Annotated in this window: 57 protein-coding genes (1 of these 57 running past the window's edge); 36 read left to right on the top strand and 21 right to left on the bottom strand. The window is 44.8% G+C overall.

From position 1 onward, the window contains the following. A protein-coding gene (locus tag H532_RS0106115) for a GNAT family N-acetyltransferase (RefSeq protein ID WP_027724756.1) crosses the window boundary here: on the top strand, positions 1–165 show its end. 717 nt of this gene lie to the left of the window's left edge; the window shows 165 of its 882 coding nt (coding positions 718–882); its start codon lies off the left edge, out of view; its stop codon occupies positions 163–165. Between the two features lie 169 nt (positions 166–334). Here H532_RS0106115 and H532_RS0106110 read toward each other — a convergent pair whose 3' ends face one another. The 3 genes from H532_RS0106110 to H532_RS0106100 form a co-directional block, all read right to left on the bottom strand. Further along, positions 335–1,576 (bottom strand): MFS transporter, encoded by a 1,242-nt coding sequence (locus H532_RS0106110; RefSeq protein ID WP_051263176.1) that lies wholly within the window; start codon positions 1,574–1,576, stop codon positions 335–337. 496 nt (positions 1,577–2,072) lie between these two features. Continuing rightward, a complete protein-coding gene (locus H532_RS20260; RefSeq protein WP_155994990.1) occupies positions 2,073–2,180 on the bottom strand; it encodes a methionine/alanine import family NSS transporter small subunit in 108 nt (35 codons plus the stop codon). A 1-nt stretch (position 2,181) separates the two neighbouring features. Further along, positions 2,182–3,687 carry a sodium-dependent transporter gene (locus H532_RS0106100; protein WP_027724754.1) on the bottom strand — a complete coding sequence of 502 codons (1,506 nt, stop codon included), beginning with the start codon at positions 3,685–3,687 and terminating at the stop codon, positions 2,182–2,184. A gap of 240 nt (positions 3,688–3,927) precedes the next feature. Between H532_RS0106100 and H532_RS0106095 the strand changes: the two genes are divergently transcribed. After that, complete coding sequence (locus tag H532_RS0106095; RefSeq protein ID WP_027724753.1) at positions 3,928–4,518, top strand: Maf family protein; 591 nt, start codon at positions 3,928–3,930, stop codon at positions 4,516–4,518. Here the strand turns inward: H532_RS0106095 and H532_RS18045 are convergent. Further along, positions 4,515–5,339, bottom strand: a complete 825-nt coding sequence (locus H532_RS18045; protein WP_051263175.1) for an arginase family protein — start codon at positions 5,337–5,339, stop codon at positions 4,515–4,517. The genes H532_RS0106095 and H532_RS18045 overlap by 4 nt on opposite strands. A gap of 182 nt (positions 5,340–5,521) precedes the next feature. Then, positions 5,522–6,883, bottom strand: a complete 1,362-nt coding sequence (locus H532_RS0106085) for an RsmB/NOP family class I SAM-dependent RNA methyltransferase (protein ID WP_027724752.1) — start codon at positions 6,881–6,883, stop codon at positions 5,522–5,524. Positions 6,884–7,167: 284 nt separating this feature from the next. On the opposite strand from H532_RS0106085, the gene H532_RS0106080 reads away from it, so the two are divergent. The 3 genes from H532_RS0106080 (at position 7,168) to H532_RS0106070 (ending at position 10,660) form a co-directional block, all read left to right on the top strand. Then, the gene (locus tag H532_RS0106080; protein WP_027724751.1) at positions 7,168–8,112 is read left to right on the top strand and encodes a TAXI family TRAP transporter solute-binding subunit; all 945 of its coding nucleotides are present in this window, start codon (positions 7,168–7,170) and stop codon (positions 8,110–8,112) included. 123 nt (positions 8,113–8,235) lie between these two features. Then, positions 8,236–8,694: a DUF1850 domain-containing protein gene (locus H532_RS0106075; RefSeq protein ID WP_245566417.1), complete on the top strand. Its 459-nt coding sequence runs from the start codon at positions 8,236–8,238 to the stop codon at positions 8,692–8,694. Then, a complete protein-coding gene (locus H532_RS0106070; protein ID WP_027724749.1) occupies positions 8,684–10,660 on the top strand; it encodes a TRAP transporter permease in 1,977 nt (658 codons plus the stop codon). The genes H532_RS0106075 and H532_RS0106070 overlap by 11 nt, the downstream gene beginning before the upstream one ends. Positions 10,661–11,091: 431 nt before the next feature. On the opposite strand, the gene H532_RS0106060 is transcribed toward H532_RS0106070, so the two are convergent. Together H532_RS0106060 and H532_RS0106055 are read right to left on the bottom strand one after the other, a co-directional pair. After that, on the bottom strand, positions 11,092–12,888 hold the full coding sequence (locus H532_RS0106060) for a M3 family oligoendopeptidase (protein ID WP_038111670.1): 1,797 nt from the start codon (positions 12,886–12,888) through the stop codon (positions 11,092–11,094). A 154-nt stretch (positions 12,889–13,042) separates the two neighbouring features. Beyond that, positions 13,043–13,504, bottom strand: a complete 462-nt coding sequence (locus H532_RS0106055; RefSeq protein ID WP_027724747.1) for a BsuPI-related putative proteinase inhibitor — start codon at positions 13,502–13,504, stop codon at positions 13,043–13,045. 90 nt (positions 13,505–13,594) lie between these two features. On the opposite strand from H532_RS0106055, the gene H532_RS0106050 reads away from it, so the two are divergent. The 7 genes from H532_RS0106050 to H532_RS18035 all read left to right on the top strand — a co-directional run bounded on the left by H532_RS0106050 (position 13,595) and on the right by H532_RS18035 (position 21,542). Further along, complete coding sequence (locus H532_RS0106050) at positions 13,595–14,074, top strand: low molecular weight protein-tyrosine-phosphatase (protein WP_027724746.1); 480 nt, start codon at positions 13,595–13,597, stop codon at positions 14,072–14,074. A gap of 13 nt (positions 14,075–14,087) precedes the next feature. Further along, the gene (locus H532_RS0106045) at positions 14,088–15,221 is read left to right on the top strand and encodes a conserved virulence factor C family protein (RefSeq protein WP_027724745.1); all 1,134 of its coding nucleotides are present in this window, start codon (positions 14,088–14,090) and stop codon (positions 15,219–15,221) included. Between the two features lie 201 nt (positions 15,222–15,422). Then, a complete protein-coding gene (locus H532_RS19505) occupies positions 15,423–16,214 on the top strand; it encodes a YtxH domain-containing protein (protein ID WP_051263173.1) in 792 nt (263 codons plus the stop codon). Between the two features lie 25 nt (positions 16,215–16,239). Further along, entirely contained in the window at positions 16,240–17,070 is an 831-nt protein-coding gene (locus H532_RS0106030; protein WP_038111668.1) for a YihY/virulence factor BrkB family protein, read from the top strand. Positions 17,071–17,152: 82 nt separating this feature from the next. Further along, a complete protein-coding gene (locus H532_RS0106025; RefSeq protein WP_027724743.1) occupies positions 17,153–18,793 on the top strand; it encodes an acetolactate synthase large subunit in 1,641 nt (546 codons plus the stop codon). A gap of 35 nt (positions 18,794–18,828) precedes the next feature. Further along, positions 18,829–20,409: an FMN-binding glutamate synthase family protein gene (locus tag H532_RS0106020; protein WP_027724742.1), complete on the top strand. Its 1,581-nt coding sequence runs from the start codon at positions 18,829–18,831 to the stop codon at positions 20,407–20,409. A gap of 677 nt (positions 20,410–21,086) precedes the next feature. Continuing rightward, positions 21,087–21,542, top strand: coding sequence for a VanZ family protein (locus H532_RS18035; RefSeq protein WP_245566420.1), 456 nt, complete (start codon positions 21,087–21,089; stop codon positions 21,540–21,542). A gap of 32 nt (positions 21,543–21,574) precedes the next feature. Here the strand turns inward: H532_RS18035 and H532_RS0106005 are convergent, their stop codons facing one another. Beyond that, positions 21,575–22,018, bottom strand: coding sequence for a TlpA disulfide reductase family protein (locus H532_RS0106005; protein ID WP_027724740.1), 444 nt, complete (start codon positions 22,016–22,018; stop codon positions 21,575–21,577). Positions 22,019–22,068: 50 nt separating this feature from the next. Further along, positions 22,069–23,256, bottom strand: coding sequence for an MFS transporter (locus tag H532_RS18030; protein ID WP_038111666.1), 1,188 nt, complete (start codon positions 23,254–23,256; stop codon positions 22,069–22,071). A gap of 118 nt (positions 23,257–23,374) precedes the next feature. Here H532_RS18030 and H532_RS0105995 point away from each other — a divergent pair, with 118 nt between their 5' ends. Next, positions 23,375–23,755, top strand: coding sequence for an OsmC family protein (locus H532_RS0105995; RefSeq protein WP_027724739.1), 381 nt, complete (start codon positions 23,375–23,377; stop codon positions 23,753–23,755). A 177-nt stretch (positions 23,756–23,932) separates the two neighbouring features. Here the strand turns inward: H532_RS0105995 and H532_RS0105990 are convergent, their stop codons facing one another. After that, a complete protein-coding gene (locus tag H532_RS0105990) occupies positions 23,933–24,718 on the bottom strand; it encodes a YhfC family intramembrane metalloprotease (protein ID WP_027724738.1) in 786 nt (261 codons plus the stop codon). A gap of 422 nt (positions 24,719–25,140) precedes the next feature. On the opposite strand from H532_RS0105990, the gene H532_RS18025 reads away from it, so the two are divergent. The 5 genes from H532_RS18025 to H532_RS0105965 all read left to right on the top strand — a co-directional run bounded on the left by H532_RS18025 (position 25,141) and on the right by H532_RS0105965 (position 30,638). After that, positions 25,141–25,986 carry a YfkD famly protein gene (locus H532_RS18025; protein ID WP_081412339.1) on the top strand — a complete coding sequence of 282 codons (846 nt, stop codon included), beginning with the start codon at positions 25,141–25,143 and terminating at the stop codon, positions 25,984–25,986. A 301-nt stretch (positions 25,987–26,287) separates the two neighbouring features. After that, positions 26,288–27,064, top strand: coding sequence for a delta-lactam-biosynthetic de-N-acetylase (gene pdaA / locus H532_RS0105980; protein WP_027724737.1), 777 nt, complete (start codon positions 26,288–26,290; stop codon positions 27,062–27,064). Positions 27,065–27,851: 787 nt separating this feature from the next. Next, positions 27,852–28,676, top strand: a complete 825-nt coding sequence (locus tag H532_RS0105975; protein WP_027724736.1) for an ABC transporter permease — start codon at positions 27,852–27,854, stop codon at positions 28,674–28,676. Positions 28,677–28,698: 22 nt separating this feature from the next. After that, entirely contained in the window at positions 28,699–29,511 is an 813-nt protein-coding gene (locus H532_RS0105970; protein WP_027724735.1) for an ABC transporter ATP-binding protein, read from the top strand. A gap of 20 nt (positions 29,512–29,531) precedes the next feature. After that, entirely contained in the window at positions 29,532–30,638 is a 1,107-nt protein-coding gene (locus H532_RS0105965; protein WP_027724734.1) for an ABC transporter substrate-binding protein, read from the top strand. 83 nt (positions 30,639–30,721) lie between these two features. Here the strand turns inward: H532_RS0105965 and H532_RS20255 are convergent, their stop codons facing one another. From H532_RS20255 to H532_RS18020, 3 genes are all read right to left on the bottom strand, one after another. After that, positions 30,722–30,877 carry a YfhD family protein gene (locus H532_RS20255; protein WP_155994988.1) on the bottom strand — a complete coding sequence of 52 codons (156 nt, stop codon included), beginning with the start codon at positions 30,875–30,877 and terminating at the stop codon, positions 30,722–30,724. Between the two features lie 15 nt (positions 30,878–30,892). Continuing rightward, positions 30,893–31,015, bottom strand: a complete 123-nt coding sequence (locus tag H532_RS20250; protein WP_155994987.1) for a YfhE family protein — start codon at positions 31,013–31,015, stop codon at positions 30,893–30,895. Positions 31,016–31,333: 318 nt separating this feature from the next. Then, on the bottom strand, positions 31,334–31,897 hold the full coding sequence (locus H532_RS18020) for a GNAT family N-acetyltransferase (RefSeq protein WP_051263170.1): 564 nt from the start codon (positions 31,895–31,897) through the stop codon (positions 31,334–31,336). Between the two features lie 316 nt (positions 31,898–32,213). Between H532_RS18020 and H532_RS0105945 the strand changes: the two genes are divergently transcribed. Beyond that, a complete protein-coding gene (locus H532_RS0105945; RefSeq protein WP_027724733.1) occupies positions 32,214–33,032 on the top strand; it encodes a RecX family transcriptional regulator in 819 nt (272 codons plus the stop codon). Continuing rightward, the gene (locus tag H532_RS0105940) at positions 33,029–33,352 is read left to right on the top strand and encodes a YfhH family protein (protein ID WP_027724732.1); all 324 of its coding nucleotides are present in this window, start codon (positions 33,029–33,031) and stop codon (positions 33,350–33,352) included. The genes H532_RS0105945 and H532_RS0105940 overlap by 4 nt, the downstream gene beginning before the upstream one ends. 124 nt (positions 33,353–33,476) lie before the next feature. Here H532_RS0105940 and H532_RS0105935 read toward each other — a convergent pair whose 3' ends face one another. Next, entirely contained in the window at positions 33,477–34,448 is a 972-nt protein-coding gene (locus H532_RS0105935; protein WP_027724731.1) for a metal-dependent hydrolase, read from the bottom strand. A 131-nt stretch (positions 34,449–34,579) separates the two neighbouring features. Between H532_RS0105935 and mutY the strand changes: the two genes are divergently transcribed. The 10 genes from mutY (at position 34,580) to H532_RS0105885 (ending at position 45,168) form a co-directional block, all read left to right on the top strand. Further along, positions 34,580–35,623: an A/G-specific adenine glycosylase gene (gene mutY / locus H532_RS0105930; RefSeq protein WP_245566416.1), complete on the top strand. Its 1,044-nt coding sequence runs from the start codon at positions 34,580–34,582 to the stop codon at positions 35,621–35,623. Between the two features lie 64 nt (positions 35,624–35,687). Continuing rightward, positions 35,688–35,867: a gamma-type small acid-soluble spore protein gene (locus H532_RS0105925; RefSeq protein WP_027724729.1), complete on the top strand. Its 180-nt coding sequence runs from the start codon at positions 35,688–35,690 to the stop codon at positions 35,865–35,867. A gap of 169 nt (positions 35,868–36,036) precedes the next feature. Then, positions 36,037–36,699 carry an SOS response-associated peptidase gene (locus H532_RS0105920; RefSeq protein ID WP_027724728.1) on the top strand — a complete coding sequence of 221 codons (663 nt, stop codon included), beginning with the start codon at positions 36,037–36,039 and terminating at the stop codon, positions 36,697–36,699. 27 nt (positions 36,700–36,726) lie between these two features. After that, positions 36,727–37,263 (top strand): DUF402 domain-containing protein, encoded by a 537-nt coding sequence (locus tag H532_RS0105915; RefSeq protein WP_027724727.1) that lies wholly within the window; start codon positions 36,727–36,729, stop codon positions 37,261–37,263. Between the two features lie 6 nt (positions 37,264–37,269). Next, complete coding sequence (locus H532_RS0105910) at positions 37,270–39,021, top strand: ABC transporter ATP-binding protein (RefSeq protein WP_027724726.1); 1,752 nt, start codon at positions 37,270–37,272, stop codon at positions 39,019–39,021. 325 nt (positions 39,022–39,346) lie between these two features. Beyond that, positions 39,347–40,330 carry an ABC transporter ATP-binding protein gene (locus tag H532_RS0105905; RefSeq protein ID WP_245566419.1) on the top strand — a complete coding sequence of 328 codons (984 nt, stop codon included), beginning with the start codon at positions 39,347–39,349 and terminating at the stop codon, positions 40,328–40,330. A gap of 38 nt (positions 40,331–40,368) precedes the next feature. Beyond that, complete coding sequence (locus H532_RS0105900) at positions 40,369–41,340, top strand: ABC transporter ATP-binding protein (protein ID WP_027724724.1); 972 nt, start codon at positions 40,369–40,371, stop codon at positions 41,338–41,340. A gap of 43 nt (positions 41,341–41,383) precedes the next feature. Beyond that, positions 41,384–42,994 (top strand): ABC transporter substrate-binding protein, encoded by a 1,611-nt coding sequence (locus tag H532_RS0105895; RefSeq protein ID WP_027724723.1) that lies wholly within the window; start codon positions 41,384–41,386, stop codon positions 42,992–42,994. Between the two features lie 252 nt (positions 42,995–43,246). Next, positions 43,247–44,251: an ABC transporter permease gene (locus H532_RS0105890; RefSeq protein WP_027724722.1), complete on the top strand. Its 1,005-nt coding sequence runs from the start codon at positions 43,247–43,249 to the stop codon at positions 44,249–44,251. A gap of 11 nt (positions 44,252–44,262) precedes the next feature. Beyond that, complete coding sequence (locus tag H532_RS0105885; protein WP_027724721.1) at positions 44,263–45,168, top strand: ABC transporter permease; 906 nt, start codon at positions 44,263–44,265, stop codon at positions 45,166–45,168. Positions 45,169–45,242: 74 nt separating this feature from the next. Here H532_RS0105885 and H532_RS0105880 read toward each other — a convergent pair whose 3' ends face one another. From H532_RS0105880 to H532_RS0105860, 6 genes are all read right to left on the bottom strand, one after another. Then, positions 45,243–46,316, bottom strand: coding sequence for an FUSC family protein (locus H532_RS0105880; RefSeq protein ID WP_027724720.1), 1,074 nt, complete (start codon positions 46,314–46,316; stop codon positions 45,243–45,245). Positions 46,317–46,382: 66 nt separating this feature from the next. Further along, positions 46,383–47,696, bottom strand: a complete 1,314-nt coding sequence (locus H532_RS0105875; protein WP_038111663.1) for a glutamate-1-semialdehyde 2,1-aminomutase — start codon at positions 47,694–47,696, stop codon at positions 46,383–46,385. A gap of 72 nt (positions 47,697–47,768) precedes the next feature. Then, positions 47,769–48,131, bottom strand: a complete 363-nt coding sequence (locus tag H532_RS0105870; protein WP_027724718.1) for a PqqD family protein — start codon at positions 48,129–48,131, stop codon at positions 47,769–47,771. Between the two features lie 22 nt (positions 48,132–48,153). Beyond that, positions 48,154–50,037, bottom strand: coding sequence for an OPT family oligopeptide transporter (locus tag H532_RS0105865; RefSeq protein ID WP_027724717.1), 1,884 nt, complete (start codon positions 50,035–50,037; stop codon positions 48,154–48,156). Between the two features lie 431 nt (positions 50,038–50,468). After that, on the bottom strand, positions 50,469–50,549 hold the full coding sequence (locus tag H532_RS21060) for a putative holin-like toxin (protein WP_425426235.1): 81 nt from the start codon (positions 50,547–50,549) through the stop codon (positions 50,469–50,471). 243 nt (positions 50,550–50,792) lie between these two features. Next, positions 50,793–51,419 (bottom strand): NUDIX hydrolase, encoded by a 627-nt coding sequence (locus tag H532_RS0105860; RefSeq protein WP_027724716.1) that lies wholly within the window; start codon positions 51,417–51,419, stop codon positions 50,793–50,795. Between the two features lie 202 nt (positions 51,420–51,621). Here H532_RS0105860 and H532_RS0105855 point away from each other — a divergent pair, with 202 nt between their 5' ends. From H532_RS0105855 to perR, 6 genes are all read left to right on the top strand, one after another. Then, entirely contained in the window at positions 51,622–52,614 is a 993-nt protein-coding gene (locus H532_RS0105855) for a zinc-binding dehydrogenase (protein ID WP_027724715.1), read from the top strand. Between the two features lie 23 nt (positions 52,615–52,637). Then, entirely contained in the window at positions 52,638–53,105 is a 468-nt protein-coding gene (gene bcp / locus H532_RS0105850) for a thioredoxin-dependent thiol peroxidase (protein WP_027724714.1), read from the top strand. Positions 53,106–53,184: 79 nt separating this feature from the next. Further along, positions 53,185–54,303, top strand: a complete 1,119-nt coding sequence (locus H532_RS0105845; RefSeq protein ID WP_027724713.1) for an aminopeptidase — start codon at positions 53,185–53,187, stop codon at positions 54,301–54,303. Positions 54,304–54,362: 59 nt separating this feature from the next. Then, positions 54,363–55,313: a D-2-hydroxyacid dehydrogenase gene (locus H532_RS0105840; protein WP_027724712.1), complete on the top strand. Its 951-nt coding sequence runs from the start codon at positions 54,363–54,365 to the stop codon at positions 55,311–55,313. 1 nt (position 55,314) lies between these two features. Continuing rightward, entirely contained in the window at positions 55,315–55,866 is a 552-nt protein-coding gene (locus H532_RS0105835; RefSeq protein ID WP_027724711.1) for a cob(I)yrinic acid a,c-diamide adenosyltransferase, read from the top strand. 145 nt (positions 55,867–56,011) lie between these two features. Next, positions 56,012–56,452, top strand: coding sequence for a peroxide-responsive transcriptional repressor PerR (perR, locus tag H532_RS0105830; protein WP_027724710.1), 441 nt, complete (start codon positions 56,012–56,014; stop codon positions 56,450–56,452). 275 nt (positions 56,453–56,727) lie between these two features. Here the strand turns inward: perR and H532_RS0105825 are convergent, their stop codons facing one another. Further along, positions 56,728–57,102, bottom strand: coding sequence for a YgzB family protein (locus tag H532_RS0105825; RefSeq protein ID WP_027724709.1), 375 nt, complete (start codon positions 57,100–57,102; stop codon positions 56,728–56,730). Positions 57,103–57,671: the final 569 nt, after the last annotated feature.

Here is a 57,671-nt window from a genome sequence, read left to right as displayed (position 1 = left end):
GAAAGAATTTTTTCATTGGGCTTTCGGCATTTGCAGTCTATCATCGGGAAAAACGTCCCTGTTATCACATCCATTTTAGCCTCTGATTGGCAGATGGTAGAGAGGCTAGAGTCGATCGGATTTTTAAAAATGACGGAACATGTGTTTATGATAAAAAGATTTTAATGGATAGGATATAATGTATCTTAAATAATGAAAGAAGGTTCCGATGACCGTCTATCGATCGTCGGAACCTTTTTGTACTAGATATTTTTTGAGCCAGCTCATCGCCTTTGGCGGTGTCCTTTTTCAACTTCGCCATCTTGCATACTAATCCTCATTTAATGCCTCTTGGTTATGCCTCTTCACTTTTTTTCAACGCTTTTGAGGGTTTAAATAATGGCACGAGGAAGAGAATGCCTATGACAAAGAGCAAGGCAGAACCTTCGTACAAGCCCAAAAGGGAGAAGGTTTTCTTTAGCCAGCCGCTTAAGGCCATCATCAGCACCATCGTTCCCATAAATAACGGGTTTAAGATCCCATTGACTCGGCCGATAAAAGCCGCTTCCGTGTTTTTCAGGATCATAGTATTGATCCCGATTTGAATACACGGCATAAATAAACCGCTCAAAAATTGTGCACCAAGCGTCAGCCAGAAAAATTCTGAAATACCGAGTACAGAAAAACCGACTGCGCTTGCTGACATTCCTAAGGCGAGCAAGATTTGCGGCGGTGTTTTTTTCGCCATACCGACGGTAAGTCCACCGCCTAGGATCATACCGACGCCAAAGGCCGCCATTAGCCATTGCAGCTGTTCTTTTGGCAAACCAAGTTTTTCGGTGACAAGAAATACCGCAAGTGGTTGTGTCATCCCGATTGCTAATCCGGCTGCCGCAAAGCAGCATCCTAGTAATGTCAATATCCGGCTGTGCCATACATAACTAAAACCGGCCTTCATTTCCTCAAGGACTGTCGTTTTTACTGCATTCTCCTCCGCCTTATAATCCTTTGGAAGCATAAAGAGTACCGCAGCCGACATTAAAAAGGCAACACCCATAATGGCAATGGCGGTATCAATGCCAAAATGCTCATAGACAAAAGTGCCAAGGACAGGTCCCAAGATCAAAAATACGGCAAATAGCGTTTGGTAGATGGACATGCCCATTTGGATCAGTTCTTCTTTGACATGCAATTTAAACAGTTTCATTCCGGAAGGCTGGGAAAACTGTGACAAAATCGAGGACACAAGGGTTGCAAAGAAGATGACCTTCCAGCTTCCAAAAATAAGCGTTAGCAAGACCGCAAAGACAGAAACGGCGCTCAAGAAATCACACCAGATCATCGTCCGTTTCGGTAGCCAGCGATCGGCAAATGTGCCTCCAATAAAGGAGAAAATAAAGATCGGCGCAAATTCGGCTACTGAAATAAGCGAAACAGCCACCGGATTTTCATTTGTCTTTTCTACGACAAACAACAAAATGGAATAATTCCGCACCCATATGCCGATTTGTAGAAAAAGCGTTGAAAGCATAAGAGTACGAATGACCCGACTTCGAAATAGAGCCCCAATCGTTACATCGGTTGAATTTTTACTCATAAAAAAACCTCCTTATCCTTAATCCGGATAGGGGGCCTACGGCGAAAAACGATAAATCACTGTATCGATATGAAAAAAATAGACCAATCCTATCCAGAATGATTTCGTTATATTGACGAAAAGCATCTAAACAGGATTAGTTGTTCATTGGTTTTATATCACCTTTCTAATACAGATATATAAATATTACTCGATTAAAATATGGAGTTCAATATTAAGTTTGTAAATTTTTCGTTGTTAAGATAAACTTGCAGCGCTAACGAAACTTGGTTTTGCTTTAGATAAATTAGCCTGCTAATGAAAATTTAGCTCTGCTATAGAAAACGGGGCTCTGCCAATCCTTATAGGCGATGGCAGAGCCTTCGTTGCCCTTATGCTGGCCTTGGAAATTTTAAGACCTCTTACCAATATAAAAAAAGAAAGGGTGAACAGATGGTTAATAATGGTTCACCCTTTTATGTAGTCTTTTAGTTAAAGATCAGCGCTTCTAAATCTTTCATTGGTTTTTTGAGGATTTTACCATCATGTTGATAATGCTTGCGATGAGGCCGCCCCAGAGGATCACCATGCCGATCACCATCATCGTAATTGCTCCTCCTGACATATCAGCTGACCTCCTTTTGTGTTTCTTCACTTAAATTCTTTTTCCACTTTAATGCCGCTAGATAAATACCGGCAACTAATGCAATCACGGCGCAAGCGATACCGATCGATAAAAAGCCCCAAGTATATCCGCTATAAGGCTCTTTGAAATCGTGGATAATGCTGTCAATCATCATGTAGCCCAAAACAATGGGGGTAATGATGCTTAAGCAGATTTTCCACCAAAGGCCAAGACGCATGTCCGACATACTATTGGCATGATTTTGCAGATCACCGAGTTTTTTGAAGACCCAAGCAATTAGAACGACCTCAATAAGGCCAGCAAGCGCAATCCCGTAAGAATTGACGAAGTGATCCACATTATCAAGAAAATACAATCCGCCTTTTGTGGCATAGACGATGGAAATGATTGCTGAAATCCCGGCACCATAACCTATCGCTTTTTTGCGTGAGATGTTAAATTTATCCTGCACAGCCGAAACGTAGGCTTCCACGATGGAAATCAGAGACGTCAAGCCGGCAAAGATGATGGATAGGAAAAACAGAACGCCAAAAACACCTTGGAAGGCCGGTAACGTGTTAATGATTTTCGGAAGGACGACGAAGACCAAATTCGGTCCACCGGCAGCCACTTTATCGACGGATACGCCTTCCGCTTGGGCCATAAAGCCAAGAGCCGCAAATACGCCGATTCCAGCTAACAGTTCAAACCCGGAATTGCTCAACCCAGTTATAAAGGCATTGTTGGTAATATCAGATTTTCTTGGTAAATAACTCGCATAAGCAATCATAATACCAAAAGCAATGGACAAGCTAAAGAAAATTTGACTATAGGCGGCAACCCAAACGCTACCGTCCATAATCTTCGACCAATCTGGTTTAAAAAAGGCTTCGAGACCGGCTGAAGCTCCATCCAAGGTAACGGCACGAATAACGATGATCGTAAAGAGGATAACGAGCATCGGAATGAAAAACTTGTTTGCCTTTTCGATTCCTTTACGTACTCCTTTAAAAAGGATGATAAAGACAACAGCCCAGACAATGACGAGAGGTATAAAAACTTGCCAGACAATGCCGCCCATTTGTCCAGGAGCGACAAGGCCGAATTGAGCATAATCTTTGGCAAAAAAGCTTCCCGTGTCATTACCCCAACTTAATTTAAAAGAAAAGATGGTATAAGAAAGGGCCCAAGCCACGATAATTGGATAATAGGTGGAGATAAAGAAGGACACGAGCACTTGCCACCAACCGAGCCATTCTCCTTTTTTAGATATACGCCCGAGTGAGAGCGGGGCAGAACCCCGATATTTTTGGCCGATAGTAAATTCTAGGATGAGAAGCGGAATGCCCGCAGTAAGAAGGGCAATTAAATAAGGAATAAAAAAAGATCCACCTCCATTACTATAGGCTACGGCGGGAAAACGCCAGATGTTACCGAGTCCGATCGCTGACCCAATCGCTGCAAGTACAAATCCAGCACGTGATCCCCATTGTTCTCGATTTTCCAAGATTGCTCCCCCTTTTTTCTAAAAAAATATATTTATCAGATAATTACTCTAACATAGTACATGCTAAAAGTATGTTTGTCAAATCATTTAAATTGAATTATTGCATATTTGTAAATTAACTGTAATTTATGGATTTGAAAAATAACAGCACAAACGGTATAAATAGGGGAAATGGGTACTCGGTGTCAGTCACTCCTGATTTTTCAGTATTTCACGAAAAAAGAAAGGAAGTGGTACAACTTGTCCGAAACAAAAATAATACTGGCATCATCCTCACCGCGCCGAAAAGAACTGATTCAACGCCTGGGATTACCGGTTGAAGTCGTCCAAAATCCTGTCGATGAAACGGTGGATCAAAACCTCGCTCCCCACGAGGTTGTTCAAACACTTGCCAAACGAAAAATGATCGCAGCATGGGAGAAAATAGGGGCAAAAAAAGACTTCATCATCATTTCTGGTGACACGATTGTCGTCCATAACGGGGACATACTCGGGAAACCTTGCGATGCTGATGATGCGTTTCGCATGCTTAAACGGTTGCAGGGAGAAAGACATACAGTATACAGCGGCGTTGCTTCGATGCATGCGGAAACCGGTAAAAAAATCATTGACTATCGTGCGGTTAAAGTGACAATGAAGCCGCTTTCCGACCGCCAAATACAACGTTATATCGCCACAGGTGAACCAATGGATAAAGCCGGAGCCTACGGGATTCAGGGACTTGGCGCATCGCTTATAGAAAAAATCGAGGGTGATTATTTTGCGGTCGTTGGTCTGCCGCTTGCCCTCGTTCGGGACATGCTTTCTGCCCTTGGTGTCGAAGTACTTTAAGCCCCAATAGAATGTGATGGTTTGTTTTTTCCCCGTAAGATAGCGGTAGATTTGATTGTAACTTTTTTGGGGTTTGGTTTGACAAGCCCCGCGGCTTTTAGTATTGCCAAATTTGCTTTTTCGTTAAGATGAGCGGCTTGAACGCTCGTTTGTGAAAAGGATGGGTCTGGCCACTCGCCGCAAAGATCGAGCCCGTCCCAACTTAGGATTTGCCATGCGTTGAGGCAGTAGAGGATAGTGTTTAACGCCATATGCCCTTGGTCCCAGTTGGTTTTGGCGTCATCTTCGTTTAAAACATCCTTATCAATGCTGATGTAAATGGAATCGGTATCGCAAATGGAATAAAAAGCATGGATGATTTTTATAGCTGACCAATTTTCGGGAAAGATGGTGACTTTTTCTTGAAGGTCGAGGGGAATTTTATCGAGATCTTTCGGGTCCGGACCGATGATGACGGCTCTTTTAAGGTTAGGAATCGTCCTTAGAGCCTGACAGAGCCAGGAACCGCAAGTCAATAAATCGTGATTTTCCATTAAATCGGTATGATGATCAAATAAAATGAGTGTGAAAGGATGGTCGATGCGGGACAGGTGCAGGTAAGTGACATAATGGTAATTGCCGCTTCCAATCAATGCGGCAGGGGTCTTTTTCGCAGATAGAAGGCGCCGTTTGATTTCCTCAAAAGCGTTAGGCGCGCAATACAGATTTTTCCCTTTAATATCCGTGCAGTCAATCACTTGATGCGGGCATTGTCTTAACAGCGTTTGATAGTTTAAAAGAGTGCCGTCAAGATTATAAACGGTTAAAATTGGTTCCATCATAAAACCCCTCCTGATAGTCCAAATGAACAATCCATTGGGCTGAATCATGATGCTAGATAATGAACCTTAATACTATTATTTTATAAACATTAAAGTGATAAAATCAATTGACAAGGATTCGATCAAAGAAAACTGAAGCGTCGGGTTCCGCATGGCACCCGACGCTAAAAGTCTGTGTGTTTTTACATAATGCGCAAACCTTTTGGGTAAAAATTTTTCAAGGTCCCTTTAACTTCTTTTCCCCACCCGAGCGAAAAGCCATGGACGGTTATTAAAACCCATCCGCGATCACCACCGGTTGAGAGCGTTTCACCGCGCAGATATTTCTTAATCTCGGCATCATTTAAAGCGATGTGGTGTTTGACATCAGTGGGTGATAACGTCATGGCTAGCGCGTGATTCGGTTCAAAACGATTTTTCTTGAGTGTGCCGAGGTGAAGACCAGGACGCAGCACGCGGAAGCCGCTCAAGTCAGGGGCTTTGTCCGGCAATAAAAAGACTTGATCATTTTGCGAAAACATCGGTCCCTGAAGGCGCACATTAAGAAATTGCGCTTCAAACTCGTGGTAATCTTTGAGTTGTTTCTGGCTAATGTGGCGTTTGAAAACGGAGGCTGCTGGCTGCGAATCGTCTTTGCCGTTTTTCCTCATTTTGGCGACAAAATGCCCTTCCCCTTTTATACGGTGGGGCCAGAGACGCGCCGTAAACGCCAGTTCCGGAAGCTGACGCGGCGACCATTCCGGACGTCCCCCTTCCACACCAGCTGGTTTTTCTATAGGCATGAGTGTCATGTCTTGATGGCGAGAGAGAAACTGATCGATTTGGGCTTCGTTTTCTTCCGGGGCAAACGTGCAGGTCGAGTATACAAGGGTTCCGCCTGGTTTTAACATGCGATACGCGTGCTCTAAAATATTTTTTTGCCAAACAGCGCATTCGCGGACATGTTCTGGTGACCAGTATTCGGCCGCTTCAGGGTCTTTTCGGAACATCCCTTCACCGGAACACGGCGCATCCACTAAAATACGATCAAAATAACCGGGGAATTTTTCGGCTAGGCGCTCCGACGTTTCATTTGTGACAATAGCCTGTGTGATGCCCAAACGCTCGACGTTTTCGGATAAGGCTTTTGCCCGCTTGGTGTTGATGTCATTGGTTACCAAGAGACCGGTATCATGCATTTTTGCGGCGATTTGCGTCGTTTTTCCACCAGGAGCGCCGCAGAGGTCGAGCACCGTTTCCCCAGGTTGCGGATCTAAAACTTCTGCCGGAAACATCGCGCTTGGTTCCTGAATGTAGTAAAGGCCGGCTTGATGGAAAGGGTGTTTTCCCGGCGCATCGGTCTCGTTTACATAAAAACCGGTCGGACAAAAAGGGATTGGCTCAAGCTCAAAAGGGGCGAGCTTTGTAAAAGCGTCTATGTCAACTTTTAAAGTGTTGATCCGGAGTGCCGTCTGCTTTGGGTCACAATATGTATTTAAAAAATCGTGGACCTCATCACCAAGCATAATTTCCATTCGTTCGACATATTGTTTTGGTAAAACCATGGTCAGTCTCCTTTCACATGTTTTCTATTATACCCAAAGGGGAGAAAGGACTGAAAGTTGCATTATGTCGAACCTTTCCGATGAAGTCTTGACTATGAAAATAAAAAAATAGTATACTCTTCTCAGTTATTGAAACTATTCATAAAAAACCGCAAAGTAAAAAAACCTCTGAGATAACAATTCAAACGTCTGCAGACCAAAAACTATCATCATTCTTACGCATTCTTTAATTTCGGTATTATTAAAAATTTATATAAAAATACTATTTTATCGGGGGGATAAGTGTGAAAAAATTTGCCATTTTATCTGTCGCCTTGGTATTAGGCTTAATTTTTGCCATTTCCGGCTGTAATAAAGCGAATAAACAGCTGAGCCTACTCACCGGCGGTACTGGGGGGACCTATTATCCTTTGGGTGGTGAAATTGCCAAAGTCATCAACAAAGCAGCCGATTTGAATATTACGGCACAAACTTCTGGTGCTTCCGTCGAAAATATGCAAACGCTTCAAAAGGGCGATGCCGATTTGGCCTTTACTCAAACCGATATTGCCAGCTATGCCGTAAATGGTGAATTAATGTTCAACAAAGGAAAAGTCACTAAGGTGAAAGCCATTGGGACCTTGTATCCCGAAACGATTCAGATTGTCACTCTGCAAGGCAGTGGCATTAACAGTGTCGAGGATTTAAAAGGTAAGACCGTTTCTGTCGGCGCACCAGGCAGCGGTACGGAAGCTAACGCCAAACAAATTTTAGAGGTTTACGGCATGACTTTTGATGATATCGATGCCAAACATTTAGATTTTGACGAATCCACAAGCGGCATCCAAGACGGTAACATCGACGCTGCTTTTATTACGAGTGGGGCTCCGACCGGAGCGGTTGAAGCGTTATCCGCTGAAAAACAAGTCAATATTGTTCCAATTCCCGAAGATAAAGTAAAAGAATTGCAAGCGAAATACCCGTACTATGCCACAGACGTTATTAAATCCGGGACTTATGGTTTAAGTCAGGATGTGCCAACGACAGCGGTTAAAGCGATGCTTGTCGCTTCAAGTGATTTGGATGAGGATACTGTTTACAACATTACGAAGGCATTGTTTGAAAACGTTGATAAATTAACGAATGCCAAGAAGTCCTACATCTCCGCTGAGAATGCCTTGGATGGCGTCGGCATTGACTTGCATCCAGGTGCTAAGAAATACTTCAAGGAAAAAGGGTTATTAAAATAAATGCACCAAAGGGATGGTGCGGACCGGGGAATTCTCTCCGGTCTTTCCTTTATGATTGCAATCAAAAAAAGCGGAAAAATATGGCTTCCTATTATTTTTCTTTTAGTCATAATAGGCGTAAGTTTGTTTATTCCATTTAAAGAGGCATTAGTCTTTGAGTACCAAAATCAAGGGAAAATCATGGCCTATTTAGGCATAAAAATAAAAGATCGCTTTACAATTCGATACACACACTCCGTGCACTTAACACCCGTCATTGAAGACTACTATGTCAATGAAAAAAACGAGATTGTCCAAACAAAAGAGACGTATGAGCGTTTTGGCATTGGAATGCCTAATAATGCGATCGGTGACGAAATTTTTACGCATAAAGGAAATAAGTATATTATTTCCAATATGCATCGGGTTTTTCCTTATATCGATTTAAGAGTCGGTCAAGTCGTCGCCAATCATACGCTCATTTTTAAAGGGAAATCTTATAGAATTGCGGATTTTACCGGAGAAGGGACATGGGTGCGAATGAAAGTTCGAAAAATCAACCTCTGGGAGATGATGAAAGGAGTTAATATAATTGGCAGATAAATTTGAACAACTAACAGAACAAGAGATGAATGAAATACTCGCTAAATATGATGTGGAAGCCGGGTATCGCAAACTAAACGGCGTTTTATTTTGGATCACGGCGATATTATTAGTCGGCTTTTCCTTGTTTCAATTATATACGGCAATTTTCGGTGTGTTTACCGCTTATATTCAACGTACGATCCATCTAGGGTTTTTGTTATCCTTGGTCTATCTGTTGTATCCCGCTACAAAAAAGCAACGCGGCAAAAAGAGAAGGTTTCAAATCCCTTGGTATGATGCGGTATTGTCAATACTATCCGTAGCCGTCGCCCTATACTGGCCAATAAATATTGATGGATTGGTCAATCGTGTCGGCTTATTGACACCGCTTGATCTAACTGTAGGTTTTATGGCTATTTTATTGGTGTTGGAAGCGGCTCGCCGAGTTGTCGGCATCCCGATTACTACTATCGTCGTCATTTTTCTTTTATATGCATACTTCGGTCCTTATATGCCGGGCTTTTTGGCGCACAGAGGATTTGATTTGGAACAACTGAGCCAAGAAATGTTTTTTACGACTGAAGGCATATTGGGGACACCGCTTGCGGTATCATCCACTTTTATATTCCTATTTTTATTGTTTGGCGCCTTTCTTGATAAAACCGGCGTCGGCCAATATTTCAATGACTTAGCGATGGCCATTGCTGGGCGACGCATCGGCGGTCCGGCTAAAGTCGCCATATTCTCCAGTGCCCTTCAAGGGACAATCAGCGGAAGTTCGGTTGCCAACGTCGTGACATCTGGAGCTTTTACCATTCCCATGATGAAAAAACTCGGTTACCGGAAAGAATTTGCCGGTGCGGTAGAAGCCGCTTCATCTACCGGCGGACAGCTGATGCCGCCAATCATGGGCGCCGCTGCTTTCCTAATGGTAGAGTTTATCGGTCGCGGTATTAGTTATTGGGATATCGCAAAAGCGGCCGCCATTCCTGCCTGTCTGTATTTTGCCGGCATTTGGATTATGACGCACTTTGAAGCAAAGCGCGTCGGATTGAGAGGATTACCAAAAGAAGAAGTCCCAAGCTTAAAGGAAATTCTTAAAAAACTTCACCTACTCATTCCTTTAATCGCCATGATCTTCATGATGACAACCGGCATCAGTCCGACCAGAGCTGCTTTATGGGCCATTGTGTTTGCCATCATTGCTGGGTATTTAAACAAAGAGACACGCCTTGGCATAAAAGGGCTTATTGAGGCGCTCATGGATGGTGCCCGCTCTGCACTCGGGGTTGGAACAGCGTGTGCCGCTGCCGGGATCATCGTCGGTGTCGTGACGTCGACCGGACTCGGGTTAAAATTAGCCAATGGCTTAGTGGATCTTTCCCACGGCATTTTATTCTTAACCCTTTTATTTACGATGATTGCCTCCTTGATTCTTGGAATGGGGGCACCAACAACGGCAAACTATGTTATTACCTCGACGATTGCTGCGCCGGCGTTGATTTTGCTAGGTGTTCCGATATTATCGGCGCACATGTTCGTCTTCTACTTCGGTATCATAGCGGACATTACCCCGCCCGTCGCCTTGGCTGCCTTTGCCGCATCAGGAATCTCCGGCGGTGAGCCGATACGAACAGGTGTGGATGCCTCTAAGCTGGCCATTGCGGCCTTTATCATACCGTATATTTTCGTTTACTCGCCGGCCTTAATGATGATTGATACGACATGGGCATATACAATCTGGGTCATCATTACCTCATTCTTGGGGATGATTGCAATCGGCGCAGGCATGATCGGTTACTGGGTTCGCCCAATTAACTGGATCGAGCGCATCATTGCCGTCATCACGGGTGTACTCTTGATTTATCCCGAGAATTTTTCCGACATGATTGGTTTAGGCTTATTTGTAGCGTTACTTCTGTTCCAATATCTTTCTAAAGGAAAAAATGAAGGTAAGGGCCAAATGGAGGCTGTTAATGCCTAATAAAAAAACCGGCTGATTCTCCACGGTGGGATTCGGCCGGTTTTTCTGTAAATAAAATCGAAGGTTTACGACAACGAAAAACAAAGTGAGAACATGCTTGATCCGTGCAACAAAACTCCGGGTCAAAATGATACGCTTTTGGCGAAAAGAGCTAAAAGTGTGACCTAAAAAATGCCAATTCAGCGGATTGCGTATCATTTTAGGGCTGTTTGGGCGCGGAAATGATATGCTTTTTCCGATTGCGTATCAAAACGGCCGGTGGAAGGCGACAAATGAACCGCTTTTGGCGAAAATGCCAAAAGCGGATCCTAATGCCTTTGATACTGGAAAGCTGTAGGAAAATTTTCGGGCGATTTTTCCGATGCTAGTCTCCCATTGAGCATTTAGGTGGATAATCTAGACCCTCTCTTCACTCAGTATAGCTGAAAAAGTCATGATGTTAATTGAAGATAACGATCAACATCTTGACAAACCGTCTCACACGCCGATTGCCAAAATTTAGGCTGTTCGAGATCGACGCCTAAATGTTTTTTGGCTAAATCTTCGACGCGCATGGAGCCGGTATCGCGCAGGAGGGCATCATATTTTTGAGCAAAAGCTGGGCCTTCTTCCAGAGCCTTTGCATAAATGCCCATGCTGAACAAATACCCGAACGTGTACGGGAAATTGTAAAACGGCACATCCGTGATGTAAAAGTGTAGCTTTGACGCCCAAAAAGTCGGATGGTAGCTGTCAAGGGCATCGCAATAAGCTTCTTTTTGCGCTTCAAGCATAAGCGTATTTAAACGATCAATGCTAACAAGGCCTTTTTTCCGTGCTTCGTAAAACCGCGTTTCAAATAAAAAGCGGGCATGAATATTCATGAAAAAGGCAACGGCGCGCTGCAATTTATCTTCAAGATGGGAAAGACGTTCTTCCTCCGTTTTTGCCGCTTTGATGGCTGCATCGCTTACGACAAGCTCCGCAAATGTCGAGGCAGTCTCTGCGACGTTCATCGCATAGTCTTGATTCAAATAAGGAATGTCATTCATGACGCTTTGGTGATAGGCATGGCCTAACTCGTGGGCCAAGGTTGACACGTTATCAGGTGTGCCGCTGTAGGTCATGAATATGCGCGATTCTTTTGTCAGAGGAAAACTGGTGCAAAAGCCGCCAGGGCGTTTCCCTGAACGGTCTTCTGCTTCCACCCAACGATTTTTTAAGGCTTGCTCAGCAAATTGACCCATTTTCGGGTGGAATGTGCTGAATTGCTCGATGATGAAAGCTGCGCCGTCTTCATAGGACACTTTTTCAGCATTGGTAACAAGCGGTGCTTCTACGTCATGCCAAGCGAGTTTTTCAACACCGAGGCGTTCTGCTTTTCGCTGTAAGTATTTCACAAGCCGCGGTTTGTAAGTCGTGATCGTCTCCCACATTGTTTCCAATGTTTTTCTTGACATGCGGTTGATGTCAAGCGGCTCTTTAAGCACATCTTCCCACTGGCGCTGTTTATAGACGCTGAGCCGGAACCCGGCGAGATGATTTAAAGCGGCTGCACAATAGGCGCTTTGTTTCTCCCAAGCGCTTTCCCATGCGGCAAAAGCTTTTACACGAACGTTACGGTCAGAATCAGTAAGCAAATTGGCCAATTGGCCGACCGATAGAGTTTGTTGGCCTTTTGTCGGGTGGTTAAAATCAATCGTCATTTGCCCGACGGCGGTGTCGTATAACGCGCTCCAACCGTGATAGCCATCGACGGAAAGTTCATTGATGATCCGCTCCTGATCAGCGGGAAGCTGTTCCTTTGCATGCCGGCGCATTTCCTCTAATGGAAAGCGAATGTTTTTCACTTTTTCGTTATCAGTCAAAAGTTTTTCCCAGGCGAGATCTGGAATCGCGCTGATATGGGCTTTCAGTAATGTCAAACAGGATTGGAAACGCGCATCATATGCTTGCACGCGATTTCCCAGTTCATCTGCTTTATGGTCGTGCATGTTTTGGGCTCTCAGGCATTCGATAAAAGCAAAAGCTTCGCGAAGCCTTTTGGCAAGGTCTTCGTACCGATCTAATACGCCAAGCCACCCACGGGCTTGTTCATCCTCCTCAGGAGCTTCGGTCTGGGTTAATTCTGCATAGAAATTTTCAATGTCCGTATGTAAGTCGGAAAGAAACGTTTGAAATGATGCGGATTCACTTCCGCCGCTGAAGATGCGGTCAAGGTTCCATGTAGGATTAAAAGTATCGGCCACCAGCTCTCCCTCCTCTTTTTTTCTGCCGAGTTACATTCAGTATAGCAGAAGGATTCGTAAATGTCTTTAGATGGAGAAGAGTCAGTAAACCGCCGAGTGGGTTGAGGGATAAGGCCAGGAGGTGTCAATGTAAGAGGCTTTTCCGATCAGCTTCTCATTTAATGGTAAAAGCCGCGGTTGTTTTAAATGTGTCTTCTTTAGCCGTAAGCCAAAATGTCACAAGATAATCCCCTTTTTCCAAGTTTTTAACGATCGGGTGATAGGATAAGGATTGTCCCGGTTTTAAGGTCAGGGTGCTCACATATTGGACAAACATTCGGCCATCGGAATATTTCTCAACAACTTCTCCAGATGGACTGGTGATGATATAGTCAAACCGCTGGGATGTCGGAAACGTATATTTAACCGAGTGCTCGGTTTGATTCATAATTGTGAAATGCAAAATGACGTCTTTTCCTTGTTGCTCCACAGTTAACATCGGCGCGACACTTCCTGCGACAATCCCATGTCCACTCGTCACACTGGCGGCATGCGATTCTGTAGGCTCATGATAGTTGGCGATTCCGTAACCAATTGTTATGATAATAAAGAAAGTAAAGAAGAAATATTTAAGCAATGGTGGCCGTCCTTTCTTTTTTATTTTTAGGTTGCCCATAATATGATGGCTATACATTTTTGTTTGTTTATAAATGAAGGGGGTATCTTTTTGATTAAAGTCATCTTTGTTTGCCTGGGAAATATCTGCCGTTCCCCCATGGCTGAAGCTGTTTTTAGGGATCTTACGGTAAAAGCCAAATTAGACCGTTATATAAGCGTAGATTCGGCTGGTACCGGCAATTGGCATGTTGGAGAACCACCACATGAAGGGACACTGAGCATTTTAAGGAAACATCATATTCCTACAGAAGGGTTAATCGGACGAGTAATAACCGAGGAAGACATCAGGGAAAATGATTATATTATTGCGATGGATGAAAGCAATGTCCGCAATATTAAAGCATTAGCCGGTAAAAATGATGCACATAAAATACATCTTTTGCTCGATTTTTTACCAGATGAGGATATTAGGGAAGTGCCCGACCCGTACTACACGGGGAATTTCGAGTATGTGTACAATTTGATTCGCCGGGCTTCAGAGGCTCTACTACATCATATTAAAGATAAAGAAAAATTAAACGCATCGTAAGGGGGGAATTGACGTGAAATTGTTGTCCATCGAACCAACGCCGAGCCCAAATTCCATGAAGCTGACAGTCAGTGAAACGCTGCCGATGGGAACGAGCTATAATTTCACTCAAGAAAACAAAAATGACGCAATTGGCATACTCCATGATTTATTAAATATTGACGGTGTCAAAGGCCTTTATCGCGTAAGTAACTTTATTGCCTTGGAGCGTTTCCCAAAAGCTGAATGGGAAGTGATTCTTCGGGCTGTTCGCCAAGTCTTTGGGGAGGAAGATGAGAAACCTTCCAGCGAAAAAGCGGAGGACGCGCACGAGGAAGCTTTTGGAGAAGTCCGCGTATTTATTCAGAAGTTTCGAGGCATCCCAATGCAAATCAAGCTGTTAGCGGATGGCGAAGAAATTCGCGTCGGGCTGCCCGACCGTTTTATGGAAGCGATTATGACGGCACAAGCGGCAGCAACGAACATCATCTTGGAAAGGCGCTGGGAAGAACAGTCGCCAAGGTACGGCGAGGTTGAAGACATTGAAAAAGATTTGCTGGAGGAAATATCCGCAGCTTATGACCAGGAGCGTTTAGACGACTTAGTCAAGCGGGCTATTCAGGGAGAGCCGGCATCTAATAAGGAAAACTCTCCGTTTCAAAAGGTGACGCTTGAAATGCTGGATGACCCGGATTGGCGAAAGCGTTATGCAGCACTTGAGCGCATGGACCCGCAAGTGGAAGATCTGCCAGTGCTAGCAAAAGCGCTTCGCGATGAAAAAGTCGCGATCCGCCGCTTGGCGACCGTCTATCTAGGAATGTTGGAAGATCCGAAAGCGCTTCCTTATTTGTATGAAGCGCTTCATGATAAAACCGTAACCGTGCGCCGGACGGCTGGAGATGCTTTATCGGATCTTGGGGATCCAAAGGCCATTCCGGAAATGATAAAGGCGCTTAAAGACCCAAGTAAAATTGTTCGCTGGCGAGCCGCTATGTTTCTTTATGAAGTTGGCGATGCCTCTGCGCTCCCGGCACTTGAGGAGGCACAAAATGATCCTGAATTTGAAGTCGCCTTGCAAGTGAAAATGGCACTAGAGCGCATCCGCGGCGGCTCCGAAGCCAAAGGCTCGGTTTGGAAGCAAATGACGGAAGCCCGCCGCGAGCGGTAAATGTTTTTGTCCCCTAATCCAACGGAAAAAAGTCTTGAAAGAACCTTTTCAACCGTTTTTCGCCTCTTGCGGTAAAAAAAACCTGTGTGCGAACATTTTAGAACGGCAGCGGAACGTTTATATTCCGCATGGCATTGGTTCAAACTATGAAAGTAACCGGCTTAGCTACAAGTGGTTACAAAAGGATAAGGGGGACACAAAATGACGGCGACATACCAAAGGAGCAAACTCGGCAAATTCATGATGATCGGTGGTTTGTTGGGGGCTTTTGTCTCCCTATTTGACCGGGCGACGCGGCAATCCATCAAAAAGGGTATGAATGCGGCAGCAAACGGCGGTAAGGCGTTGCTGCAAACCATAAGGACGAATCCGCAGGCTGTTTCAAACTACGTGAAGTCCACGGCCAATAATTTGAGAATGACCGCTCAGGAAGTTTCCCAAGATGTCAAACAAATGGCTGAAAAAGTGAATTATGCCACCAAAAGTTCTACTCAAGCGTATAAATATGTCATGGAAGCGGGGAATGAACTGAGTGAAATTACGCAAAAAATACGTCACTCAGGCCAAGGGCTTTTATCAACTCATGCAATGAATGTCCTGCCTTCTGGTACAGCAACTGCGAATACCCAAAGCATAACGTCATCTACAACGGCAGCGAGTGGCATGCCGCAGACGACGGCAACCGCCAAAAAGACCGAGACATCATACGTTCACAATACGCCGTCCGGGACGAAGGTCCAGATGAAAACAACGGAGACGAAGAGTACCCCGACAGCGCTTCATGCGGGGGCCTCTGGTCACACGACGTCAACGCCCAAGACCGCAACCGCCAATAAAACCACCGACAAAGGCATAACCTCCGACACTCAAACCACCACGATGTCAAACATGAATGCCGCTTCTTTTGCGAAGGAGGATCAAACGCCGGCTTCTGCCAACAAAACGGCAAAGCCGAAAGCAACTCGTTCAAAGCTCTCCGGTTATGAATACTAATCAAGTTTTTAAGTGAGGCATGATGATGGGGAAACGAAGTCCTGCCATTTATTTCTTTAAAATGTTAATAAAAAGAATCAATGAGGATAGGGTTTTTGATTTAGCGGCACAGCTCGCTTATTTCTTTCTGCTGTCGCTATTCCCTTTCCTCATTTTCACATTTTCTGTTTTGCCTTACATAGATATCGACCAAAAGGATGTTTTAGCGTTTATCGGGCGTTATGCGCCAACTGAATTTATGGATATTGTCGAGGCGAATTTGAAAAGTGTTTTTACAAAAAACACAGGAGTGCTCTCCTTTAGTGTTATCGCCACGATTTGGCCCGTTTCTACGGCCATCATGGCTGTTATAAGGGTTTTGAACAAAGCTTATGGGGTGGAAGAAAACCGCTCGTTTATTGTCGCAAGAAGCTTGGCAATTTTACTTACCTTTGCGATGATCTTTGTCATTATTCTTGCGCTTGCTTTAAATGTCTTTGGCCCTCTCATCGGCAAGCTACTCGTCACACATTTTCACGTCAACCCAAAAATCATTTCCATCTTCGACTTTTTCCGGCTTCTTTTTAGTTTTCTAATCATCATTGTCGTCTTTGCCTGTCTATATTTATTTGCCCCGAATAAGCGCTTGCATTTTTCAGAAGTGATAGTTGGGGCGGTCTTTGCGGCTACCGGATGGCAAGTGGCCTCGCTCGCTTTTTCGTTTTATGTAGATCGCATCGCCCATTTTTCAGCAACCTATGGGACGCTCGGTGGCATCATCGTATTAATGATCTGGTTTTACATCACCGGATTTATTCTCATCCTTGGCGGGGAAATCAATGCCGCTCTTCGCTTCAGCAAAAAAATGTCGGATTGACCACTCGGGGAGGGGGATAGTTTTCCGAAATGTTTTTGAGGAAATGATAAAACTAAGGAACGAAAGGGGTGTCTAAAACAAAATGCGCGTGGCAGATTTCTTTGTGAAATGTTTGGAAAATGAAGGTATAAAATATATGTTTGGCGTACCTGGAGAGGAAAACATCGCCGTGATGGATGCGCTTTTGCAATCGGACATTGAATTTATCACCACGCGGCACGAAACTGGAGCAGCCTTTATGGCGGGTATTATGGGACGCTTAACCGGAAAGCCTGGGGTTTGCCTGGCAACGCTCGGACCCGGGGCAACGAATATGCTAACAGGCGTGGCCACAGGCAACATGGATCGGACACCGCTCGTCGCCATTACCGGGCAGGCGGGGTTAAACCGTCTCCACAAAGAATCCCATCAGGCGTATGATCTGGTATCGATGTACCGACCGGTGACCAAATGGAGTGCCAGTATCTCGACACCTCAGACCGTCGCCGAAATTGTCCGCAAGGCCTTTAAAGTAGCCGCGGAGGAAAAACCCGGCGCAGCATATGTGGAACTCCCAGAAGATGTTGCTGATCTTGAAATTCAAAATACTGATACGCTCTCGATTGCTGATAACGACATCCCGGCCGCTACTGAAAACAGCATTAGACAATCCGCTCATCGCATCGATCGAGCGAAGCGGCCGATGATTATCGCTGGTAACGGTGTGACGCGCATGAATGCTGCATCTGAACTCGTGCTTTTGGCAGAAAAACTCAAAGCGCCCGTCGCCGAGACGTTTATGGGAAAAGGGGCGATTTCATGGGAGCATCCGCTCAGTTTGATGACCATTGGCCTTACTGATAAAGATTACGTAAGTTGTGCGGCAGAAAAGGCTGACCTTTTTATCGTTGTCGGCTATGATATGGCCGAAGTGCCGCCAACGCGTTGGGACAAAAGCGGTAAAATTCCAGTAATCCACATTGATACCCAAAATGCTGAAGTCGATGCTTCTTATCCAGTTGCCGAAAGTGTAATTGGTGATATCAAAAAGAATTTACGGTTGTTAACCGAAGCCGTTGCCGCTCGGGATAATAGTCAGCCGGGTATTGAGAAAATCCGCCAAAAAATATTGGATGAATTCCACTCTTTTGCTGATGACACCCATTACCCGGTTAAACCACAAAAAATCGTTCATGACCTCAGAATGGTGATGGGCCCAGATGATATCGTCATTTCCGATGTTGGCGCCCATAAGATGTGGATGGCGCGCATGTACCATTGTTACCAGCCAAATACTTGTTTAATTTCCAACGGGTTGGCATCAATGGGGGTGGCTGTTCCAGGAGCTATTGGTGCAAAACTGGCCATGCCCGATAAAAAGGTTGTCGCCGTCGTCGGTGACGGTGGATTTCTGATGACAGGGATGGAATTGGAAACCGCTGTCCGGAAAGGCTTACCCATCGTCATCCTCATATGGGTGGATCACGGCTATGGCTTAATTGAATGGAAGCAGCGAAGAAAATATCATAGGGTTTCTCATATCGATTTTGGTGATCCGGATTTTGTAAAACTTGCGGAGTCCTTTGGTGCAAAAGGTGTGAGAGTTGAGAAAACCGAAGACTTGCAAGGCATTTTAAAAAAGGCGCTAGAAGCAGACGGTCCTGTTGTCATCGAATGTCCAGTGGATTATGGGGAAAACATGAGACTTACAGAGAGACTCGCTCAGTTGGATTGTAATTTTTAAATAAAAAATTTTTTCTGGGAGAGGAGAAACAATCCATGACAGGCATTGCCCTTGAGCTTTTTATTATCATTTTACTGATTCTCGTGCCGCTCGCCTTTTTTCTGTATTTATACCTTTTTGATGCGAAGCAAACCCAACATGCGGTGCTCAGAAATTACCCGGTTCTCGGAAAAGTCCGTTATATTTTGGAGAAAATCGGACCTGAAATGCGGCAATATCTTTTTGACCATGATACAGAGGGAAAGCCGTTTTCTCGAGAAGATTATCAAAATGTTGTGTTGCCGGCGAAATATCAAACTAATATGATCAGTTTTGGCTCCAAGCGGGACTTCGACCGAGAGGGTTATTTTATTCGAAATGCCATGTTTCCGAAGCAGCGAGAAGAGATGCGCGTAGATAACACCGTTCTTATTGACACCAAAAAATATAAGATTATTGATGATGATTTATTTAAAAGAAAAGAGCAATTTATCGATGCAAAAGCCAAACCGTGGCTTTTAACCGAAGAAGATGCCATCGTCATCGGCCCGAACTGTCGAAACCCGTTTGTTGTTCGAGGACAAATCGGCATGTCCGGCATGAGTTACGGGGCCCTTGGAAACCGGGCAATCACCGCGCTTTCTAACGGTCTTGGGATGGCTCAAGGCACTTGGATGAACACGGGAGAAGGTGGTTTATCCCCCTACCATCTTAAAGGGGGTGTCGATATCATCCTGCAAATCGGCCCGGGGCTCTTTGGTGTCCGCACCAAAGACGGTAAAATGGATTTTGAAGAGTTGAAAAGAAAAGCAGAGATTCCGCAAGTGAAAGCGATCGAACTGAAACTCGCGCAAGGTGCCAAAACTCGGGGCGGACATTTGGAAGGAAGCAAAGTCACTCCGGAAATTGCAGAAATTAGAAAGCTTGAACCGTGGAAAACGGCTGACAGCCCCAACCGCTTTCAGGAGTTTCACGACATCCCGTCGATGTTTCAGTTCATCTCTCAAATACGTGAAGTGACGGGACTGCCCGTAGGTATTAAAATCGTGGTAGGCAACGTCAGTGATCTTGAATCTCTTGCCGATTTTATGAAAAAGACGGGGGAAGGGCCAGACTTCATCACTGTAGACGGCTCAGAAGGAGGCACGGGAGCAACGTATCAGGAGTTGGCGGATTCAGTGGGGCTACCGATTAAGCCGGCGATCATGTTGCTTCATCGGACGCTTATAAAGTACGGTGTCCGAGACAGGGTGAAAATTATCGCCTCCGGGAAACTGTTTACACCTGACCGCATCGCTGTTGCCCTTGGCATGGGGGCTGACCTCGTGAATATTGCTCGGGCGTTTATGATGACCGTAGGCTGCATCATGGCGCAGCGTTGCCATACCAACACCTGTCCGGTTGGCGTGGCAACAACCGACCCAAAATTGCAAAAGGCGCTTGTTATCGAAGAAAAACAATATCGTGTATTGAATTACCTGTTAACATTGCGTGAAGGCCTTTTTACAACGGCGGCAGCTGCAGGCGTCAGCTCTCCTGTTGAGCTGAATGCCTCGCATGTTGCGTATCAGGACGATAAAGGCCGCATTTATTCGCTGGACCAACTGTTTGATCATTATTTACAAGAAATCTCTTAACGACCGCTTTTGGCGGTCTTTTTTTATACTTGAAGGAAATTCTTCTGACCAGAATTAAGGTAACGAGGTGGCAGCTTTGTCTAAATGCATGGACAGCTAAAATTGTAAAATATAGGAGCATCTGCGCAATTTTTAGGCAGAAGCGGCATGAAAATGCGCAAAAAACGAATTTATGCTCATTTATAAGCAGGGAACGGTGCAAAAATGCGCATACGCTCCACAATTTGGAAAAACAGAGGTTAAATATGTAAAAAACTGGAGCGTCTGCACAATTTTAAGGCTAAAGCGGCAAGAAAATGCGCAAAAAACGAATTTATGCTCATTTTTAAGCAGGGGACGGCGCAAAAATGCGCATACGCTCCACAATTTGGAAAAACAGAGGTTAAATATGTAAAAAACTGGAGCATCTGCGCAATTTTTAGGCAGAAGCGGCATGAAAATGCGCAAAAAATGAATTTCTGCGCAATTTTGAGGTGGGAGAGCCACGAAAATACGCATACGTCCCAAAATATGGAAAAAATCATTTTTAAAATAGTCGATTTTTACAACTTTATTACGAGGTAGAAATGAGGGGAGGGACTTGTTTATAATAAAGATTAACGTAGGGTTGTCAATGTGTCTTCCGCAAATAAACCCCACCAATGAACCTCATGAAGAAGGTGCCGCTGTTGATCGATATGATGCCACTACTGAGAAAACGATTAAAACGCTTTTGTGCGGGACTGTTTTGGACTTATTTTTTTACCCTCTTATATGTCACCTTGTTTACATATAATTACTATGTTTATGGTAAGTCCGTGAATTTAGTTTTTTTTGATAGCATTAAGTTAATGTTTGAAAGCGGAGATCCTTGGCTGTTTGCCAAAAATGTGCTGGGCAATGTCGTTCTTTTCTTCCCGCTCGGTTTTTTATTGCCGACAATTTATAAACCGCTGCGCGCTTTTCGGACATGTTTACCATTGGCATTTTCAACTAGCCTGATTATTGAAATCTGCCAATACGAATTTGCCGAAAGGATTTTTGACGTTGATGACATTTTTTTAAACACGTTGGGCGCAGTCTTTGGTTGGCTGACATTTAAAATCGTTCATCACGCTTACACCTTCGTTTTATATAAGTATAGAAAGTATTAAGGAGCGGCCGAACATGACCGCTCCTTTTGATTTTATTTGCTTTCTAAAACCCGGTTGACGCGTTTAGTGAGCAATTTCATGCAGTCACCGCCGGCTTGATAATGGCGAAGTTCGCCCTTAGCATCGAAGACATAATAGGCGGGAACATATTCGTTTTCGAATGCCTCGGAAAGTTTCAAGTTATTATCGACAAAAATCGGTTGGGTGATGTTATATTGCTCTGCCGTTTCTTTTATTTTTTCTATATCTAAGTCGGCTTCCGAGCGCGGGATATGTACCGCAACGACATTCAACTTGTCTTTATACTGATCGCGAAATTCATTGACTTTCGGCATTGCTTCCTTACATAAATGGCAGCTCACCGACCAAAAATGAATCAGCGTTGGCTTCTCGCCAATCAAGTCGGATTTTGATACTTGACCGTTTAACCATGTGGTTTCGCCTGTTAGTTCGGGCATTTCTGCATGTAATCGCATGGCTGGCACTCCTTTGCATGCTATTTATAATCATTATTATTTTATCGTTATTATAAATTAACGCGCTCATGTTCGTCAACTGCAACGAACGGCTTTTGTAGCAAACAAAACATACACGTAAGAAACAGCACGCCGGCAATGGCGACAAAAAAGATCCCACCGCGAAAGCTATTGATAAAAAACCCACCGACAGACGGACCGCACATGCTGCCGATACTATAGGCGATGCCAGCAAGAATATTTCCTGCTGCTAAAAGCGACGGCGGCAAGAGGTCGCTGATGTATGTCATACCCATTGAATAAAGAGAACCGACAAACATGCCAGAAATCAAAAAAACAATGGCTAAAGCAAAAGGGGAATTGGCAAAAAAGACGGCGCACATAAAACTTAAACCGCCGATGAAGGTCACAGCAGGCACTAATTTCTTTCTGCCGATTTTATCGCCAAGCGCGCCAAGCGGAATTTGCGTTAATAAGCTGCCGACGACAAACATTGGCAGAAGTACAGAAATGGTATTGACGGAAAACCCATTTCGCACGGCAAAAACCGGGAAATTTCCGTTTAAGGACGCTTCTAAGAAACCGTAAGCGAAGCTAGCAAAAAGCCCGCCCCAACAAAGGAAAAGGGCTTTTTTATAACGCCGCAACGGATTGGTGCGGGCGCTTTGTGAGTCCAGACTGGGAAAGCTGTTTTTTAGGAAGCATCCAAGGATGACAAATACCATACAGCCCAGCCCTGTCACGAGAAAAGGCCAATATATACCATATTGAACGAGCCTGGTCATTAGCGGCCCAACAGCAAACCCAACGCCGAATGATAAACCGTAAATCGCGACTAACAGACCTTTTTTACGATTAGGGCTTTCCGCCATGATCCAAACTTGTGCGCTGAAATGCAACATATTGTCGCCAATACCGATCAATACACGAAGAAAAAACCAAAACCAAAAGGCTTTCCAAACCGGAAAGAGAAAAAGCGCGCTTCCGACCGAAAGCAGGCCAATTAATAAAACCGGGCGGTATCCGTATTTTTGCATCGGTTTTTCAATAAAGGGGGAAGCAAGCATCACCCCGATATAAAGCGCCGAAGCGTTAAACCCATTAAGGGCGGCGGAGGTTCCGGCTTCTTCTAATAGTATTGATAATAATGGTAGGAGCATACCTTGGGATGCGCCGGAAACAAAGACGGCCCCGACCAAAACGATAAACCGATACAACGGGAATTGTAATGCTGTCATGATTTGTACTCCATGCTGTAGATTCGCTTTCGCAAAAGTATGATTTATAATTATACCGAGGAATGACGAAAATTTCATGGAATTCGCTATAAATCTTTCAGGAAAGGGATGTGGATCAATGGAAATTCGCCTGCAGGATAATGCCTATATTACAGAAACAGGTTTTGGGACTTTGACGATCTCATCGGACGAACAATACGGTTTTCGTCCGTATCAACTCATGGTCGCCTCCATTGCTGGCTGCAGTGGTACCGTGATGAAAAAGATTTTTGCAAAGAAGCGCATGAAATTGGAAGATCTTATTATAAAGGCTGATGTGACGCGGAATCCAGATCAAGCCGATCGCATTGAGAAAATCCACTTGACCTTTTCCGTGAAGGCAGAAGGTTTGGATGGCGCACAGATGGAAAAAATCATGAAGCTGACGCGCAAGCATTGCTCGATGGTGCAATCGGTACAAGATGCGATCGAAATCACAGAGTCATTTGAAATGATTTAAAGGCATGACGTTCGCCTTTTTACGTTACTTATAGGAAACTTATTAATTTTTACGGCAAATTCATCAAAAAGGCCGCCTCATTACCTAAATGAGACGGCTTTTTTTACACCTCAAGTTTTTTGATACACCCACAAAGTTTATCCAATATGAACAGGTTGACTGGTCGAGAAGACGTTTCTATGATTTCGTCGAATCGAATGCGGGTTTTAATCGGAAAATCATGACAGCAGCAATAATCCCTAGAAGGATCACAACGGTTTCGGTTGCCCATAAAGATTGCACGATGCCTGCTTGATGTAAAGCGGGGACGAAATCGAAAACAACGTGAAGGCCAATCGCATAGAGGACATATTTAAACGTTCCTCGAAGGATGGATAGCGAGACGACTAACGCTAAAAAGATCTGAATGATAAGGGCGACGACCCGCTCAACCCCGGCAATGACATATGTCCCGAAGCCCTGTTGGATAAAATGCGCTTTGATGTCTTCAAGCCGGGCTTGCGAAATTTGCGAATGTAGGTCCGGGAGTTGCCCCGTATTGATCATATGAGCAAAAATCATGGCGTACACCGCGGAAAAGGCGCCGATGAGAATCGCCTCCATTCCACCATGCCCAAGGCCTAAAGACAGCCCATCCCCGTATCTTGGTTTTTCCTTAAAAAACCACTTCAAACCTATGTATCGACCAATTTCCTCAAAAACGCCGGCTGCGAGTGCGGCATAAATCGCGAAAGCCCATGGACTTGGTGTAAACTTTAGTGTTGTTCCCCCAGGGGCAATCATAAGGGCATGTAGCAGTTTTTCAAGTACTTGCGAGAAAATGATAAAGACGAAGATACCAATCGTAAGTGGCTTCCAGGACAACACTCCTTTTTTATTAAAAAGGATGAGTAATACCAGCGGAAACCCAAATGCCAAAATAAAATCGACGATCATGCCAGCGTAAGACGCGGAACTGACCACTTCACTTCCTCCTCGAAAAATAAGTTTCAAATCCTCATTGCTATGCCTATCCGGATTTTTCATGACAAAGAATATTGTATATCGCATGTGTCCGGCAAACAATTTCGGATTTTTACTTTTCACTATATCCATCATACCATCTTTTTATCGGATAAACTTAAAATGACCATGCTTTTTATCTTGTCGAATTCACCGCCTGTGTTTTACAGGTGAAGTATTTTAAAAATGGATAGCTTTTCATTTGAATAGTGTGAGGAATTAACGTCACGCCGTGCACATATTGGACTAAGTTTCGATGATTTTTAGCGTCAAAGCGGACCTCCTGCATGGATAAATTTTTAATCCGCCGAAAAAAATAGGAATGATCCAGACAAGCGGTATGAGTCGGAAAATATTACGGCCTAATAAAGGAGGTTCAAACCATGCTCAGGATCCTTTTAGCACTGCTACTTTCGATGATCATCGGTGTGTCGCCGGTTCATGCGAGCGAAAAACAAACACCGCCAAAAACCGAAGCGAAAAAGCCAATACCTCAAAAACCACCAGCAGAAAAGCGACAGGCGCTACCGACTAAAGTGCCTCAGTCCACGGTTGATATATCAAAAGAAAATACTTATCCGAATCCAGAGCAAAATGAACCGGAACTGCAACCGAGCCCTTTAACACGATCGCTTCTCGAGTCGTCGAATGTGGAGATCGAAAATCCGACGTTAATCCGTCTTTTAAACGAATCCACGATTCATCCATCAAAGCTTTCCATTGGTTATCATGCTCGTATTTTTCTCGGGAAATGGCCACTAAATTATACATCAAGCAAAACGACCGTTAACTGGGAATACAAGAAGGTTAATGAAAACCGAATCGACAACCGTGGTGGCAATCAAATGCAGCCGCTTAGCTATCGCCAAGAACGCCAAGTCCACGTCAAAGGCGGTCTGACGGCTAGCGTTCCGAATGAAAAAGAAGTGAAAAAGTTAATGTTAATGGAAGCTTCCAAAAACACTGAGCTTCCCATCGGGTTTTCAACGGTCGTCGGTTATGGAACCAAAATCGACCGCGTCTACCATGTCGAACCGAAGAAAGTTGGTCATCTTTACGGATATGTCCCTGCAGTCAATGAAAAAGGAAAAGTCACATACGGAGAAGTGTACCTTGTTTTAGATGGCGGAAAGAAAAAAATTGACGTAAAAAATATTACGCAACAAGGAATTGGAGCCTGGATGCCCGTACAAGATTACATCTCCTTGCGCTACTTTTCCACAAAATAAAGACTCCGAACTCACCGATGGGTGAGTTTCTTTTTTATTCTTGACCAAGCCTAAATATGTAAAAAACTGGAGTATATGCGCAATTTTAAGGCAGATTGTCATTGAAAATGCGCAAAAATCGCATTTATGCTCAATTTTGAGCAGGAAGAGCTGCGAATATGAGCAGACGCTCCATAATCTGGAAGAAATGATAGGAAGTAAGCAGTGACCGTGCTAAAGCAGCAATAATATGACATCGTCGACGAGGCATCACATATTTTTAGGGCAGGAAAGGCATCCTACTATTGAAGGAGGGTGCTGAATGAAGAAGGCATGTTTACTGGCCGTCCTTTTCGGGCTTTTGTTAGCTGGGCCGCAATGGGCATATGCTGCGGATTGGTATTTTAAACCGAGCAAAAATAACCAACCGGCAACAACCGAGCCCGAATACGAGGCCTTGTTAAATAAATATCATGGCATCTGGATAGGTGATCCGAACGAGAAAAACATTTATTTGACTTTTGATTGCGGTTATGAAAACGGCTATACCGATGATGTACTGGATATTTTGAAAAGGGAAAAGGTGCCTGCTGCTTTTTTTATCACCGGCCACTATATTAAATCCCAACCGGATCTCGTCAAGCGCATGGTAAAGGAAGGGCATATCGTCGGCAACCATTCTTGGGGGCATCCGGACCTTTCTAAGATTAGTGATGAGCGCTATAAAGAGGAAATCAAAAAATTAGAAGCAGCTTATACGGCTTTAACCGGACGAAAAGATATGAAGTATTTGCGGCCACCGAGAGGAACGTTCAGCGAGCGGTCCTTGAAATTGGCTGATGAGCTTGGATACACCAGTGTCTTTTGGTCTTTTGCTTATCGAGATTGGTTGACGAATCAGCAGAGGGGAGCCGATTTTGCGTATAACAGCATTATGAAACGCGTACACCCTGGTGCCATCATGCTTTTGCATACGGTCTCCAAAGATAATGCTTTAGCGTTAGAAAACGTCATCGAGGATCTCAAAAAGAAAGGTTATACTTTTAAAAGTCTGGATGACTTGATGGTACACAAGCATGCACAAAACCTCCATTGGTAAGGTCGACTTAAGAAGTTTCAGGGGCGTCCTGGCTTCTTAAATCGACCTTAATTTTTTTATACCGACAAACCAGAATATCATTTTTCCGGCGAGCGGAAAATGAACGCTAAGCCTCTGTGGAAAAAGAGGCTAGTTCTCATAAGGATAGAGATACTATTTATTAGACCCACATTAGTGGAACTAAGGCTCTGTCATCTAAAAGGATGGGGGAGCAAAAATTTTTTCGCAGAGCCAAGTATTTTTATAAACATTATCCACAAAGTTATGCACAAAAATCCCCTTTGTAACCGCAATTCCTGTGATTTATTCACATTATCCACAGAGAATCTGAAAATCATCCACAAAAATTATCCAGATGGCCATATGAGTCATAGAGGGGAATTTGATAACTTACCCACATATCCACAGAAATATTGACATTCACGATAAAAGTTGTTCAAGGAATGTTTGACCATAGAAACACGAAAGTTTGTGCCAAAACCTTTTGGGCGAATGTCACGCTATAGGCATTTGTGCATATGATGCCATCAAAAGGGATTCCGCCGTGGGCGTCCCTTTCGCATCGTTTCGACTTGGGGTAGCTTGATTGTTACTAAGGAAAACGCCGTCATGCTTTTGCAACGTTTGAATACGGGGCGATGGATAGAGACGGATGGCTGAGGATGCCAAAAAGGCCTGACTAGGAACCTTGAAGGGAGAAGGTTCCTTGATACCGTACTCTTTACCGTTCTGTGGACCGAATGTAGGATGATGCAGATTTTTTATGTTTTAACGAAGGGGTGAGCACATGGAGAAAGAAGTCATTATGGCGGCAAGTCAACCAGTCGCTTACGAGAGGAAGAAATGGGAGAAGAGCCAGAAAAAGCAAAATTACTATCGAACGCTCACGCTTTTTTCGCCGATTACCATTCTTGCGCTTTGGGAAGTGCTGTCGCGCACCGCTCTGATTGACCCCCGGTTTTTCCCGCCGCCGTCTACAATCATCGTTGAATTTGTTCACTTAGCTGTCAACGGAAATCTATCAAGCCACGTGATGATCAGCCTTTATCGGATTCTCGGCGGATTTTTTCTCGGCGTTATTCCGGGCATTCTTCTCGGTCTATTGATCGGTATGTATAAGCCGGTTCGCTACACTTTTCAGCCGCTCGTCATGGCGTTAATGCCCATTCCGACGTTGGCGCTGATGCCGATCATTATCATCATTTTCGGGATTACCGATTTTTCCAAGATGGTCACAATTGCCGGCAGTGTCTTCTTTCCAGTATGTATCAACACGGCCGCCGGAGTGAGTAACATCGATCCCATTTTTGTGGACGTGGCCAAAAATTATGGGGCAAAATCCAAAGATTACTTTTTTAAAATCGCGTTACCGGGGTCATTGCCCGTTATGATGGAGGGCATTCAAATGGGTCAGGCCATTGCCCTCTTAACCATCGTGGCCGCCGAGATGATCGGCGCCAATTCCGGCATCGGCTATTTGATTTGGATGGATTATAAAGCCTTTATATTGAAGGGCATGTATGTCGGCCTCGTCATCATCTCGTTTTTCGGTTATTTCTTCTCAATACTGCTTCGTTTTCTTCAGAGAAGATTGATACCGTGGCAAAAATAAACATCTTTAAGGAGGTCCGACGATGAGTTCAGATATAAAAATTCGCGTCCATCAATTGTCAAAAATATTTTTCAGGAAAAATAGCAGTGTCCACGCCATCAGAGATATTAATTTTGAAGTGAAAAATGGAGAATTCGTCTGCCTGCTCGGTCCGAGTGGGTGCGGCAAAACCACGCTTCTTAGAATATTGGCCGGACTGGAAAAACCGAGCGGTGGATCGTACGAAATGATACACGGTGACCGAAATAAACCGCTGCAGTCCATGATCTTTCAAGAAAAAGGCGTTATTCCGTGGATGACGGTCGAGGAAAATGTGGCGTTTGGCTTGCGCATGCGCCACGCCCCCAAGAATGAAACGAAAGAACGGACCGACTATTACCTCAAGAAAGTAGGATTATGGGAGTTCAGAAAACTTTATCCTTCAGAGATTTCCGGTGGTATGAAACAAAGAGCTAGCATTGCGCGTGCCTTTGCCAATGACCCTGAAATTCTCCTGATGGATGAACCTTTCGCAGCGCTTGATGAGCAAAACAAATACATTTTACAGGAGGAACTATTGTCCATTTGGGAAGAAACGAAAAAAACAGTCCTTTTTATCACACATAGCATTGACGAAGCGCTTTTACTCAGTGATCGCATCTTGCTCATGAGCGCCCAACCCGGCACGATCGTTCGTGAAAAAATCATTGATCTACCGAGGCCAAGAAAAATTGCCAGTGTTCGTTCCAACCCGAAAATGGGCAAGGAATTTGTAGATATTTGGAAGCATCTGCAAGAAGCCGTAAACGGAAATTTAAAAGGGGCAACCACAAGCTTACCAAATGAAGTTTATTAAATAAAGCGAGGAGAAAGCGAATGTTTAAACGGGTCTTTATGGCTCTGATGATCATTCCCTTGTTGATGTTTGCCATTACCGGATGTAGTTCGCAAGCTGAAAAACAAGGGACAAGTGAAAAGCAAACAGAGAAAAAGGAACTGAATAACATTAAGGCGGTAAATGGGGATCTTCCGCCGCTTGAAAAACCAGAAACGGTCGTCATCGCTGAAGATGGGGCGGCATCTGGTGCGGGATTTTATGTCGCAACAGAAAAAGGGTATTTTAAAGACTACAATATAAATGTGAAATATGCGACGTTCTCGAACAGTGATGACATGCTGCCAGCGCTTGCCGCGGGAAAAATTGATGTGGCCGGCGGGATTTCATCGGCATCGTTCTTTAACTCCATCGCTCAAGGCATCGATGTCAAAATGATTGCCGATAAGGGGCACAATATTCCCGGCGCGTCGTATTTTTCATTTGTCCTTCGAAAAGATCTACAGGACAAAGTGAAGGATTATAAGGATTTTAAAGGGCTGAAAGTCGCCGTCTCAACGAAAAATGCCGTAGATGATTACATGTTTCAACAAATGCTTAATTATGCCGGTTTAAAACGCAGCGATGTCCATTTTGTCTTGATGTCTGATTTCGGCAATATGATAGCCGGGATGAAGAGTCATTCCATTGACGCCGCCTTGCAAATCGAACCGCTTATTACCAAAGGTGAAGAAGAGGGTGTACACGTCCGTTTTAAAGATGCGACGGATTATGCGCCAAAAGCGCAAATTGCGATGGTTTTAAGTTCACCGAATTTCCTTGAGAAGCGCCAAGATGTTGCCATCCGGTTTATGCTCGCTTATCTTAAAGGCGTAAGGGATTATAACGATGCCTTCATGAAAAATAAAAATAAAGACGAGATTATTCAAATCATGACGAAATACACAGCCCTAAAAGATCCGAAACAATGGGAAAAAGTCGGGGTAACCGGACTTGATCCGAATGGCAAAATGTTTGTGGATGATATTAAAAAGCAATACGAATGGTATAAGTCTCGCGGAGGTATCGTTGGCGATGTCGATTTCAATCAAGCCATTGACACCTCGTTAGCGGAAAAAGCTGTGGAGATACTTGGTGAATATAAGTAGGTTAATTATTTATAGAGGGGCCTTCTGTTTTGAGGGCCCCTTGCACTTTTTCGACGTCTTTTCACATTATTTTCCGGGAAATATTACTTTTTTTGTGCTCTGTGGTCGGCCGCTTCCATTCGGGCGCGCGCCTCCCAATCATCCTCATCCAGTGGTAATGAATAGCGGATATCCTGTGCTCGGGCAATGGGCAGATCTTGATCCTCATTGTTATTTTTCTTTCTTTTTTTAGCGCTCATGCCAATTACCTCCCATCATTTCGAAAACTTTTGTTTCTCGTAGATGCGATCCGCTCGTTTGAATTCCCTTTGATATAAAACGGATTGGGCTTTATTTAACGGGGAATTTTCACGCAGACTGTTCGGCTTTTTTGCCAAGGACGCTTCCTCCTTTTAAAAAAGTAAGGTATGGTACAATGGAGAGAGAATGGTTCGGGTAGCGGCTACACTAATAGTCATGACCTTAAGCGACATTTTTAAACATGGGAACAAGCCGTCAGGACGAATTAAAAGTGATTGTCAACCTTCGTCAAAAATCGGCGTGTTGCCCTTTAACCAATAGAGTGGGGAGGGTGAGGTTGAACTAGGCTCGACTCAATGGGGATGTATAAGCGCTAGCGGATAGCTGATGACAATAGCCGTTTTTAAAGAAAAAGCCGCCGGCCTGAGACGGCCGACGGGCTTTAGACTTGTCGATTAAGCTTCGCGCAATTGGCTATCCGCAGAATAACAGAAACTTTCAACATGACGTTTGTGTATGAAATAATGCTCTTTTTTTATTTCAAACAGGTCATATGTGACACCGTTTTGGTTTAATTCATTCAAGATTTCCGGGTAAAGATCATTGGCAGGGAGGACATAAGGAAATTTCAGGGCGGCTTTTTTGGAGCGATGGTTTTCACGGCGTATCCTCATAAAAATCGTATGGATATCGGTCTGTGAGAAAACTTCATCAAAAAAGGCTTCTTTGGCGGCTTTATTATAGCCCTTTCCAAAGTAGGGCTTACCAATCCACGTGCCCAGAAAACCGGTGCCATCCCGTATATCGAAAAGTGAGATGGTGCCAATGGGTTGACCCCATTCATCCAAAATCGTTCTTGAAATCATCCGTTTTTGTTCTTCGAGCTCTATGCCTTGTTTCGTTATGAACATATATTCATCAAGGGTATCGGCTTTTTGTCTGACAAACGGAAAGACTTCAGGGTCTTTAAGTAACTCAAATAGTGCGCCACAATCGGCGATTTCACGCTTTTTTAACATTTGGATACCTCCTAGCGGGTAAAAAATGCATTAGGAAATAACCGGGGTGGGAATCGAACCCACTAGGACCAAATTACTTGGTGGCGCACCAATTGCCTTCCCGTTCATTCAATTGTCATACCGCTGATTTCATCGATCACTTTCTTTGGATAAAAGTTTTTCTTTCTGATGTCCAGATAAGTATATCTGATTTTTTACTAGTTGAAAATAGGTTACTTTTGCCGGATTTTGTCTTTTTCTTGACCATTTTCATCTTTTCGGTCGTCGTATTTCCCTGTTTGTCGACATTCATGTAAGATGGAGGGAGGTGGGAACAATGATGATGACCATTCGACAAATTTCGGTGCATGGGACAAAACCTAATCACTATCGTTTGACTTTAACCTGTGATGACGGAACGTCGAGAGAAATGACGGTCCATCAGGATGTTTTGGTATCTCATGCGCTTCGAAAAGGTCTCGTATTAACGGAACATGAATTTTCAACACTGGAGAGATCCGCCCATCTCACGCGAGCCTACCAAACGGCTTTGCGTTATTTAGGACTCAGGATGCGCTCGGTTAAAGAAATGACCGATTATCTAAAGAAGAAAGGCTTTGCGTCTGAAGAACTTGCGGGGACGATTGAAAAGCTTAAAAACGATAACCTTCTTAATGATGAAAACTTTGCTAGAGCTTATGTCCGAACGAAAATGCGGACAACCTTAAACGGTCCGCAAATTCTATATCAAGAATTGCAAATAAAAGGGATTGCTCCCGAAACGGCTGCTTTAGCACTGGAGGAATATTCGAGTGAACAACAATGGGCGAACGCTTATCGCCTGGCGCAACGTAAATGGCAAGAATCCCGCGGCCATTCCCACCAAGGCAAGCTGCAAAAAACGACAGAAGCCTTAAAACGTAAAGGGTATGATTGGGAGTTGATTCATCGCGTTATCCAGGAGATGCCGAATGCCGACCAAGAATCCGAATGGGAGGCGCTCATCAAACAGGCGGAGAAGCTGCGCCGGAAATGGAGCGGTTATAAGGATTCAGAAGCAAGACAAAAGTTACGCAGCGCTTTATATCGGAAAGGATTTTGCATAGAAATGATCAACCGTTACATCGATGATATCGGGAGGAATGAAGAAAAATGATGCCGAAACGATACAGTCAAATGTCGAGAGAGGAACTGGAAGAAGAAATCAAATCGTTGAAAGTAAAAGAGCAGCGCGCAGAACAAGCCGGTATGATCAACGAAGTGGAAGTATTGCAGAGAAAGCAAGTCATGGCGGCTTCCTATTTATTGAACCCCGAAGATTTTAAACAAGGGGATGTCATGGTGATTAAAGAAGGCGATGGCACGCCATTTAAAATTGAATATCTCGACGGCGTGTTCGCTTGGGGATATTATGGGAACGAGACGGAAATGAGGGCCTTTCCGATTGCTTTACTCGTCAAAGAATCTGAAGCATAGTAACCGTAAAGGCTTGAGACTTGACTCAAAAGTCAGGGTCAAACTTTTCAAAAAGCAACTACTGTATGGGATCCCTTATGAGTTAGCCTCGGAAGCCGTGCCACCTCAAGCGCTACTGTTCGGATCATGTGACGGCGAGCTTCTTCTCCAGCTTTTCATTATTATAAATCCAGCCGGTATAGGAAGAGACCACGACCGAATCTAGATTCACCCGGGCCACGGCGACAAACGGATAATGACCTTTGGATAAGTAGCGAAGATCGATAAAACGAATGTCCGTGAAGCCGTTGTAATCTTTGATTTCAAAGCGGTAAATCGGTGAAAACGATAAAAACGCACGAATATTTTTATCTTTTAATGCAGCATTAACGGCTTGGTCATTTGGAAGCGGCACGCGTTTGAAACGATCCAAGATGACAAAATGCAGGCGATCGGCTTCCCCCACCACAAACTCCTCTGGGGTTTTTGCGGCCACATGATATTGGTTCCAATGGATCGTCGGGGACAAATAAATAGCTTTTGCGTTAGGCAGTTGGTGCCGAACCTTGGCCAGTGCCCTCCGTTTGTGCCATGTTCTTAAAAGATAATAACCGATGATAATGACATATATAAAGCTAAAGAGTAATCCTGGATGACCGAACACATACCAAAGGACAAAGCCGCATAAATGGATCCCGAAGATGACAGGATCAAAGATGCTGATCATGCCAAGGGCAATCCACTTCGGTGTGATCGGCCATAATGCTTGCGTACCGTAGGCGTTAAAAATATCGACCGAAACGTGTAAGATGACAGCGAGAAAAGTCCATAGCCAAAGATGGAAAAGATTTGCCTGGTCATAAAAAAGATGAATCACACCCGTTAGGATGACTGGCCACAGTATAGTAAACGGCAAGGCATGTGTGATGCCCCTGTGGTGGCGGATATAGGTTGCATTATCTTTCAATTTTAAAACTGTATCGATATCAGGTATCACTGACCCGATTAAAACACCTAAAAAAACCGCTTCCGCAGAAGTCGGATCAGTGGTTACTGGGTCGATTGTTGATAGGGCGGAAAGGCCGATGCCCATGACGATATGCGTCCCGCTGTCCATCGTCTTTATCACTCCCTTTTAAATCTTTTTTCAATCGAAATTGAGTGATAAACGTGCCTTTATGTGCAGTTATTTTTTATATTATGTCCCATTGATGAGCGGGTAACGGCAGAAAGGAAAGGAGTATGCCGATGACTGAAAGCTGGACGATGGTACTCGTCAATTGGTACAAAGAAAACAAACGCATTCTGCCTTGGCGAAAAACGCGTAATCCTTATTTTATTTGGATTTCCGAAGTGATGTTGCAGCAAACACAGGTGGATACAGTTATTCCCTATTACGAAAGATTTATAACTCGTTTTCCAACCATGTATGATTTAGCGCGCGCCGACGAAGACGTTCTTTTAAAAGAATGGGAAGGGCTCGGCTACTATTCGCGGGCGCGAAACCTTCAAGCCGGCGTTAGGGAAGTCACGGAAAGATACGGTGGCATCGTTCCTAGAACAAAGCGTGAGTTGCTGAATGTCAAAGGCATCGGACCATATACAGCCGGCGCGATTCTCAGCATCGCTTATAATGAACCCGAACCGGCTGTTGATGGCAATGTTATGCGTGTTATCTCCCGCCTCTTTCGCATCGAGGAGGATATCGCGAAAGCAAAGACAAGGCGGCTTATTGAAGACAGGTTAAGACCTTACATGCCAGCCGACCAGGCAGGTGAATTTAACCAAGCTTTAATGGAACTCGGAGCTTTAATATGCAAACCGAAAAATCCGCTTTGCCATGAGTGCCCGATTGCATCATTCTGCCGCGCTTATAAAGAGGATGTGCAAACCAAGCTACCGATCAAGCTCAAAAAACAAAAAACAAAACTTGTGCGTTATGCCGTTTTGGTTTTGCAGTCAGGTGAAGACCGTTTTTATATCCAAAAACGGCCTTCCGAAGGGCTTTTAGCCGGGTTATGGGAATTTCCGATGTTCGAAATCAAAGAGGGGGCCGATGAAGTTAACTTCAAGGCACGCTTTTTAAAATCGAAACCGGTACGGACTTCGATGAAGGTCAAACATATTTTTTCACACTTAAAATGGGAATTAACTGTGTTTTACGGGTATTGCGGAAGCGAAGAAACGATCTCGCGGGCGGGTAAATGGGTCACGCGCACCGCGCTTTCCGATTACGCTTTTCCGGTTCCGCATCAAAAGATCATCCATCATTTAGACCGAGTCATTCCATAAAGGTATTTCCATACATAAAAAATGGTTGACTGGTTACATTAATGGCTGTGGAGGTGAAGACACCATGGCTAAAAAAGGCATGAACAATGCTGGAACCGATTCCCAAAGCGTACGTGCTAAAAACCAAGCTTCAGCTCAAGGGCAAAGCCAATACCAAACTGAATTTGCCAGTGAAACCAACGCTCAACAAGTACGCCAACAAAACGCCAAGTCCCAACAGAAAAAAGGCCAAAACCAACAATAACTTGCACCTTGCCCAGCTCCCTATCACAAGCGGATAGGGAGCTTTCTTTATTTAATGCCAATACCGCTCGGTGTGGTTTATGGGAAGCCTTAATATAAAGCAAGCCGGGTGCCATTCTTTTAGTTTTATGTTATCTTAATGTCAATAAAAAGCATGCGGAGGTTATGTTATGTGCGGACGTTTTGCTTTAACCGCTGATTTGGATTACTTAATTGAACGGTTTCAAATCGCTTATCCTGTGGAATTTCCATATACGCCAAGGTATAACATTGCGCCGCAACAAGATGTGACGGTTGTCATACGGGGACAAAGAGGAAATAAAATGGGTCAGCTCCGCTGGGGGTTCATTCCTGAATGGGCAAAGGATGCGAACATCGGATACAAAATGATTAACGCGCGTTCCGAGACCGCTCATGAGAAGGCAAGTTTTAAAAACGCCTTAAAAAAACGGCGCTGTTTAGTCATTGCGGATAGTTTTTATGAATGGAAAAAAGAGGGGAAAGGAAAACAGCCATATCGGATTTTATTGAAAAGTGAGGAACCGTTTGCCTTTGCCGGGCTCTGGTCGGTATGGGAGAAAGACGGGGTGCGCCTTGCCACGTGCACGATCCTAACGACCTCCGCCAATGAATTGATGTGTGATTTGCATGACCGCATGCCGGTCATCCTGCCGCGTGCGGCTGAAGACACGTGGTTAAATCCGGAAACCGATAGTGAAACCGTAAAAAATCTCCTTAAGCGTTACCCAGCTTCGGAAATGCGGTATTATCCGGTGTCGCAAGCCGTTAATTCCCCGAAAAACGAAGGTGAAGCCCTCATCCAACCCATTTAGGAAAAACGCGCATAAAGGAGCAAACCGATGCCAAATTATAAAGAAGGTACATTCATACCCATTAAAAGCTTTAAACATAATGGGGTGCTGCATCGGGTTTGGGACGACAATCTCATTCTTTCCCGAACAGACGATGCTTGGATTACCGTCAATAACCAAGTGACGGTAACGGAGGCCGACGGCACCACTTGGCGGACAAAAGAACCCGCCATTTCTTTTTTCAGCACGGCACTTTGGTTCAATGTCGTCGCCATCATGCCGCCCGAAGGCGTTTATTATTACTGTAACCTCGCTTCACCGGTTCATTGGGACGCGGGGGCATTAACTTATATTGATTATGATCTGGATGTCATGGTGGAGCAAGATGGTACCGTTCGCCTTTTGGACGAAGCGGAGTATGAAAGTCATAAGCAGCTGATGCACTATCCCGCAAACGTTACAGACCGGATCGAAAAGGATTTGGCAAAGCTTTACGATTGGATTGAAAAAGGCGTGGGCCCATTTCATCCTGATTTTATTCAAAAATGGTATGACCGTTATCGACAGTATGTAGAAATGGGATGAATCGTTGTGTCGAGTATCAAGCGCTATCTTAAATTTGTTTTTCCTTATTATAAAGAAATCATTTTAACGATCATTATCGGCATTATAAAGTTCGGCATTCCGCTAGCCTTGCCGCTGATTCTTAAGTATGTCATTGATGATATCATTAACACTTCGCTTACTGCGGATGTTAAACTTAGACGGCTTTTTTGGGTGACCGGACTTTCTTTGTTTGTGTTTGTTGTTTTACGGCCACCCATTGAATATTATCGACAGTATTTAGCGCAGTGGACGGGAAATAAGGTTTTGTATGACTTGAGAAGGAAATTGTTTGACCACATTCAACGATTGAGCCTGAAGTTTTATGCGAATCGCAAAGTCGGCGAAATCATCTCCCGCGTCATCAATGATGTGGAACAAACCAAGGAATTCGTCATCACTGGTATGATGAATATTTGGCTTGATATGATCACCATTGTGATTGCCCTTGCCATCATGTTTTCCATGAATGTCATCTTGACGCTGGTTGCGATGAGCATGTTCCCGTTTTACGCTTTATCTATAAAAGTGTTTTACGGCAGGCTTCGAAAATTAACGCGAGCGCGTTCCCAAGCTTTGGCCGAAGTACAAGGACATCTCCATGAACGCGTTCAAGGAATAAGCGTTATCAAAAGTTTTGCTTTAGAAGAGTACGAACAAGAGCAATTCGCTCAACGCAACCGCAACTTTTTGGCGCGAGCGCTTGACCATACATCGTGGAACGCCAAAACCTTCATGGTGGTCAATACCATCACAGATATCGCACCGTTGTTCGTGATCATGGTCGGAGCTTATCTCGTGATTGTCGGCAATATTGCGGAAATCGGTACTGTGGTCGCCTTTTTTGCTTATATGGACCGGTTGTATAGCCCGCTGCGCCGGCTTGTTAGCTCATCGACAACTTTAACGCAAGCCATCGCTTCTATGGACCGAGTTTTCGAGTTTGCGGATGAAAAATATGATATTGTGGACCGGCCGAATGCCATAACGGCAGAGGATGTCCGTGGCCACATCACCATTGAAAATATGAGTTTCCGTTATGCAAAAGATGAAGAATACGCCCTCAAAGATATTAATTTGGATATACAGCCGGGAGAGACGATCGCTTTTGTTGGTATGAGCGGCGGTGGAAAATCAACGCTCATCAGCCTGATTCCGCGGTTTTATGATGTCGAAAGCGGTCGAATCTTGCTGGACGGTCGGGACTTGCGTGATTATAAAGTGCGCAGTTTGCGAGATCAAATTGGCATGGTGCTTCAGGATACGATTCTTTTCAGTGATACTGTGAGAGCCAATATCATGATGGGAAACCCAGAAGCGACCGAAGAAGAAGTCGTGCAAGCAGCCAAGGCTGCCAATGCCCATGACTTTATCATGCAATTACCAAAAGGCTACGATACACAGGTTGGAGAACGCGGGGTCAAATTATCCGGCGGGCAAAAACAGCGGATCGCCATTGCCAGAGTCTTTTTAAAGAATCCTCCGATTCTCATTTTAGATGAGGCTACCTCCGCCCTTGACTTAGAAAGCGAGCATTTAATCCAGGAATCCTTGGAAAAATTGGCGAAAAACCGAACGACATTAATTGTTGCTCACCGCCTGGCAACGATTACGCATGCCGATCGCATCGTTGTCATTGAAAACGGCCGAATTTCGGAAATCGGCAACCATCATGAACTCATGAATCGCCGTGGGAGTTATTACGAGCTGTTCCGCATCCAACAATTAGAAACGGTTTGAAGGTTGATGTGTCAGTGCATCAGCCTTTTTTGTTTGATAAAAAGTTAATGCGTAGGAGCCAAAATCAGCAAGAAAAGTGGCTAAAAGCAAGTGTACGCGAGCTTTCGTGTTTAGAGTGTGCCTCAACCCTTTACAGTCTAACTTCAGAAAAATACACATATAATCTACAAACATCAAGTACCCATACCTTACATGACAAATGTCGACATTTTTCTACATAATTCTTAATATTGCCAATAGTATTGACAATAATCTTAACTTTTTGTATAATACGCCCATAAGTGAATTTAAAGAGATAAACGCCCGCGCGAAGAAAGGAGGAGCCATTCTGAGTGAACCGATTCTGAAAGTACAAAACCTAAAAACCGTCTTTTTTACGGACGACGGACAAGTTCCAGCTGTCGACGGCATTGATTTTTATATAAATGAAGGCGAAATCTTAGGTATCGTCGGGGAATCCGGCTGCGGAAAAAGCGTGACTTCGTTATCTGTGATGGGCTTGGTCTCCGAGCCTGGAAAAATTGTCGATGGAAAAATCCATTTTAATGGCGAAGACATCACCCATGCCCCCGAGCGAAAAATGCGCACGCTGCGCGGTAACGAGATTGCGATGATTTTTCAAGAGCCCATGACGTCACTGAACCCGGTTTTTACAATTGGGGATCAGCTGACCGAAGCGATCCGCATTCATCGTAAAATTTCAAAAAAGCAAGCAAAAGATCGCGCTACCGAACTGCTACAGCTTGCCGGTCTACCCCGACCAAAAGCTTTGCTCGATAATTATCCGCATCAACTTTCAGGCGGAATGCGCCAACGCGTGATGATCGCCATGGCGATGGCTTGTGATCCAAAGGTTTTAATTGCCGATGAGCCAACAACGGCCTTAGATGTGACGATACAAAAGCAGATACTCAATCTGATGAAAAAATTAAACCGCGAAACAGGAACAGCGATTGTCTTAATCACCCATGATCTTGGCGTTGTTGCCCAAATGTGTGAGCGCGTGATCGTGATGTATGCGGGGAAAATCGTCGAAGAAGGAGCCGTTCGAGATATCTTTAACCATCCGAGTCATCCGTACACGAAGGGATTACTCGCTTCAGTGCCTGACCTAAGGCGGCAAACCTCGCGCCTTTATTCGATCCCAGGTAACGTGCCGAAGCCAGGCAGCATTACGGAAGGCTGTCTGTTTTATCCACGTTGTCAAGAGGCTATGGCGATATGTGCGCAAAAAAGGCCGGGGTTGGTGGACTTGAAAAACGGTCATCGGGTGCGTTGTTTTCTTCACGGCGAGGTAGAAGAAGCCTGATCATCGCATGATCATTGGCCATTGGGAGTGATCTGACTATGGCAGAAACAATACTGACAGTAGAGGACTTAAAAAAATATTTTCCGATAGAAAGCGGCATTTTCAAGCGGACGGTCGGGCATGTCAAGGCAGTGGACGGCGTATCATTTGAAATAAAAAAAGGGGAAGCCTTTGGACTTGTCGGCGAATCGGGTTGTGGAAAATCAACGACGGGCCGGATGATCATGCGGCTGATTGAGCCCACCTCAGGGCGGATCGTTTTCTGTGGAAAAGATTTAACGGCAATGGATAAAAAAGCTCTAAGGAAAACGCGTAAAGACATCCAAATGATTTTCCAGGATCCTTTTGCTTCGCTTGACCCTCGGTATACCGTGGAAAGGATTATTGAAGAACCCATGATCGTGCATCGGTTAGGGTCGAAGGCTGAGCGTAAAAAAAGAGTGCGGGAACTTTTGGAAGTTGTCGGCCTTTCAAGCTATCATGCCAAGCGCTATCCCCATCAATTTAGTGGCGGTCAGCGCCAACGCATTGGCATCGCCCGCGCTTTAGCCGTTAATCCTAAATTGATCATCGCCGATGAACCGGTATCAGCGCTGGATGTTTCCATTCAGGCGCAAGTCATTAACCTGTTACAAGACTTACAAAAACAATTTGATTTAACATTTCTTTTTATCGCCCATGACCTCAGCGTCGTGCATCATTTTAGTGACAGAGTTGGCGTCATGTATCTCGGGAGAATGGTTGAAGTGGCTGAAAGCAGCGAGCTTTACCGTAACCCGAAACATCCCTATACGAATGCCCTCCTTTCGTCTGTACCTATTCCAGACCCGGATTACCAATATGATAGCGAGGAATTGGCGGGTGACGTCCCGAACCCTATTGATCCACCGAAAGGGTGTGCTTTTCATACGCGCTGCCCGGTGGCCATGGACATATGCCGCAAAACCCGCCCCGAGCTAAAAGAAGTGGCACCGGGGCATTTGACGGCCTGTCATTTATATAATAATTAGGTATTATTTTACATTTTTAAAAATAAATTTGAGGGGGAAGAACATGAAAAAGTGGCTTTTCGGTTTAGTTGCGATGGTACTCATGCTATCCATCGTTCTTACCGGCTGTTCATCATCCAGCAATGGGGAACAAGGCAAAAAATCAAACTCAAATGGTAATGGCGGAAATGTCCTGATTTTTGGCCGCGGGGCGGATGCAACTTCTTTGGATCCAGCGATCGTCACTGACGGGGAGTCGTTTGCCGTCACCAAAAACATTTATGACACCCTTGTGGAATACAAGGGACAGACGACGGATATTGAGCCTGCGTTAGCAGAAAGTTGGGACATCAGTCCCGATGGGAAAACGTATACGTTTCACCTGAGAAAAGGCGTGAAATTCCATGACGGAACGGATTTTAACGCCGATGCGGTCGTCTTTAACTTTGATCGTTGGAAAAACGCCAATGATGAGAATAAGTTTGCCTATTATCCGTCGATGTTTGGCGGCTTTGGTGATAAAAGCGTCATTGCCGATGTCAAAGCGTTAGATGACTATACCGTACAATTTACCTTGCGCACGCCTTTGGCACCATTTCTCAAAGATCTTGCCATGTCGCCATTTGCCATCGCAAGCCCGACGGCGATTAAGAAATACGGCGATAAATACGGCCAAGCAGCAGCGGTAGGCACTGGTCCGTTTAAATTTAAAGAATGGAAATCGAAGGATACGATCACGCTTGTCAAAAATGATGACTATTGGAAGAAAGGCGAGCCGCAGCTCGATGGCGTCATCTTTAAAGTCATTCCGGACAACACCGCTCGTCTTAATGCGTTGAAAAACGGCGAAATTGACTTGATGGACGGCGTGAACCCGAGCGACTTAAAGGATATACAAGGTAATAAAGATCTACAAATTTTCTACCGTCCGCCGATGAACGTCGGATATCTCGGGATGACGGTAACCAAGAAACCGTTCGATAATCCGTTAGTGCGGCAAGCCGTCAACTACGCGGTGGACAAAAAAGCGATCATCGATGCGTTCTTTGCCGGAGCGGCTGACCCAGCAAAAAACCCGATGCCACCAAGTATCAGCGGGTATAATGACGACGTTCAACCGTATGATTATAACCCAGAGAAAGCTAAAGAATTGTTGAAAAAAGCAGGTTTCCCCAACGGCTTTAAAACGGAGTTGTGGGCGATGCCGAACCCACGCCCGTATATGCCCGAACCGAGCAAAATTGCTGTAGCGATCGCCCATAATTTGAAGGATATCGGTATTGATGCGGAAATCAAGACCTTCGAGTGGACGACGTATCTCGATAAAGTGAAAAAAGGTGAGGCGCCGATGTATATGCTCGGCTGGACCGGTGATAACGGTGATGCCGATAACTTCTTATATACATTGCTTTCGACCGATGCCATCGGCAGTAACAATAACTCTTTCTACAGCAATCCCGAACTCGATAAACTTTTGAAAGAGGCGCAAACCTTAACCGATGAGAATAAACGCAACGAGCTCTACAAACAAGCACAAGTGATCATTCATAATGACGCCCCATGGGTGCCGCTCGTTCATTCCAAACCGGCCCTTGTCGGTAAATCAACGATTAAAGGTTTTGCTCCGCACCCAACCGGTTCAGATCGCTATGTCGGTGTCTACTTTGAAAAATAAAATCGCAACGTTATAGGAAAACAAGATGAGCGGGCGCCCGTCTTGTGAACGGTCCGTGTGGCACTTTAAAGAAAATGTCAACCGGGATCGTTCGGCAGGCCGAATCTGGGCGCCCATCCTTTTTTATACCGATAGGAAAGGCTATCGTATATTAGGCCAGCATGAGAACAACTAAAGGCTCTATTATTGCTCAAAAAACTTAGCAGAGTCAAGTTAATGGAGCCAAGCTTTCTTTAAAAATGAGGTGAACGAATGCTTGCTTATTCAATTCGACGCCTAATCGCATTAATACCCGTTTTGATAGGCATGTCGCTCATCGTCTTCGGCATCATTCGGGCGATACCGGGTGATCCGGCGCTCGCTATTTTAGGCCAAAAAGCAACGCCTGAAGCCCTCAAGCAACTGCGTCATGCGCTCGGTTTGGACAAACCATGGTATACACAGTATTTTTCTTTTATCACCGATCTCTTAAAAGGTGATTTTGGCACATCGCTCAGAACACATGCGGCCATTCGCCAAGAAATTTGGCCACATCTGGCTGCGACGATCGAATTGTCCGTGCTTGCGATGCTGATTGCTGTTGTTGTCGGTGTAAATCTTGGGATCTTAAGCGCATGGAAGCAAAATTCTGTGATAGATGTGGCCAGCATGGTCATTGCTTTAGTAGGCGTGTCGATGCCTGTATTCTGGTTAGGGCTTATGGCGCAATGGATTTTCTCGATTAAGCTCGGTTGGCTGCCTTCCATTGGCCGGGAAAATATCCGCGATCCGGTGACGGCGATTACAAATTTTTATATCATTGACACGCTTTTGGCCGGCAGAATTGATCAATTTTGGGAGATCATTCGCCATCTGATTTTGCCGAGCTTGGCCTTGGCTACCATTCCGATGGCGATCATCGCTAGAATGACCCGATCCAGCATGCTGGAAGTGCTTCGCTCCGATTACATCCGCACGGCGCGAGCGAAAGGACAGAAAATGTTCTGGGTTGTTTATAAACATGCCTTGAAAAACGCCTTTATTCCGGTATTGACCGTCATCGGTTTGCAGACCGGTTTGCTTTTGGGCGGAGCGATACTGACTGAAACGATTTTCGGATGGCCAGGCATTGGCAGTTATATCTATGATGCCATCCAATACCGGGATTATCCTGTGATTCAATCCGGAATACTGCTTGTTGCCTTTATTTTCGTCATTATCAATTTGATCATCGATCTTTTGTATGCAGCATTTGATCCAAGGATTAAATACAAGTGATGGGGGGATGGATGTTGGAGACTGTTGTAAAACCGAATGCCCCTGTTCCGGGTCCGGAAGAGCAGAAAGAAAAAGTCGATTCGCCTTTCAGAGAAGCGTTACGCAGTTTTAAGAAAAATAAACTAGCAATAATTGGAACGTTGATCATTCTTCTTTTCATCATTCTTGCCCTGTTGGCCCCACTGATTCGTCCAGAGGGATACAATCATCAATTGCTCGCTGACCGACTTAAGCCGCCTTCAAGTGCACATTGGTTCGGCACGGATGATTTCGGTCGGGACATTCTCACACGCATCCTTTACGGGGCGCGCATTTCGTTGTGGGTCGGCTTTGTTTCGGTCGTAGGGGCCATCGTTGCCGGCACATTTTTAGGCATTCTCGCGGGATATTACGGCAAAACCGTTGATATGATAATTTCTAGGATTTTTGATATTATGCTAGCTTTTCCGAGCATCCTTTTGGCTATTGCGATCGTTGCCATCCTTGGGCCGTCCCTGCAAAACGCTTTAATCGCCATTGCCACCGTCAATGTACCGAACTTTGGCCGATTAGTGCGTTCGAAGGTTCTTAGTCTTAAGGAAGAAGAATTCATCGTGGCGGCGCGGGCCATAGGCATGCGTGATGCGCGGATTTTGTTCTATCACATTTTACCCAACAGTTTAGCACCGATTATCGTCCAAGGAACCCTCAGCATTGCGACGGCGATATTGGATGCTGCGGCGCTTGGCTTCTTAGGACTCGGTGCCCAACCCCCGCAACCAGAATGGGGTCGGATGCTTTCTGACTCCAGGGAGTATATTACCAATGCCCCGTGGACCGTCCTCTTCCCAGGCCTTGCGATCGGCTTAACTGTACTCGGCTTTAATCTTTTCGGTGACGGGATGCGCGATGCTTTGGATCCACGGATGAAAAAATAATGCTTTATATGGCAGGCAAATTAGTAAAAAAGGTCAGACCGCACGTTAGGTCTGACCTTTTCGCATTCGCATACTCAGTCATCGTCTTGTTTGACGTCGACGATGTTGTCCTTCTTATGAAAACTGTGAAAGCTGTCCAAGAGCGCATCCAACCGTTCGATATGATGACCATAATCAATTATCATGGCAATGAGAGGAAAGAGGTGCAGCCATTGGCTGTTTTTTTGTTCTTGGAAAAACGGCAAGAACCGGTCTGTTAACCGCTTTTTTAGTTGGAACGTTTCTGCGGGGCTTTCCTCGGCATCCCGAACCTTGCCATTGAAACGCAGCAAAATCCGTTCATGGCTGACAAGCATATCCTCAAGTCTCGAGCGGATAGTTTTTTGTATTTCCGGCGGTAATTGCTGAAGCAAATGTTCGCTTTCATTCAAGAGCCGGAGCAATTCATTTAGGCGGTTCATCGTGGCAATCATTTGCCGAAAGATCACCGTTTTTCGGTGTTTCGCGTAGCGGCGCTTTCTCAGATACCGCCTTTCATCTTTATACCACTTAAAAAAGTCGTTGATCCTTTCTTTTTGTTCCTGAAATTGTCTTAACTCCATTTTAATGGTTGCACGTTCCGGCGCGTGTTGGAGCATCAGACGAACCCAAGTCATTAGTTTCGTCGTTTGGTTTAATATCGCATGAAACAGCCGGTTTTCATAATTCGGCGGCATAAACAACATGTTGACGATAAAGGCCGCGCCGACCCCGAGCATCACGGCAGAGAAACGATGAGAGGCATACACGAGAAAGCTTTCGTTGCTCGGCGTTCCGCTCATAATCAGGATGACGGTAACGGTGCTGAGTGTAATAGTATCATTCAGCTTTAATTTTATATGGATCGCGATCACAACAATGACAGCAAGGCCAATCACAATCGGGTGATTTCCGACTAATAATACAAAAGCAGAAGCAACGATGGCACCGATGATATTGCCTTGCACGTTTTCCACAATGGATTGCCACGACCGATACACTGACGGCCGAATGGCGAAAGCACTGGCGACAGCGGCCATAGAAACGGGAGTCAATCCGAGCCACATTGATAAATAGATTGAAAGGGTAATGGCTAAGCCCGTCTTTATGACGCGGGCACCAAGTTTCATGTATAATCTTATCCTTTCATTTTAAACATTACGGAGGGTGTCCGGTAAGAGGCGCACCCATTGCGGTTATTTTACCGCTGGGAAATCCCTTACTAGTATTTTAAAAGATTTTTCCACAGCTTCAAGTGTGTCATCGATGTCTTGGTCGGTATGGGCGGTTGTGATAAACCAGGCTTCATATTTTGAAGGAGCGAGGTTGACGCCGTTTGCTAACATAGCTTTAAAGAAACGGGCAAACATGTCGGAATCGGTGTTTTCCGCATCTTGATAGTTCACGACGTCATGGTCGCTGAAGTATAGCGTCATCGCGCCCTTCAGTCGATTGATGACGATCGGAAGCCCGTACTGTTTATTGATTTCCTTAATGCCGTTTTCCAAACGCGCGCCTAACCGATCTAATTCTTCATAGACTCCTGGTTGTTCGAGGACTTCAAGACAGGCAATGCCGGCCGACATTGATGCGGGATTTCCGGCCATCGTCCCCGCTTGATAAGCTGGACCGAGCGGTGCGACTTCTTCCATAATATCCTTTCGTCCGCCGTAGGCACCGATTGGCAGTCCTCCGCCAATAATTTTACCCATAGCCGTCATATCTGGTTCCACACCGAGGAGATTTTGAGCGCCGCCATACATAAAACGAAAAGCCGTAATCACTTCGTCGTAAATCACCAAGGCCCCGGCCTTATGGGCAATGCGATTAATCGCTTCTAAAAAGCCGTCTTCAGGCATGACGATGCCGAAGTTTCCAACAATCGGTTCGACGAGCACCGCAGCAATTTGCTCGCCCCAGCGAGCCATGGCTTGTTCTAAAGCGTGAACGTCATTATATGGCACGGTAATGACTTCCTGGGCACTTGCCTGCGTTACCCCCGCTGAATCCGGTGTGCCAAGAGTCGAAGGCCCGGAGCCAGCCGCAACAAGGACAAGGTCAAAATGGCCATGATAACACCCGGAAAATTTTAAAATTTTATCGCGCCCCGTATAGGCTCTTGCCACTCGGACGGTCGTCATGACAGCTTCGGTGCCCGAGTTGGTAAAGCGGATTTTTTCCAGGCTTGGGATGGCACGCGCTAATTTTTCCGCAAATTGAATCTCTAAAGCCGTAGGTGTACCGTATAAAACGCCATTTTCTGCAGCCTTTTTAATGGCTTCGGTAATATGAGGGTGGGCATGTCCGGTAATAATCGGTCCATAAGCCGCCAAATAATCAATATAGCGGTTGCCGTCGACATCCCAGAAATAAGCGCCTTTTGCCCGTTCCATAAACACAGGGGCACCGCCGCCGACCGCTTTATAAGACCGGGATGGGCTGTTGACACCACCAACGATGATTTTTTGTGCCTCTTCATAGAGTGCTTCAGATCTTTTGAATGAACCCACAATACATCGAATCCTTTCTTGAAGTTTCAAACCCTCTTCATTGTATGTCTGGGCCAAGAAAAAATGCCGACATTATATCTCGTCGGCACTCGTCTTCTTGAATAAAATCACACTATTATTATCCAAGATTTGCAGGAATTTGACAAGGCGGGCGCGTGTCGGTTCCGCCTTTTTACCGAAAGTGCGGGTGAGGGCCTCTTCAATCTCCGCTACCGTATATCGCCCGTTGCAGCGATGAAGGACAAAACTCCCAAGGGCATCTAAACGATAGCGGTGTTCGGGTGACTGATGGAGCCATTTTATCCCGATTTTTTCGAGGCGACTTGTCCTTGGAATAACAAGATAGTCGCAACCGTCCAGTTTTTTTAGTTGGAAACGGTCGTTGAGGCGCGGCTTCATCATGAGGAGATTTTCCGGTTTCCGTTTTCTAAACATGTCCTTTCATCCCCACTTATCTTTATGCTTTTTTCGATGTTGTGCGAAAAGCGATCCAATAGAGTGTCAAACAAACGAGTAAATAAAGGATGAGTGTCACCCAGCCGTTATCCGTCCATGGTGTATCGGGAATCGGCACGCCGATGGTAATTAAAATAGCGATTAAAACGCCGATCAGCGACTCCCCAGCGATGAGGCCGGAAGCATAGAGAGTACCGTGATCGCGGCCGGTAAGGTCATTTTCTTTCTTCCGCAGGTCAATGAGCCAACGGATGGCTCCGCCGATCATAATCGGCATGCTCGTGTGCACGGGCAAGTAAATGCCAACAGCAACGATAAGGGAATTCAGTCCAAGAAATTCAATAACGATAGCTGAAGCGGCGCCGATGAATATTAAATCCCAAGGAAGGTTGCCTTCCATAATCCCTTGTACGAGAATTTTCATCAGTACACCCTTTGGAGCCGGCAATTTTGAAGATCCCATCTGATAGGCGTTATCCAACATTATTAAAACGAATCCAATAATGAGCCCAGAGGCGAGCACGCCAATAATCATGGCAATTTGTTGTTTCCACGGAGTGCTTCCGACAAGAAACCCGGTTTTCAAGTCTTGAGAAGTATCGCCGGCTATGGCAATGGCCGTGCAGACGATGGCAGCGACGCCAAGAGAAGCAAGCATGCCGGTATGACCGGTTGTTCCCAATAATTTAAATGCAATCGCGACGATCAGAAGCGTAGCAATCGTCATACCGGAAACCGGATCCGAAGATGTACCGACAATGCCGACGATGCGCGAGGAAACCGTGACAAATAAAAAGCCGAGAACCAGAATGGCCAAAGCACCCAAGAATCCGACTTTGATGAACGGGTTAAACCAGATGATCACGATGATCGCTAATGAACCGAAAATCACCCAATTCATTGACAGGTCTTTATCAATGCGCTCGATTGTTTGTGGGCCACCCAGTTTGTTTTGGGCGACGCTTTTTAACGTATCCGTCGCGGTGTTATAAAGGACGGGTAAGGTTTGTAACAACGTGATGATACCTCCAGCGCATACGGCGCCGGCCCCAATATAGCGGATATAATTGTCCCAAATGGTCCACGCGTCCATTTTACCGATCGGTATGCTTGCCGGGAAAATCGGTGTCGTATTTCCTGCACCGAAGAAAGAAATGGCAGGTATGAGCACGATCCAGGCAAATAATCCACCTGCGAGCATTTGCGCGGAAATGCGCGGACCGATAATGTAGCCGACGCCGAGAAGCGATGGATAGGCATCCAACCCGATCACAGCGTTCCGAAAACCAGAAATAGCTGTTTCAATTTCTTCTTTAAAAACTAAAAAGCCATTAGATAATGCCTTGAAAATACCGCCGATAACTAAGCCCTGCAGGACGGTTTTGGCGCTTTCGCCTCCTTCTTCCCCGGACTTTAACACTTCGGCACAGGCAGAGCCTTCGGGGTACGGGAGATGCCCATGCTCTTTGACAATTAACAACCGACGCAAAGGGATCATCATGAAAACCCCTAAGAAGCCCCCGACCAAAGAAATAAAGGTAATAATATAAATATTGACTTGATAATCGTCCCAGATAAAGAGTGCCGGTAAAGTGAAGACGGCGCCGCCGGCAAGCCCTTCACCAGCGGTGGTCATCGTTTGCACGATATTGTTTTCCAAAATGGACTGCCTGCGAAATAACCCTCTTAAAGCGCCCATTGAGATGACAGCTGCGGGAATGGATGCGGAAATCGTCATGCCGACGATAAGTCCTAAATATGCGTTGGCTGCTCCAAACAGAAGGGCAAGAATAATGCCTAATACAACAGCAAAAATCGTTAGCTCTGGAAGTGACTTGGAGGCTGGTATGTATGGCACAAATTTGTCCTGATTGTTGCTAGCCATGTCAGACACCACCAATGAATTAAATTTGAGGTTAGTTTGTGAATCTGTACCCCAAAACATGCATGGGTTGTCATCAATGGAAGCAAGCTTATTCACGTTGAAAAGGAATGGTTGGATGTAGCCAAAATCATTATCAGCAAGACGAAAAATAACTGCTAACGGATAGCGATTGGCAGGTAGCATCCATCCTTATTAAGCCGTCATCATTGGCTTTTTTTAAAATGACCAAACTATTTCTTCAATGGAAAAGTGAATAGGAAACTGATGAAGGAATAGGATAGGTAGGGAGGTTAAAATGTTGAATAATTGCTTAGGTAAAAAATTCCGGAAATGAGGGCTTGCGCTAATGGGACCCGAGGCAGGCTGTCTCGGGTCCCCAACGGTGTCAAAGGTGGGCGGGCAGTTTCGAAATAGACCTCATCCTAAAAGGTCTATTTTCGTCTAGGCTGTGACAGTACGGCCACAAGGGTGCCAAAGGCAATCATAAGAGATAACGCCTCGAATACTGTCATTGGCATCACCTCCGTAAAATAACCGCCCACCCCCCGTTGTCCTTTTATCTTATCACGGTTTATGCCTTGGGTTTATCCGCCATTTGATTCGTTTTTTTCATAGCTCTTTCGGTGGACAAACCAGCGGATTTTGCAGAATTATGCAGAATATTTAAAAAACAATGTGTAAAAAGTTCTATTTCTAATGTCGTATCTCGGAATAGTGGGTAAAAAGTGCTCCGAGTATAACAACGGGGATTGAAATTATCCCTTCTCCGCTCGGATCACGGTTAAAAAGTGGTTTAAAATTTTGGCGGTCATCCCCCAAATATGACGGTTTTGGTAACGGTAAAACAATTCCGTGATCTGACGCTTTCGCCAAGCGTATGCCTTTCCTCTTGCAATCCGGTCATACGGAAAGTCATCCTCAGGCTGCGGTTCAAGATGGACAATGAATTTTTCTGGTTCCGCATTTAATAAAAAAAGAAGCGGTACCTGAAATGTTGAGGCAACTTCGGCAGGATTTACCGCGAAATCGGTATCCTTTAAATAGCCGACAAATGGATAAATGATGAGCTGCATTGATGGGATATATCGGCCGAGTGCGCCGAGCACCTCGATGCTTTCTGCTTTTATGCCTAATTCCTCGCTTGTTTCTCGAATGGCCGTTGATACTGGGGATTGATCACGTTGATCCATTCTTCCGCCAGGAAAACAAATGTCACCTGGTTGGCTTTTTAATTGATGGGAGCGTTCTTCAAACAAAACGGCTAAGCCTTCTTCGGTTTGAACAAGCGGTATCAGGACGCTCGCCTTTAGGGCGTCTTCTTCACCGATAATCGTTTCACAGGACTTGCTTGATAAAGATTTTTTAATGTCACTCAGTTCCATCGCGGCGGCCTCCCTCATGATCTTTCCTACTTTATATTTTAATATCGAATGTTCCATCGAGTTGTTAAATGTTTGTCAAGATGCTTACAAGTTTTCGGATCCTTTACCCATAGGGCAGGATGGATGTGTTTCGGTTGTGAAAGCTTCGTTAATTTGAGAAAATATAAAAAAACATTAATTCAAAAGCAGCGGGGTGAGCGTCATGAAAGCTGTTGTACATAAAGGCGAAGCGGGGATTGCCGGGGTCCATTATACGGACATGCCTGAGCCTACTGTTTCAAAAGGACAAGTAAAAGTTCGGTTGAAGACAGCGGGCTTAAATCACCGCGACTTGTTCACACTAAAGCGCCATCGACCAGACGATCCGGCATTGATACTTGGGTCGGACGGCGCCGGTGTTGTCGAAGCGGTCGGTAAGGATATCGACCACATCGATGTGGGTGATGAGGTGGTCATTATTCCGAGCTTGCATTGGAAAAATAAAAGCGCAGCACCGCCACCTGAATTTGAAATCCTCAGCCTTCCTGACCACGGCACGTTTGCCGAAGCGATTGTTTTACCAGCTGAGAATGTCGCCCCAAAACCGTTATATTTATCTTGGGAAGAAGCCGGCGTTCTAACATTGGGCGCTTTAACCGCCTATCGCGTTCTTTTTACACGCGCCCAAATCAAAGCAGGTCAGACGGTTTTAATACCGGGTGCAGGTAGTGGTGTCGCCACCTTGCTCATCCAAATGGCCAAGGCCGTTGGGGCCCGAGTCATTGTGACGAGCCGAAGCGCTGAAAAGCGGCAAAAAGCGCTGGAACTTGGTGCCGATCGGGCCATTGACAGCGAGCACGATTGGCGAGAACTGTTAAAGGACGAAACGATTGATTTAGTCATCGAGAGTGTTGGCGCTGCGACTTGGGATAAATCGCTCAATGTGTTAAAGCCAGGCGGAACGATCGCTGTCTTTGGTGCTTCAGCAGGTGATGTCGTTTCATTAAACTTAAGGGACTTCTTTTATGGACAATATACGCTTGTAGGTAGCACCCTTGGCAGCATCGAAGAAGCTTATGAAATGCTGGAATTCTTTAATAAACATCGGATAAAACCAGTTATAGACAGTGTTTATTCTTTGTCGGATACGCTACTTGCGATGAAAAAAATTGAACAGGGGAGTCAATTCGGGAAAATCGCCATCAAAATATCTTAAAAACATTTGAAAGGGGTTTGGTTATGCTATCTGAAGGACAAAAAGCACCGGATTTTACACTTCCGTCAACGACGGGAGAACAAATTTCTTTATCCGATTTTAAAGGCAAAAACGTCGTCCTTTACTTTTATCCCAAAGATATGACACCGGGATGTACTACGGAAGCTTGTGATTTCCGTGATGCCCATAGCCGTTTTCAAGACTTAGGCACGGTCGTTCTAGGCGTAAGCCCTGACCCTGTTGAGCGGCACCAACAGTTTACGGATAAACATCAACTGCCGTTTCCGCTTTTGGCTGATGTAGACCATGAAGTCGCCGAAAAATATGGGGTTTGGAAGTTAAAGAAAAATTTCGGAAAAGAGTATATGGGTATTGAACGGACAACTTTTGTCATTGACGGTGATGGCGTGATCCGTAAAATCTGGCCAAAGGTCAAAGTCAATGGTCATGTCCAGGAAGTATATGATTTTATAAAAGAACATTTAGTCTAAACACATGGCTTTTTTTATGGAGGGCGACCAGTTTTTCCAATGGTGACAATGAATTTAATAAAACTTATGGGGGAATAGGATGAACTTTCTACGGGATGAACGCATAAAGAAACTGGCCAAAGTGTTGATTCACCATTCACTAAAACTGAGACCAAAAGAAAAGGTGCTGATCATTGCCCCTTTAGCTGCCAAACCGCTAGTTGCCGCCATTATCCAAGAAGCCTATGCGAACAAAAGTTATCCGTACTTAGAGCTATATGATGATGAGTTGAGTGTGGCCATCGGTCAACATGCCGAACGCGAACAGTTGGAGCTTCGCGTGAAGTGGGATTTGTATAAGTATAAAGATATTGATGCATCGATCACCATTGCGGCCGAAGCCAACGACGCCGAGTATTCCGCTCTTTCACCCGAAAAGATGAAATTAGTCGGTGAAGTGCTAAAGCCGGCCAACGATTTTCTTGTTGACGAGCGACGATGGGTGTTGTTGAATTGGCCGACACCGGGCCTTGCTCAAAAAGCCGGAATGAGTACAACGGCATTCGCTGATTTTTTGCTTGATGTCTGCAATGTCGATTATGTGAAAATGGCGGAACGGCAAAAACGATTGAAAGAGCTTATGGATAAAACAGATAAAGTGCGCATCGTTTCACCTGGGACGGACTTGACGTTTTCCATTAAGGGCATTCCCGCTGTCATGTGTGCCGGTGAATGCAACATCCCGGATGGAGAGGTTTATACTGCCCCTGTAAGAGAAAGTGTTAACGGAACGATTACCTTTAACACCCCAAGTCCGTATCACGGAAAAGTATTCCACAATATCTGTTTAACGTTTAAAGATGGAAAAATTGTTAAGGCAGAAGCGAGCGACACGAACCGGTTGAATGAAATTTTGGATACCGACGAAGGGGCTCGCTATATTGGCGAATTTGCCATCGGACTTAACCCGCTGATAAAAGAGCCGATCGGGGATATTCTGTTTGATGAAAAAATTTGCGGTAGCCTTCACTTTACCCCTGGCGATGCTTATTATGAGGCTGACAACGGGAATAATTCCAGCATTCATTGGGACATGGTTCTCATACAGCGACCGGAATACGGCGGCGGTGAGCTGTATTTTGATGATGTGCTCATTCGAAAGGATGGCCTTTTTGTGATTGATTCATTAAAAGGGCTCAATCCAGAAAATTTAACATAGACTCGGGATGCGCGGCTGGCCCGCGCTTTTATTAAAATGAGACGAAGAAGGAGAAAACGATGATCATTGTTTCAAGTGCGAGAATTAAGGAAGATTTACAGAATAGACTAATGAAGAATCATCCTGACTGCACCTTTCACTTTCATAAAAGAATGTCGGATGCGCTGGGGGATTTGGTGGAAGCTGACATTCTCATCACATATGGGGAAGATGTGACGGCGGAAATCCTTCGTCAAGCGGCTCGTCTTAAATGGATAATGGTCATCTCTGCAGGCCTTGACCGCATGCCTTTTCCAGCCATTAAAGAAAAGGGGATCATCGTCACGAACGCCCGCGGGATTCATAAAATTCCAATGGCTGAGTACACATTCGCCGCAATCCTCCAATGGTGTAAACGCACGCAGGAATGGCGGGACCATCAAAAAAGGCGCATATGGAAAAAATATGGCATTCAAATGAGTGAACTGGCGGGAAAAACCATGACGGTTGTCGGGACAGGAGCCATTGGCGGAGAAATTGCCCGACTGGCAAAAGCCTTTCGAATGAATGTATTAGGCGTTAATCGCAGCGGTCGTTTGGTGGAGTATTTCGATCATATTTATAAAACCGATAAATTGGCTGAAGCCATGGGGACAGCTGACATCGTCGTTTCGGTTTTACCTTATACACCTGAGACCGACCGTTTGATTGGAAGGCAACACTTTGAAGCGATGCCTGAGAGTTCTTTATTTATTAATATTGGGCGCGGAAAGACGGTTGACCAAGAGGCTTTATTAAACGTGTTAAAGACTGGGAAAATCAGCGCGGTACTTGACGTGTTTGAAGAAGAACCATTGCCAGCAGACCATCCTTTTTGGGCAATGGACAACGTGACGGTTACACCGCATTTTTCAGCCATTACTTCACAATATCAACCGCGGGCGATGGCTATTTTTGAGGAAAATTTAAAGCGTTTTAAAGAACATAGGAGCGACCTGATTAACTTTATTGACTTGGACAGGGGGTATTAAAATGGCTAGAATTTATACGCGATCAGGTGACAAAGGAACGACTTCTCTCGTATATGGAAAAAGGGTGCGCAAGGATGATCCAAGGGTCGAGGCTTACGGAACATGTGATGAAGCCAATTCCATGATTGGCCTCGCTATAAGCGCGCTACAGGACTTCGATTTTGACGGTAAAGAAGAATTTTTGACGGTGATGCACAAAGTCCAGACGAATTTATTTCATGTTGGCGCAGAACTGGCCACTCCGGAAGGAAAGGAAGTTTATTGGACGGTTAAAGAAGAACATATCAAAGAATTGGAAGAAGTGATTGACCGTTGGGATCAACAACTTGCCCCGTTAAAACAATTTATACTTCCCGGCGGAAGCAAGCCAGCCGCGGCCTTACACGTCGCAAGAACGGTTGTGAGAAGAGCGGAACGACTCGCCGTCAAGATTGAAGAAAACATTAACCCGCTCGTTTTCGCCTATTTAAACCGACTTTCTGATTTTCTGTTCGTTAGCGCCCGCTACATAAACCATAAACTCGGAATGACGGAGCCTGTACTCCATCAGTAGAATGGAGAAGGAAAAATTAACATATAGTTATTTTAGAAAAGAAAATTGACATGTTTATACAGCACGTTTTAAAATAAAAACAAGCAGATTATAAAAATTATTATTTAATAATAAATGCCCTTATTGGAAAGTGAGGTGTCTCGAGATGGCAAACGGGCGGATTAGGGAAGCGATCAATACTTTAAAAGCCTCTGGTGTGAGAATAACTCCCCAGCGTCATGCTATACTTGAATATCTCATCGTGAATATGTCACACCCGACAGCCGATGAAATTTATAAGGCTTTGGAATCCAAATTTCCAAACATGAGTGTGGCCACGGTTTATAATAATTTAAGGGTATTTAAACGAGCGGGTTTAGTTAAAGAATTAACGTACGGCGATTCATCCAGCCGTTTTGATTTTGCGACAACGGATCATTATCATATCATCTGCGAAGCTTGCGGAAAAATTGTGGACTTTACTTATCCAGGATTAGACGAAGTGGAAACCGTAGCTGAACATGTCACCGGTTTTACCGTAAAAAATCACCGCATGGAAGTCTACGGCACATGCCCTGACTGTAAAAACAATACGATTAAAAATTAAAAAAAGCAAAGAGACTGACGCTTGTCGGTCTTTTTTTATACTTGTACGAAAGCCTATCATTTTTAGATTAGCATAATGAAAACAAAGGTTGCCCTCACCCAATAGCTTCTTTTGGTAAGAAATAAAATCACCTTTCGGGCCAAGAAAAGTACAACTAAGGCTCTGCTTTCGCCCAAAAGGCTTAACAGAGCCGAGCTTTTTTACTACTTAAAAAATAAAGCCGCCCCATCTCATGATAAGATTTGGTGACAGCTGAGTTTGGCTGTAATCCTTTTTCAATCTTTTTTTCTAGCTACAGATTTATAAGGATTGCGATTATATTTTTTATCAAAAGGTTTGCCTTCTAATTCCGGATCGAGTGTCAATGGTTCATTACAGCTCATGCAAAGGTCTACACGGCCGAGAACCTTGGTAGGGTTTCCACAGTTTGGACAAATGACTTGTACGACTTTTACGGACAACATGCCGACCCAAAGATACACACCTGAACTTAGCAGAACGAATAGAAAACCAATGATCATTAAGATCACCGACACCCAAGGATGGGTGCGAAACAATAATGCCAAATACATAATACCGATGCCGAGGAAAACTAAAATCAGCGCGAAATTGCGGAATCTATTAACCTTGCTCGTATTCCTAAACATCATCAATGCCCTCCTTCGCCTTCGCAATGGGTCCAATAACCCTATTATAATATATTCACCTTAAAATAGTCTCGAAGAAGTTAAGCGCTTACTAAGATGTCATCATAAAACGTTTTTAAGGTGCAATCCGATCACTGGATTGGGATATGAAATTTTTTTTTAAAAACGTCTTGACGATTATATATATCCATGATAAATTATTATCGTTGTCGCGATGAGCAAGATTGCGACGCATCCGCCAAGAAGATTTTAGAAAGAGAGCTAATTGCGCTGTCCGCAATAACTTGTCCCGCAAAACTTTGCGAGACCTGTCAAAAAAATTTTCCCCCATTTTTCGATGTAAAAATAGAGGAAATCATGCTTTGAACGGAGCAGCTAAAAAATTCCCCCCAGGCGAAAAGGGCATAAAAAATGGATCCCCTTTGGTGTAAAATGAAATTATCACAAAATCACTAAACACCCAAAGGAGGGATCCATATGGCTATTATACCACAACTCAGCTTATTTTCGTGGAATGAAATTGAAGAATTGGGAGATTTGGAACGGCTCCGTCTGGTCCTCGAAAATATGCC

This window comes from Tuberibacillus calidus DSM 17572, assembly GCF_000430685.1.
Classification (GTDB): domain Bacteria; phylum Bacillota; class Bacilli; order Bacillales; family Sporolactobacillaceae; genus Tuberibacillus; species Tuberibacillus calidus.
Note: the sequence above shows the minus strand (reverse complement) of the source record. Positions and strands in the feature narration are given on the sequence as shown.

Excerpts from the sequence above, each read along its gene's own strand:
- H532_RS0106110 (WP_051263176.1), bottom strand. The coding sequence starts at position 1,576 with ATGAGTAAAAATTCAACCGATGTAACGATTGGGGCTCTATTTCGAAGT.
- H532_RS20260 (WP_155994990.1), bottom strand. The coding sequence starts at position 2,180 with ATGTCAGGAGGAGCAATTACGATGATGGTGATCGGCATGGTGATCCTC.
- H532_RS18045 (WP_051263175.1), bottom strand. The coding sequence starts at position 5,339 with ATGATGGAACCAATTTTAACCGTTTATAATCTTGACGGCACTCTTTTA.
- H532_RS0106085 (WP_027724752.1), bottom strand. The coding sequence starts at position 6,883 with ATGGTTTTACCAAAACAATATGTCGAACGAATGGAAATTATGCTTGGT.
- H532_RS19505 (WP_051263173.1), top strand. The coding sequence starts at position 15,423 with ATGACGGCGACATACCAAAGGAGCAAACTCGGCAAATTCATGATGATC.
- H532_RS0106030 (WP_038111668.1), top strand. The coding sequence starts at position 16,240 with ATGGGGAAACGAAGTCCTGCCATTTATTTCTTTAAAATGTTAATAAAA.
- H532_RS0106025 (WP_027724743.1), top strand. The coding sequence starts at position 17,153 with ATGCGCGTGGCAGATTTCTTTGTGAAATGTTTGGAAAATGAAGGTATA.
- H532_RS0106020 (WP_027724742.1), top strand. The coding sequence starts at position 18,829 with ATGACAGGCATTGCCCTTGAGCTTTTTATTATCATTTTACTGATTCTC.
- H532_RS18035 (WP_245566420.1), top strand. The coding sequence starts at position 21,087 with ATGATGCCACTACTGAGAAAACGATTAAAACGCTTTTGTGCGGGACTG.
- H532_RS0106005 (WP_027724740.1), bottom strand. The coding sequence starts at position 22,018 with ATGCGATTACATGCAGAAATGCCCGAACTAACAGGCGAAACCACATGG.
- H532_RS18030 (WP_038111666.1), bottom strand. The coding sequence starts at position 23,256 with ATGACAGCATTACAATTCCCGTTGTATCGGTTTATCGTTTTGGTCGGG.
- H532_RS0105995 (WP_027724739.1), top strand. The coding sequence starts at position 23,375 with ATGGAAATTCGCCTGCAGGATAATGCCTATATTACAGAAACAGGTTTT.
- H532_RS18025 (WP_081412339.1), top strand. The coding sequence starts at position 25,141 with ATGCTCAGGATCCTTTTAGCACTGCTACTTTCGATGATCATCGGTGTG.
- pdaA (WP_027724737.1), top strand. The coding sequence starts at position 26,288 with ATGAAGAAGGCATGTTTACTGGCCGTCCTTTTCGGGCTTTTGTTAGCT.
- H532_RS0105975 (WP_027724736.1), top strand. The coding sequence starts at position 27,852 with ATGGAGAAAGAAGTCATTATGGCGGCAAGTCAACCAGTCGCTTACGAG.
- H532_RS0105970 (WP_027724735.1), top strand. The coding sequence starts at position 28,699 with ATGAGTTCAGATATAAAAATTCGCGTCCATCAATTGTCAAAAATATTT.
- H532_RS0105965 (WP_027724734.1), top strand. The coding sequence starts at position 29,532 with ATGTTTAAACGGGTCTTTATGGCTCTGATGATCATTCCCTTGTTGATG.
- H532_RS20255 (WP_155994988.1), bottom strand. The coding sequence starts at position 30,877 with ATGAGCGCTAAAAAAAGAAAGAAAAATAACAATGAGGATCAAGATCTG.
- H532_RS18020 (WP_051263170.1), bottom strand. The coding sequence starts at position 31,897 with ATGTTAAAAAAGCGTGAAATCGCCGATTGTGGCGCACTATTTGAGTTA.
- H532_RS0105945 (WP_027724733.1), top strand. The coding sequence starts at position 32,214 with ATGATGATGACCATTCGACAAATTTCGGTGCATGGGACAAAACCTAAT.
- H532_RS0105940 (WP_027724732.1), top strand. The coding sequence starts at position 33,029 with ATGATGCCGAAACGATACAGTCAAATGTCGAGAGAGGAACTGGAAGAA.
- H532_RS0105935 (WP_027724731.1), bottom strand. The coding sequence starts at position 34,448 with ATGGACAGCGGGACGCATATCGTCATGGGCATCGGCCTTTCCGCCCTA.
- mutY (WP_245566416.1), top strand. The coding sequence starts at position 34,580 with ATGACTGAAAGCTGGACGATGGTACTCGTCAATTGGTACAAAGAAAAC.
- H532_RS0105925 (WP_027724729.1), top strand. The coding sequence starts at position 35,688 with ATGGCTAAAAAAGGCATGAACAATGCTGGAACCGATTCCCAAAGCGTA.
- H532_RS0105920 (WP_027724728.1), top strand. The coding sequence starts at position 36,037 with ATGTGCGGACGTTTTGCTTTAACCGCTGATTTGGATTACTTAATTGAA.
- H532_RS0105915 (WP_027724727.1), top strand. The coding sequence starts at position 36,727 with ATGCCAAATTATAAAGAAGGTACATTCATACCCATTAAAAGCTTTAAA.
- H532_RS0105900 (WP_027724724.1), top strand. The coding sequence starts at position 40,369 with ATGGCAGAAACAATACTGACAGTAGAGGACTTAAAAAAATATTTTCCG.
- H532_RS0105895 (WP_027724723.1), top strand. The coding sequence starts at position 41,384 with ATGAAAAAGTGGCTTTTCGGTTTAGTTGCGATGGTACTCATGCTATCC.
- H532_RS0105890 (WP_027724722.1), top strand. The coding sequence starts at position 43,247 with ATGCTTGCTTATTCAATTCGACGCCTAATCGCATTAATACCCGTTTTG.
- H532_RS0105885 (WP_027724721.1), top strand. The coding sequence starts at position 44,263 with ATGTTGGAGACTGTTGTAAAACCGAATGCCCCTGTTCCGGGTCCGGAA.
- H532_RS0105880 (WP_027724720.1), bottom strand. The coding sequence starts at position 46,316 with ATGAAACTTGGTGCCCGCGTCATAAAGACGGGCTTAGCCATTACCCTT.
- H532_RS0105870 (WP_027724718.1), bottom strand. The coding sequence starts at position 48,131 with ATGTTTAGAAAACGGAAACCGGAAAATCTCCTCATGATGAAGCCGCGC.
- H532_RS0105865 (WP_027724717.1), bottom strand. The coding sequence starts at position 50,037 with ATGGCTAGCAACAATCAGGACAAATTTGTGCCATACATACCAGCCTCC.
- H532_RS21060 (WP_425426235.1), bottom strand. The coding sequence starts at position 50,549 with ATGACAGTATTCGAGGCGTTATCTCTTATGATTGCCTTTGGCACCCTT.
- H532_RS0105860 (WP_027724716.1), bottom strand. The coding sequence starts at position 51,419 with ATGGAACTGAGTGACATTAAAAAATCTTTATCAAGCAAGTCCTGTGAA.
- H532_RS0105855 (WP_027724715.1), top strand. The coding sequence starts at position 51,622 with ATGAAAGCTGTTGTACATAAAGGCGAAGCGGGGATTGCCGGGGTCCAT.
- bcp (WP_027724714.1), top strand. The coding sequence starts at position 52,638 with ATGCTATCTGAAGGACAAAAAGCACCGGATTTTACACTTCCGTCAACG.
- H532_RS0105845 (WP_027724713.1), top strand. The coding sequence starts at position 53,185 with ATGAACTTTCTACGGGATGAACGCATAAAGAAACTGGCCAAAGTGTTG.
- H532_RS0105840 (WP_027724712.1), top strand. The coding sequence starts at position 54,363 with ATGATCATTGTTTCAAGTGCGAGAATTAAGGAAGATTTACAGAATAGA.
- H532_RS0105835 (WP_027724711.1), top strand. The coding sequence starts at position 55,315 with ATGGCTAGAATTTATACGCGATCAGGTGACAAAGGAACGACTTCTCTC.
- perR (WP_027724710.1), top strand. The coding sequence starts at position 56,012 with ATGGCAAACGGGCGGATTAGGGAAGCGATCAATACTTTAAAAGCCTCT.
- H532_RS0105825 (WP_027724709.1), bottom strand. The coding sequence starts at position 57,102 with ATGATGTTTAGGAATACGAGCAAGGTTAATAGATTCCGCAATTTCGCG.